General features: G+C 48.5%; 51 protein-coding genes (1 of these 51 cut by a window edge). 45 read left to right on the forward strand and 6 right to left on the reverse strand.

Annotated elements, in window-relative coordinates; genetic code table 11:
* Nucleotides 1-1194: the 3' portion of a pectate lyase family protein gene (locus tag HW560_RS06975; protein WP_179262505.1), read on the forward strand. Its footprint begins 234 nt before the window's first position; only the last 1194 of its 1428 coding nucleotides appear in the window; the start codon falls outside the window, past its left edge; its stop codon occupies nucleotides 1192-1194.
* Between the two features lie 153 nt (nucleotides 1195-1347).
* Here the strand turns inward: HW560_RS06975 and HW560_RS06980 are convergent, their stop codons facing one another.
* The 3 genes from HW560_RS06980 to HW560_RS06990 form a co-directional block, all read right to left on the reverse strand.
* Entirely contained in the window at nucleotides 1348-2361 is a 1014-nt protein-coding gene (locus HW560_RS06980) for a LacI family DNA-binding transcriptional regulator (RefSeq protein WP_179262507.1), read from the reverse strand.
* Nucleotides 2362-2564: 203 nt separating this feature from the next.
* Complete coding sequence (locus HW560_RS06985; RefSeq protein WP_179262509.1) at nucleotides 2565-3749, reverse strand: glycoside hydrolase family 130 protein; 1185 nt, start codon at nucleotides 3747-3749, stop codon at nucleotides 2565-2567.
* Between the two features lie 2 nt (nucleotides 3750-3751).
* Complete coding sequence (locus HW560_RS06990) at nucleotides 3752-4924, reverse strand: AGE family epimerase/isomerase (RefSeq protein WP_373564992.1); 1173 nt, start codon at nucleotides 4922-4924, stop codon at nucleotides 3752-3754.
* A 232-nt stretch (nucleotides 4925-5156) separates the two neighbouring features.
* Between HW560_RS06990 and HW560_RS06995 the strand changes: the two genes are divergently transcribed.
* From HW560_RS06995 to nikE, 9 genes are all read left to right on the forward strand, one after another.
* Nucleotides 5157-6470, forward strand: coding sequence for an ABC transporter substrate-binding protein (locus HW560_RS06995; RefSeq protein ID WP_179262513.1), 1314 nt, complete (start codon nucleotides 5157-5159; stop codon nucleotides 6468-6470).
* Nucleotides 6471-6718: 248 nt separating this feature from the next.
* A complete protein-coding gene (locus HW560_RS07000) occupies nucleotides 6719-7606 on the forward strand; it encodes a carbohydrate ABC transporter permease (RefSeq protein WP_179262515.1) in 888 nt (295 codons plus the stop codon).
* Nucleotides 7603-8442: a carbohydrate ABC transporter permease gene (locus HW560_RS07005; protein WP_063567578.1), complete on the forward strand. Its 840-nt coding sequence runs from the start codon at nucleotides 7603-7605 to the stop codon at nucleotides 8440-8442. The genes HW560_RS07000 and HW560_RS07005 overlap by 4 nt, the downstream gene beginning before the upstream one ends.
* A 23-nt stretch (nucleotides 8443-8465) precedes the next feature.
* Nucleotides 8466-9503: a glycoside hydrolase family 130 protein gene (locus HW560_RS07010; RefSeq protein ID WP_090903149.1), complete on the forward strand. Its 1038-nt coding sequence runs from the start codon at nucleotides 8466-8468 to the stop codon at nucleotides 9501-9503.
* A gap of 357 nt (nucleotides 9504-9860) precedes the next feature.
* Entirely contained in the window at nucleotides 9861-11495 is a 1635-nt protein-coding gene (gene nikA / locus HW560_RS07015) for a nickel ABC transporter substrate-binding protein (protein WP_179262517.1), read from the forward strand.
* Nucleotides 11496-11574: 79 nt separating this feature from the next.
* Nucleotides 11575-12519: a nickel ABC transporter permease subunit NikB gene (nikB, locus tag HW560_RS07020; protein ID WP_090903153.1), complete on the forward strand. Its 945-nt coding sequence runs from the start codon at nucleotides 11575-11577 to the stop codon at nucleotides 12517-12519.
* A complete protein-coding gene (gene nikC / locus HW560_RS07025) occupies nucleotides 12516-13346 on the forward strand; it encodes a nickel ABC transporter permease subunit NikC (RefSeq protein WP_090903155.1) in 831 nt (276 codons plus the stop codon). The genes nikB and nikC overlap by 4 nt, the downstream gene beginning before the upstream one ends.
* Nucleotides 13347-13386: 40 nt before the next feature.
* Complete coding sequence (locus tag HW560_RS07030; RefSeq protein WP_179262519.1) at nucleotides 13387-14193, forward strand: ABC transporter ATP-binding protein; 807 nt, start codon at nucleotides 13387-13389, stop codon at nucleotides 14191-14193.
* Nucleotides 14194-14352: 159 nt separating this feature from the next.
* Nucleotides 14353-15153, forward strand: coding sequence for a nickel import ATP-binding protein NikE (gene nikE, locus HW560_RS07035; RefSeq protein WP_179262521.1), 801 nt, complete (start codon nucleotides 14353-14355; stop codon nucleotides 15151-15153).
* Between the two features lie 604 nt (nucleotides 15154-15757).
* On the opposite strand, the gene HW560_RS07040 is transcribed toward nikE, so the two are convergent.
* Together HW560_RS07040 and HW560_RS07045 are read right to left on the reverse strand one after the other, a co-directional pair.
* Nucleotides 15758-16339: an NAD(P)H-dependent oxidoreductase gene (locus HW560_RS07040; protein WP_179262523.1), complete on the reverse strand. Its 582-nt coding sequence runs from the start codon at nucleotides 16337-16339 to the stop codon at nucleotides 15758-15760.
* A 207-nt stretch (nucleotides 16340-16546) separates the two neighbouring features.
* Entirely contained in the window at nucleotides 16547-17158 is a 612-nt protein-coding gene (locus tag HW560_RS07045) for a TetR/AcrR family transcriptional regulator (RefSeq protein WP_179262525.1), read from the reverse strand.
* A gap of 233 nt (nucleotides 17159-17391) precedes the next feature.
* On the opposite strand from HW560_RS07045, the gene HW560_RS07050 reads away from it, so the two are divergent.
* The 35 genes from HW560_RS07050 (at nucleotide 17392) to HW560_RS07220 (ending at nucleotide 54195) form a co-directional block, all read left to right on the forward strand.
* The gene (locus HW560_RS07050) at nucleotides 17392-18363 is read left to right on the forward strand and encodes a phosphotransferase family protein (RefSeq protein WP_218834987.1); all 972 of its coding nucleotides are present in this window, start codon (nucleotides 17392-17394) and stop codon (nucleotides 18361-18363) included.
* An 18-nt stretch (nucleotides 18364-18381) separates the two neighbouring features.
* Nucleotides 18382-19380: a glycosyltransferase gene (locus tag HW560_RS07055; RefSeq protein WP_063567582.1), complete on the forward strand. Its 999-nt coding sequence runs from the start codon at nucleotides 18382-18384 to the stop codon at nucleotides 19378-19380.
* A 319-nt stretch (nucleotides 19381-19699) separates the two neighbouring features.
* The gene (locus tag HW560_RS07060; protein ID WP_179262527.1) at nucleotides 19700-21751 is read left to right on the forward strand and encodes a BglG family transcription antiterminator; all 2052 of its coding nucleotides are present in this window, start codon (nucleotides 19700-19702) and stop codon (nucleotides 21749-21751) included.
* Nucleotides 21726-22190, forward strand: a complete 465-nt coding sequence (locus HW560_RS07065; protein ID WP_090903171.1) for a PTS sugar transporter subunit IIA — start codon at nucleotides 21726-21728, stop codon at nucleotides 22188-22190. Before HW560_RS07060 ends, HW560_RS07065 begins: the two co-directional genes overlap by 26 nt.
* Nucleotides 22191-22253: 63 nt before the next feature.
* Nucleotides 22254-22571, forward strand: coding sequence for a PTS fructose transporter subunit IIB (locus HW560_RS07070; RefSeq protein ID WP_090903173.1), 318 nt, complete (start codon nucleotides 22254-22256; stop codon nucleotides 22569-22571).
* 15 nt (nucleotides 22572-22586) lie between these two features.
* Nucleotides 22587-23678, forward strand: a complete 1092-nt coding sequence (locus tag HW560_RS07075; RefSeq protein WP_090903177.1) for a PTS fructose transporter subunit IIC — start codon at nucleotides 22587-22589, stop codon at nucleotides 23676-23678.
* Between the two features lie 92 nt (nucleotides 23679-23770).
* Entirely contained in the window at nucleotides 23771-24679 is a 909-nt protein-coding gene (locus HW560_RS07080; RefSeq protein WP_179262529.1) for a ketose-bisphosphate aldolase, read from the forward strand.
* Between the two features lie 225 nt (nucleotides 24680-24904).
* Nucleotides 24905-25189, forward strand: a complete 285-nt coding sequence (locus HW560_RS07085) for a hypothetical protein (protein WP_179262531.1) — start codon at nucleotides 24905-24907, stop codon at nucleotides 25187-25189.
* Between the two features lie 113 nt (nucleotides 25190-25302).
* Nucleotides 25303-25464: a hypothetical protein gene (locus HW560_RS07090; RefSeq protein ID WP_177185820.1), complete on the forward strand. Its 162-nt coding sequence runs from the start codon at nucleotides 25303-25305 to the stop codon at nucleotides 25462-25464.
* A 98-nt stretch (nucleotides 25465-25562) separates the two neighbouring features.
* The gene (abc-f, locus tag HW560_RS07095; protein ID WP_179262533.1) at nucleotides 25563-27554 is read left to right on the forward strand and encodes a ribosomal protection-like ABC-F family protein; all 1992 of its coding nucleotides are present in this window, start codon (nucleotides 25563-25565) and stop codon (nucleotides 27552-27554) included.
* 602 nt (nucleotides 27555-28156) lie between these two features.
* Complete coding sequence (locus tag HW560_RS07100; protein ID WP_256222237.1) at nucleotides 28157-28591, forward strand: hypothetical protein; 435 nt, start codon at nucleotides 28157-28159, stop codon at nucleotides 28589-28591.
* Nucleotides 28591-28866: a hypothetical protein gene (locus tag HW560_RS07105; RefSeq protein WP_090903188.1), complete on the forward strand. Its 276-nt coding sequence runs from the start codon at nucleotides 28591-28593 to the stop codon at nucleotides 28864-28866. Before HW560_RS07100 ends, HW560_RS07105 begins: the two co-directional genes overlap by 1 nt.
* A 6-nt stretch (nucleotides 28867-28872) precedes the next feature.
* Nucleotides 28873-30270, forward strand: coding sequence for a glutathionylspermidine synthase family protein (locus HW560_RS07110; RefSeq protein WP_179262535.1), 1398 nt, complete (start codon nucleotides 28873-28875; stop codon nucleotides 30268-30270).
* Nucleotides 30252-30656: a DUF350 domain-containing protein gene (locus HW560_RS07115; protein WP_090903191.1), complete on the forward strand. Its 405-nt coding sequence runs from the start codon at nucleotides 30252-30254 to the stop codon at nucleotides 30654-30656. The genes HW560_RS07110 and HW560_RS07115 overlap by 19 nt, the downstream gene beginning before the upstream one ends.
* Before the next feature lie 243 nt (nucleotides 30657-30899).
* Nucleotides 30900-31847, forward strand: coding sequence for a nucleoside hydrolase (locus HW560_RS07120; RefSeq protein ID WP_179262537.1), 948 nt, complete (start codon nucleotides 30900-30902; stop codon nucleotides 31845-31847).
* Nucleotides 31848-32008: 161 nt separating this feature from the next.
* Nucleotides 32009-32335 carry a PadR family transcriptional regulator gene (locus HW560_RS07125; protein ID WP_090903195.1) on the forward strand — a complete coding sequence of 109 codons (327 nt, stop codon included), beginning with the start codon at nucleotides 32009-32011 and terminating at the stop codon, nucleotides 32333-32335.
* Nucleotides 32336-32341: 6 nt separating this feature from the next.
* On the forward strand, nucleotides 32342-33319 hold the full coding sequence (locus HW560_RS07130; protein ID WP_179262539.1) for a permease prefix domain 1-containing protein: 978 nt from the start codon (nucleotides 32342-32344) through the stop codon (nucleotides 33317-33319).
* Nucleotides 33320-33442: 123 nt separating this feature from the next.
* Complete coding sequence (lspA, locus tag HW560_RS07135) at nucleotides 33443-33931, forward strand: signal peptidase II (protein ID WP_076287387.1); 489 nt, start codon at nucleotides 33443-33445, stop codon at nucleotides 33929-33931.
* A gap of 266 nt (nucleotides 33932-34197) precedes the next feature.
* A complete protein-coding gene (locus HW560_RS07140) occupies nucleotides 34198-35436 on the forward strand; it encodes an ABC transporter substrate-binding protein (protein WP_371129178.1) in 1239 nt (412 codons plus the stop codon).
* 25 nt (nucleotides 35437-35461) lie between these two features.
* Entirely contained in the window at nucleotides 35462-36328 is an 867-nt protein-coding gene (locus tag HW560_RS07145; protein WP_090903199.1) for a carbohydrate ABC transporter permease, read from the forward strand.
* Nucleotides 36328-37155, forward strand: coding sequence for a carbohydrate ABC transporter permease (locus tag HW560_RS07150; RefSeq protein WP_076287389.1), 828 nt, complete (start codon nucleotides 36328-36330; stop codon nucleotides 37153-37155). The genes HW560_RS07145 and HW560_RS07150 overlap by 1 nt, the downstream gene beginning before the upstream one ends.
* A gap of 291 nt (nucleotides 37156-37446) precedes the next feature.
* On the forward strand, nucleotides 37447-39228 hold the full coding sequence (locus HW560_RS07155) for a cache domain-containing sensor histidine kinase (protein WP_306459239.1): 1782 nt from the start codon (nucleotides 37447-37449) through the stop codon (nucleotides 39226-39228).
* On the forward strand, nucleotides 39197-40000 hold the full coding sequence (locus HW560_RS07160; protein WP_090903201.1) for a response regulator transcription factor: 804 nt from the start codon (nucleotides 39197-39199) through the stop codon (nucleotides 39998-40000). The genes HW560_RS07155 and HW560_RS07160 overlap by 32 nt, the downstream gene beginning before the upstream one ends.
* A gap of 111 nt (nucleotides 40001-40111) precedes the next feature.
* Nucleotides 40112-41431 carry an extracellular solute-binding protein gene (locus tag HW560_RS07165; RefSeq protein ID WP_090903203.1) on the forward strand — a complete coding sequence of 440 codons (1320 nt, stop codon included), beginning with the start codon at nucleotides 40112-40114 and terminating at the stop codon, nucleotides 41429-41431.
* A gap of 28 nt (nucleotides 41432-41459) precedes the next feature.
* Nucleotides 41460-42341: a carbohydrate ABC transporter permease gene (locus HW560_RS07170; RefSeq protein ID WP_179262543.1), complete on the forward strand. Its 882-nt coding sequence runs from the start codon at nucleotides 41460-41462 to the stop codon at nucleotides 42339-42341.
* 30 nt (nucleotides 42342-42371) lie between these two features.
* Nucleotides 42372-43259: a carbohydrate ABC transporter permease gene (locus HW560_RS07175; protein ID WP_177185821.1), complete on the forward strand. Its 888-nt coding sequence runs from the start codon at nucleotides 42372-42374 to the stop codon at nucleotides 43257-43259.
* A gap of 353 nt (nucleotides 43260-43612) precedes the next feature.
* Nucleotides 43613-45019 (forward strand): MATE family efflux transporter, encoded by a 1407-nt coding sequence (locus HW560_RS07180; RefSeq protein ID WP_090903207.1) that lies wholly within the window; start codon nucleotides 43613-43615, stop codon nucleotides 45017-45019.
* A 364-nt stretch (nucleotides 45020-45383) separates the two neighbouring features.
* Complete coding sequence (locus HW560_RS07185; protein WP_179262545.1) at nucleotides 45384-45605, forward strand: hypothetical protein; 222 nt, start codon at nucleotides 45384-45386, stop codon at nucleotides 45603-45605.
* Between the two features lie 86 nt (nucleotides 45606-45691).
* Complete coding sequence (locus HW560_RS07190) at nucleotides 45692-46555, forward strand: Rpn family recombination-promoting nuclease/putative transposase (RefSeq protein ID WP_090809149.1); 864 nt, start codon at nucleotides 45692-45694, stop codon at nucleotides 46553-46555.
* 227 nt (nucleotides 46556-46782) lie between these two features.
* Nucleotides 46783-47493 (forward strand): response regulator transcription factor, encoded by a 711-nt coding sequence (locus HW560_RS07195; protein ID WP_179262547.1) that lies wholly within the window; start codon nucleotides 46783-46785, stop codon nucleotides 47491-47493.
* Complete coding sequence (locus HW560_RS07200) at nucleotides 47490-48995, forward strand: sensor histidine kinase (protein WP_179262549.1); 1506 nt, start codon at nucleotides 47490-47492, stop codon at nucleotides 48993-48995. Before HW560_RS07195 ends, HW560_RS07200 begins: the two co-directional genes overlap by 4 nt.
* Before the next feature lie 55 nt (nucleotides 48996-49050).
* Nucleotides 49051-50160, forward strand: a complete 1110-nt coding sequence (locus HW560_RS07205) for a hypothetical protein (RefSeq protein ID WP_179262551.1) — start codon at nucleotides 49051-49053, stop codon at nucleotides 50158-50160.
* A gap of 129 nt (nucleotides 50161-50289) precedes the next feature.
* On the forward strand, nucleotides 50290-51198 hold the full coding sequence (locus HW560_RS07210; protein WP_179262553.1) for a LysR family transcriptional regulator: 909 nt from the start codon (nucleotides 50290-50292) through the stop codon (nucleotides 51196-51198).
* 374 nt (nucleotides 51199-51572) lie between these two features.
* Nucleotides 51573-52766, forward strand: a complete 1194-nt coding sequence (locus tag HW560_RS07215; protein WP_090903217.1) for a M20 family metallopeptidase — start codon at nucleotides 51573-51575, stop codon at nucleotides 52764-52766.
* A 4-nt stretch (nucleotides 52767-52770) separates the two neighbouring features.
* The gene (locus tag HW560_RS07220) at nucleotides 52771-54195 is read left to right on the forward strand and encodes a YfcC family protein (RefSeq protein ID WP_256222239.1); all 1425 of its coding nucleotides are present in this window, start codon (nucleotides 52771-52773) and stop codon (nucleotides 54193-54195) included.
* 83 nt (nucleotides 54196-54278) lie between these two features.
* Here the strand turns inward: HW560_RS07220 and HW560_RS07225 are convergent, their stop codons facing one another.
* Complete coding sequence (locus HW560_RS07225; RefSeq protein WP_179262555.1) at nucleotides 54279-57488, reverse strand: InlB B-repeat-containing protein; 3210 nt, start codon at nucleotides 57486-57488, stop codon at nucleotides 54279-54281.
* Nucleotides 57489-57671 lie beyond the last annotated feature (183 nt).

A 57671-nucleotide genomic window follows, 5' to 3' on the forward strand; every position in this document is an offset into this window, starting at 1 on the left:
AAAGTGGTGGAGATTATGAATGATTTGAATCTAGGGTGGAACGAAATTCCGAGTGCCGCGCAGACATCACCTTTTGCCAAACACAATGATGCCTTAACGCATCCTGTATTGAAACAGACTGGCGTAAGCAAGATTACAATTGACGGTTTTAATGGACTCACTATTTTCTCCGCTAACGGTTCCAAAATCAAACATGCTGCCATTAGCGTGAAACGAAGCTCCAACGTCATTATCCGTAACCTCGAATTTGATGAGCTCTGGGAGTGGGATGAATCCACCAAGGGTGATTATGATAAGAACGACTGGGATTACATCACTCTGGAGGAGAGCAGCGGTGTGTGGATTGATCACTGTACATTTAACAAAGCCTATGACGGACTCGTTGATTCGAAAAAAGGAACAAGCGGCGTGACCATCTCCTGGTCTACCTTCAAGGGCGATGACGGCAGCTCAAACAGCTGGGTTACCCAGCAGGTTAACGAGTTGGAAGCGAACAAGGCTTCCTATCCAATGTACAACTACCTGCGCAGCAGCGCGGTTGGGCTCAGCAAAGCCGATATCATTGCCATTTCATCTCCTCAGAAAAAAGGTCATCTGGTAGGTTCGACCAGCTTCGAATCGGCCAATGCCAATCTGTCCATAACCCTGCACCATAACTTGTACAAAGATATCCAGGATCGCATGCCGCGTCTGCGCGGAGGCAATGCGCATGCCTACAATATTGTGATGGATGCGACAGGGGCGCGTGCAGCCAAATCCAGAATCACTTCTGCGATGGCAGCGGCGATTTCGTCCAAAGGGTATCATTTTGATATCATCAGCAACGGAGCGATTTCCACTGAAGATGGTGCAGTGCTGGTCGAAAAATCCGTGATCAAGGACGTACTGTTCCCGGTCCGCAATAACCAGACCGATCCGGCCGATGCAACGTATACAGGTAAAATTCAGGTGAATGACACGATGTATTCTCTGGATGGAAGCTCATTCCGTGGAAACAGTGATGCATCCGGCAGTCCGCTCAGCCCGGTTCCGGCCGCAGTGAAAGCTTTCTCCTGGAACGGATTCTCGACACTTCCTTACAGCTACACTACCGATGATCCAGCGACGCTGAATGCACGCCTCACCGGTTCAAGCGGAGCAGGTGCAGGCAAATTATCCTGGTCCAAAGACAACTGGCTGAAGACGAGCTACTAGGCTAGGCAGCAACAGGATCCGGGTGTTGAAACGAATGGCTGTGCCTACAAGGATTTTAAGCCACGTTATCGTTTTTTCATAAGCAAAGAGTGCTCCTGCAGCCGTAATGGCCGGGAGCACTCTTTTTGTGGAACGGAGAGTCTTCGTTCCTTTTTAGTTAGATTCGTCATCCGAAAGTGCAGGTGCAGCACTCACGGAATCACGATAAATGATATTGCCCTTCACGTGTACGCGGCCGAAGCTGCGACTCGGGTTATCAATCTTTTTGAGCATGGAATGAACCGCAGTACGCGCCATCTGTTCCACATCGACCTCAACCGTCGTTAATTTGGGCTCGGAGAGTGTGGCATAGATATCATTATCGAACCCAACCACAGAGCATTGTGCAGGCACCTGAATACCCAGTGAAGTCAGTTTTTGAACAAGCAGATGGGCCACCTGATCACAGTTGCATACAAAAGCCGTAGGCAGCTGCTCTGGCAGATCAATTTCAATAAACGTACCTCGCTCATCGCGGTCATTAAGCACGAGATCCGGATTCATCGGCAACCGATGCTCCAGCAATGATTTGTAATAACCGAGGAACCGGTCCTGAATGCTGCTTGTCGAATAGAGATTCCCCACATAAGCGATGTGGCGGTGTCCCTGCTGTACCAGAACGTTTGTCAGCTCATAGGCAGCGTAAAAGTTATCGGTTACGACAGAGTCGATATCAGAATGCTCATCGTAGAAATCGAGAAACATTTTAGGTACCTCCATCGACTGGACCAGCTCGATATATTCCTTGCTGACTTGTCCAAGCACAATGAAACCATCCACTTTGTTGTCACTATAGAGCTTTGGCAGGATTAATTCCTCTTCATCCTCCACATTCAGAATATGCAGAATGCCGTAGTATCCCTGATCCTCCAGATGTTTGGTGATGCGCTGGAATACACGTACATAGAACGATTGTGTAGGTCCGGTAAACCGCTCCGGGATAATAACACCAATATTATGAGTTAAGCCTTCCTTCATCGAACGAGCCGCGGCGTTATACCGATAGCCCATCTGAACGGCAAGCACTTTAATTTTTTCCTTCAATTCGCCACTGACGCCATCTTTGTCGTTTAATGCTTTCGAGACCGTCACACTGCTAACTCCGAGCTTGTCGGCGATATCCCGCATGGTGATATTGTTCTTCAGCTTTGGTCGCCTCCTTCAAGCCGGTTTACGTACAATGTGCTGTCATTATGGTTAACGCTTCCTTCAAACATAACAACAATCCATATTAGTATACATCGTTACCTACATGGAATAAAGAAATTCTGGTTAGCGCTGCGCTAATTTTTCAGCATGCTGCATTTTCCGCCTGAACGCTGATCGTCGGTTTATACCAATTGCTTTTGGAGAAGCTTCTCATTCCGCTCAATCAGGTCACTGCGCTGGCTGGCGCAATCCAGGGAACGATACGGATCGGCCGGGGTATTGAAGGTGTAATCAATCAATTGATCAAGCGTTGTGGCCGCCACATGACAGCGCGTATCGCTGGATGCATAATAAATGAAAACCTCACCCTGTTCGTTGACCACTGCACCGTTGCAAAAGATAACATTGGACACATCGCCCACACGCTCGTCGTCATAAGGAGCAATGAAATGCCCACCCGGCTTGGCGATGATGCATGCGGGATCATTCAGATCCGTAGCGAACGTGTACAGCACATAACGAAGGCCCGCTGCCGTATTGCGAACCCCGTGGGCAATGTGAATCCAGCCGCGATCCGTTTTGAGCGGAGCAGGGCCCTGGCCATTTTTCACTTCGTATACAGTATGGTATTTCCGTTCATCGATGATTGTCTCTTCCTCAATCACTGGATTCAGGATATCATCGCACAGACCAAAGGCAATCCCGCCACCGCTGCCTGTGGAGATGAATCCGTCTTGTGGACGGGTGTAGAAGGCATATTTACCCTTTACAAATTCGGGGTGCAGTACAACATTTCGCTGTTGAGGGGAGTTGGTCTTGATGTTGGGTAGACGCTCCCAGCTGACCAGATCACGTGTCCGCACAAGCCCAGCCTGGGCTACGGCACTGGATGTATCAAATGCCGGAGCTCCCGGGTCTTTGCGCTCCGAGCAGTAGATGCCATAAATCCAGCCATCTTCATGCTGAACCAATCGCATATCATACTGGTTGGTTTCGTCAGCATCGATATCTTCCCACACTAATGGTTTGCCTGTGAAGCGAAATCCGTCGATGCCGTTATCACTTTCAGCTAGAGCGAAGAAGGATTTACGGTCTAATCCTTCGGTACGGATGACCACCACGTATTTGCCATTGAAATAGATGGCGCCCGGATTAAGCGTAGCGTTAATGCCCAGACGCTCCATGAAGTGGGGATTCGTCGTTTCGTCCAGATCAAATCTCCAGTGCAGCGGTACATGATGGCGCGTGATTACCGGATAACGGTACCGATCATATACGCCGTTGTAGAAGGAAGGATCAATTTCATTTTGGCGTGTAAGCAGCTGCTCCTGTTGCTCCAACAATTCATTGTATTTGGGGTGTATCATCACTATCCCATCCTCTCCATTAGTTCAATACAAAACCTGCTGTTGTGATACGGGCATTTCCAAGGTCCGGCGATTTCGCTTTGATCCGGCGTGCCGTCCCCGTCTACCGACCAGTACCATTCCCCGCCAGCTCGGTGATCGACAATATGTTCCTTCGTATAGGTCCACAAGCGTTCTACTCTCTCCAAAAACAAAGGGTCACCTGTACGCTCATAAGCATTATAAAATCCGACCATTGCCTCGGCCTGAACCCACCATATTCGCTTCTCATCCACATGATCGCCCTCTTGTTCATTCATCAGGGAGCCATCGTCCTGTACTGCCACATTGGAAATGTTATAGGCAATATCCGTAACCATCGCGGAATACTCCGGGTGTTGGTCCAAGCCCAGCACTTTTAACGTTTCGTCTATCAGCCAGCTGGCCTCAATGTCATGCCCGAATGAGCGCAGATCGATGATGGATTGCCAATCCTTGTTGAAAAATACACCGAGAAACTTTGTGTCCTTGTCATACACTCGTTCATATAAGATGCCGAGCAGGCGTTCCAGCGCCGTCTTCACCTGCGGATCTGGCCACACTCGGTAGAGCGTGGTATAGGCCTCCAACACGTGAATATGCGTATTCATCGTGTAATCCGCAATCACACCATTTTCGCTCAGCATTTCATTGGGTTGTTCCTTCCAAAGGCGGTCAAATTGTTCCTTATATGCAGGTAGTTCGGCATTCAGCCCTCGATCCTCAATCAGAGCAAAAAGCGTTTTCGCAAGTTCCAAAGCAGCTGCATCCCCGGTGGCACGATAGTACTCACTCAATGAGTAGACGCCGAAGGATTGCGTATACACATGTTTGCTTGTGTCCATTGGTTCTCCATTGGCGTGGACCATCCAGTACATGCCGCCATATTCCGTATCCATCACATGATCCACAAGGAAACGGTAAGCATGTTCAGCGTGATCACGCCAGATTTCATTTCCGGTTACCCGGTAGGCAGCTGCAAAGGACCATAATTGTCGTGCCGTGGCGATTCCGCCTTTGGGAGCGAGTGGATCGACCTGAAGGTCATTGCCAACCCAACCATAGAATCCGCCGTTGTTATGATCTTTGAGGGCAGACCAGAATGGCAGAATATGACCTTCCCAGTGTTCTTTTATTTCAGTTTTGATGTCATTGATGTGAGTCATAAGTGAGCGCTCCTTCAAAGTGCAGGGATAAAGTTTAATTAAGTTAACGTTAACTTTATTTTATAATACTAGTGTCGGGAAAAAGCATTGTCAACGCGTCCGGGGATAAAAACTTGTTGTTAAGTAATAAATAATTTAATTGACAGGTAAGCGTTACCATAATAAAATTCATTTTGTAACCTTAACGATAACTTAAATTAACTTAAGAAAGGGGTCAAATCAATTGAATAAAAACAAAGGTTGGATGGTGCTGCTCACCATGCTGCTCATCACTTCTCTGCTCGCAGCATGCTCTTCTGGAGGTGGATCCTCGCAGGCAGGAGAGGAAATCAGTACAGATCCTGCAGATATCAAGGGCGAGATCACCGTTCTCACGCAGCGTACAGATATTGTTGATACGGTATTTAAAGACTATGCTGTGGAGTTCAATAAAGAATACCCGGATGTCAAAGTAAACTTCCAGGCGCTGGCTGACTATGAGGGACAAGTGAAGATTCGTATGAGCACCAAAGATTATGGTGACGTGCTGATGATCCCCACCAGCGTACCGATTGCGGACATTCCGGACTTTTTCGAACCGTTGGGCACGTACGATGAGTTGAAAGATAAGTACACAGCCATTGAAGAGCGTATGGTTGACGGCCAAGTCTATGGTATTCCAACCGTTATCACGTTCTCCGGCATCATCTATAACAAGCAGGTGTTCAAGGATGCTGGCATTGCGGAAGTTCCCAAAACACCTGAGCAATTTCAGGCTGCACTCCAACTGGTGAAAGACAATACAGCCGCCATTCCACTGTACACCAACTATGCCTCCGGTTGGGCTTTGACACAATGGGAAGCAGATCTGCCGACGGTTGCAGGCAGTGTGGACTACGTAAACATTGATCAACCGAACACGGATGAAAACTTTGTGGCTGGCAAGCCGCACTATGAATTATACAAAGTGCTTTATGATGCAGCCAAGAATGGCCTGATTGAGAAAGATCCGACCACAACCGACTGGGAAAGCTCCAAGGCTGATCTGGCGAACGGGAAAATTGCAACGATGGCACTTGGATCATGGGCAATTACCCAAATTCAAGGCTTGACGGATACACCAGATAATATCGGATTCTTGCCATTTCCTACGAATGCAAGTGATGTGGTCGTTCCGCTCGCAGCAGACTACAACATCGGCATGAACGTGAACAGCGAGAACAAACCTGCTGCTAAAGCTTGGATTGACTGGTTCCTGGCGAAATCGAATTACGCGGTTGAGCAAGGCGGGGGCATGAGCGCAGACAAAAATGCGGAATTGCCACCGATTTTGGATCAATACAAAGACGTTACATTCTCCACACTGACTCCTGCCAAAGAAGGACAGGAAGGTCTGGTTGACAAAATCGACAACGAAGGCGAGATTGGCCTCTGGCAGCCTGACTTCAAGAAACGCATTATCGAAGCTGCCATCGGTAATCGCAGCGAATCGTACGACGACATTATGAAGGATCTGAATGACAAATGGGTTAAAGCACGGACAGAACTGACGAAATAAGCAGATTATGGGTATACATCGATCTGTAAAGGTGCTACCAGTGTCCGACCACCGCTGAAATGATGCCAGGCAGAACGCCCTGGCTGAGGGGAGAGAATTTCTCTTTTGGTACGGTATTTTGCATCTGGATGCAGGAAAAATCAGATGTAAAATGCCACCTTTGGTGGTTGATTATTTAACATCATTTGTGATTTGGACTGGAGTCTTTCGATATAAAAGCGGCAGAACCGCTTGGAGGTGTGGAGAGCATGAAATACTTGAAGATTTCGAACTGGGGCTACTCAGCGCAACGCATATTTATCATCTGTGCCTTCTCGATCATTCCACTGGCACTGCTGTTCACGTTTGCTTATTTACCTGTCATTAACATGTTCCAATACAGCTTCACCGATTGGAACGGATACAGCAAAAGGTTTGACTATGTCGGATTTGAAAACTACACGCGGATATTCAGTGACCCTGAATATTTTAAAGTGTTTATTGTCAGTTTGTATTATTTTGTAGCCACATTCGTACAAATGGGTCTGGCCCTCTACTTTGCAACAATTCTGAGCTTCAAAATCCGCGGCAAAAACTTTTTCAAAGGCATATTGTTTTTCCCCTATCTGCTGAATGGCGTAGCCATCGGATTTATCTTCCTCTTTTTCTTCAAACCGGATGGTACCCTCGATACACTCATGCAGGCCGTAGGGCTTGGACAATACACTCAGCTCTGGCTTGGGAATCCGAATATTATTAACGTGTCGCTCGCAGGCGCATCGGTATGGAGATACATGGGCTTTAACTTCATCATCTTCCTGGGTGCGATCTCTTCCATCCAAAAAGATGTCTATGAAGCGTCAGATATTGACGGGGCCAATCGCTGGCAGCAGTTCCGCCATATCATCCTGCCGAGCATTACGCGCATCCTGCAGCTCAACCTGATTTTGGCGATTAGCGGCGCAATCAGTGCGTTCGATATTCCATATATTATGACCGATGGTTCCAACGGTAGTGAGACATTTGTCATCCAGACGGTTCACCTCGCATTCAAATACGGCAAGCTGGGCTTGGCATCGGCAATGGCTGTTGTGCTGCTGTTTATCGTCATTCTTGTTACGCTGGTTCAGCGTGTCACCATGAAAGGGGAGGAATGAACGTGCAACCATTCAAATACACTCTTGCGAGCATATTTAAATATGCTTCACTCATTCTCGCAGCGTTCATTGCACTTGTACCCATCGTTGTGGTGCTGTTTGCATCACTCAAAACCAATGCAGAGTACGCGACCAGCAGTCCGCTTGCCCCACCAGCCAACTGGCTGAACTTTGCAAACTATACCAAGGCTTTTGTGGACGGCAACATGCTGGTCGGTTTTAAAAATACGATTATCATCCTGATCATCTCCATCGTGGGTGCCACTTTAACGGGTTCCATGATTGCGTATGTGCTTGATCGGTTCAAATTCAAAGGCAAAAAGATCATGGTCGCCGCATTTCTGCTCGCTACCCTCATTCCAAGTGTGACGACGCAAGTCGCTACATTCCAGATCATCAATGCGCTCGACCTGTTCAATACCCGTTGGGCAGCCATTGTGATGTACCTCGGTACAGATATCATCGCGGTATATATCTTCCTGCAATTTCTGGGTTCCATCTCAAACGCATTGGATGAATCCGCCATGCTGGATGGCGCTTCCTACTTCACGATCTATTGGAGAATCATTCTGCCACTCCTGAAACCGGCGATTGTAACGGTCATTATCGTGAAGGGTGTCAACATCTACAACGATTTTTACACACCATTCCTGTACATGCCCAAGACAGACTTGCAGGTCATATCCACGGCTCTTTTCAAATTCAAGGGGCCGTTCGGATCACAGTGGGAAGTCATCAGCGCCGGCATCATGATCGCCATCATTCCAACGATGATCATCTTCCTGCTGCTACAGAAGTACATCTACAACGGCTTCGCACAAGGCTCTGTTAAATAAAAAACGAAGGGAGAAATGAAACGATGACAGTTGTTGGTACGAAAAACGTACACATTGTTGGAGATGCATTGCCGAATATGCCTTGGGAGGATAAACCGGAGGGAACGGAAGGTCCAGTATGGAGACACTCCGCCAACCCGATTGTGCCGCGTAACCCGATCAAAGGAGTTGCCCGTATTTTCAACAGTGCAGTGATTCCTTATGAAGGGAAATTCATCGGAGTATTCCGCGCAGAAACGATCAATGGCCGCCCACACCTGCACATGGGATCGAGTGAGGATGGTCTGGAGTGGAAAATTGAAGAGGAACGTATTACTTTTGTGGATGAGAAGGGCGATCCCTTCATGCCGAACTATGCATACGACCCACGTCTGGTGAAAGTGGAAGATACGTATTACATCATCTGGTGTACCGATTTCTACGGTGCTGCGCTGGGTCTGGCAAAGACCGAGGATTTCAAAACGTTTGTCCGTCTCGAAAACCCGATGCTGCCGTTTAACCGTAATGGCGTGTTGTTCCCGCGCAAAATGAATGATAACTATGTGATGTTGTCCAGACCAAGCGACAGTGGACATACGCCGTTCGGGGATATTTTTCTGAGCGAAAGTCCGGATCTCGTGTACTGGGGCAAGCACCGTCATGTCATGAGCAAAGGCGGTCAGGGCTGGTGGCAGTCGGTCAAAATTGGCGGCGGTCCGGCACCGATCGAAACGTCCGAAGGCTGGCTGATGTTCTACCACGGCGTAACCGGGACTTGTAATGGTTTTGTCTACAGCATGGGTGTGGTCATTCTGGATCTGGAGGAGCCATCGAAAGTAAAATATCGTTCCTCCAACTTTGTACTGACACCGGAAAAGTGGTACGAGGAGCAAGGGTTTGTAGACAATGTCGTCTTCCCGTGCGCCACATTGCATGATGCAGAGACCGGACGGATTGCCATCTATTATGGTGCAGCCGACACATACGTTGGAGTAGCTTATACCACTGTCGAAGAGATCGTGAACTACGTCATTGAGACCGACGAAGTCATTGCAGGAGACCGTGAGGAAGGCAAGCTGTAATGCATATCGAGCATTAAGGAATTTACATTTGACTGGATGTGTGGAAGGGGAGATTTTGAGATGTTCATTGCAGGGACGGATACAAAGTTGACGGTAAACCTGCTGAGCAGGTGATTTGCCAGTTCTATGAGTGCATTTAAGTAGAAGTTTAAACGCAAGTCAGGAGACATATCTGAATATGAATCTCAATCAGGTCAAGAAGCCCGTCCTCCCGCCTGCAGGAAGGGTTTTTTGGCTGTTTTAATAAACCACATATACAATATCGAATTTTGTTGACAAAAGAAGGACTCCTGCCTATTCTTAATGGATGAATATGATAATCATTATCATGAAATAGAGAAAAGGGGTTCTACATCCATGTCTGTACAACATCGCAAATCTTCGGCCCTCACGCTGGCAACGATGCTCTTGTTGCTATTCGTTATCGTGGGCTGCAGCAATACAGGAAGTGGAGATGAATCCTCATCTGCTGCTTCGGATCAAACGTCTACGAAGTCGATTACGATGTCATGGCCACGTGATATCGGTACAATGAATCCGCACACGTACAATCCTTCGCAATTATTTGCCCAATCCATGCTCTATGAGCCGCTAATCAGTTACCAGAAGGACGGAAAACTGGAACCTGCGCTGGCAGAATCATGGACCATCTCCGATGACGGCAAGGTATATACATTCAAGCTTCGCCAAGGTGTGAAATTTTCAGATGGTACGCCATTTAATGCTGAGATCGTGAAAAAGAATTTTGATGCTGTGATGAAAAATAAAGACACACATAGCTGGCTGGGCATTGTAGGCGTGCTCGACAAGACGGAGGTTGTGGATGACCAGACTTTCCGACTGACACTCACAGAGCCATATTATCCTGTTCTTCAGGACTTGTCGGTGGTTCGTCCTTTCCGCTTCCTGGGTGAAGCTGGATTCCCGGATGATGGAGATACTTCCCAAGGTATCAAAGAGCCGATTGGAACAGGCCCGTGGATGCTGGCTGATTACAAGCAGGACGAATATGCTGTTTTCAAACGTAACCCGAATTATTGGGGAACAGCACCAAAGGTAGATCAGATTACGGTCAAAATCATTCCTGACGGTGAAACCCGTGTCCTTGCTTTTGAAAAAGGCGATCTCGACCTGATCTACGGGGAAGGTGTGATCAGTCTGGATGCATTCCAACAGCTTCGTGACAACGATGAATATGTGACCCAATTGTCTGATCCGGTGGGCACACGCAGTCTGCTGCTGAACTCATCCAATCCAAAGTTATCCGATGTCAGAGTACGGATGGCGCTCCAGCAAGGGTTTAACAAACAAGCGATGGTTGAAGGCGTCACTTCCGGTTTGGAAGAACCAGCCGATACGGTATTATCCAAAAACTACCCGTACACTAATGTAAACCTGGAACCGATCACGTATGATGTGGAGAAATCCAAAGATTTACTGGATGAAGCGGGCTGGAAGCTACCGGCTGGTGGTACGGTTCGTGAGAAAGACGGTCAGCAGCTTGATTTCGAGATGATTTTTGACAAAACGGACCCGATTCAGAAAGCGATGGCTGAGACCATTCAGGCTGAGTGGAGCGAGCTGGGGGTTAAAGTAAACCTCACTGGACTGGAACTTACGGTACAGATCAAACGTTTGAAAGCTAATGATTTCGACCTGTATTTCTGGTACAACTATGGTGCTCCGTATGATCCACATTCCTTCATTAACGTTGTAGCGAGCCCTGGATTCGGGATTTCCGAGACCCTGAGTGCGCTGCCGATGAAAAAGGAACTGGACGAGCAGGTGCATGCAGCACTGTCATCTACAGACGAGACGAAACGCCAGGAGTTATATGGCTCTATCCTGAAAACACTTCAGGAGCAATCGGCGATCGTACCCATCTCTTATATTAAGAAAACAGCTGTATATCAGAAGAAAATCTCCAACTTTATTTTCCCGGCGAACCGTGATGAAAATCCGTTTGTGGGCATTGAATTAGGCAATCAATAAGAAGTAGCAATTACTTTAATTTTGGAAGTGGTAAGGCCTTGGTAAGGTCATGTAGCTTGATAAAGGGGAGGAACGTTTGGTGATCGGTTATATTGGTAAACGAATGATCGCGATCATTCCTATCGTTTTTATCGCTACACTTGTTACCTTTGCGCTTATTCATATCTCACCAGTTGATCCGGCCGAGGCTTATCTGACAGCAGCTCATATCTATCCAACACCGGAGCTGCTTGCGCAAAAGCGGCATGAATTCGGACTGGATCAGCCCTTGTTAACCCAATATGCGCATACGCTTCAGAAGATTGCCAAGCTCGACTTCGGCACCTCCTATCTCACCAACAAACCCGTATGGGATGAAGTGAAATTAAGGCTTCCGGCTACGGCTGAACTGGCCTTCTGGAGTATGTTGTTATCGGCTCTGGTGAGCATCCCTTTGGGAATACTGGCCGCAGTGTACAAGAATAGCTGGATTGACATGGTCAGCCGGGCCATTTCCTATTTTGGAGCATCTATTCCGCAATTCTGGCTCGGTTATCTGCTGATCTTCTTTTTCTCGGTGAAATTGGACTGGCTGCCTGTGGAGGGGCGTGGATCGTGGGAGAATCTGGTTCTGCCTACGATTACACTCTCCTTGATTCTTATTGCGATCTACACCCGATTGTTGCGTTCCAGTGTACTGGAGCAATTGCAGGAGACCTATGTACAGTACGCGAGAACACGCGGGATTCGCGAACGAGTCATCATGCTGAAACATGTCCTGAAAATCGCCATATCGCCCCTCATTACGGGGATGGGGATGAGTATGGGCAAGCTGCTCACGGGCACCATTATTGTGGAGCAGGTATTTTCCTGGCCGGGGTTTGGGCGTTATTTTGTCGATGCGATATTTAACCGGGATATCCCCGTAATACAATGTTATGTCTTTCTGGCAGCATGCCTGTTCATCGGTTGCAATCTGCTCGTTGATCTGGTGCAGTTTGTGATGGACCCACGGATTTCAGCGAAAGGACGGGCCGAACATTGATAAATAAATGGCGTGCGGTATTTAAAGGACAGAGAGCCATCCAGATATGCTCGGTGATCATATTGCTTTTTTTCGTGATGGCGTTATTAGCCCCATGGATTGCTCCTCATGACCCTGTGAAGGTGAATCTGTTACAGAAGCTGGCGAGTCCATCGCTTGAGCATTGGCTGGGAACAGATCATCTGGGACGCGACAATCTCACCAGGCTGATGTATGGAGCGCGGGTATCGCTCGGTTTTGCGACCCTGATCTTTCTGTCTTCTTTGCTTATAGGTGTCATTGTAGGCTCAATCTCCGGTTACCTTGGTGGCTGGGTGGACAGTCTGCTGATGCGCTTGTGTGAAGGCATTATGGCGTTTCCGAATCTGGTGCTGGTTCTGGGCATTGTGGGGATCTTTGGTCCAGGTCTAATGCAGGTGCTTCTAGCCCTCATGATGGTGCAGTGGGTGTATTATGCACGCATCTGCCGGAATATGGTCGTTAGTCTGAAGGAGCGGAACTTCATCGCAGCGGCGCGAATTAGCGGTTCCTCTTCGTGGACAATTATCCGCAGACATATCATCCCCAACGTGCAGCGTCCGATCGTTGTGATGGGTACGCTGGAGATGGGTTGGGCGATTATGGATATATCTGCACTGTCCTTCCTGGGACTCGGTATTCAACCCCCGAATGCAGAATGGGGCGCCATGATTCATGAAGGAACAGGTTATATTCGCAGTCATCCGGAGTTGATGATCTACCCGGGTGCATTGATTCTGCTGGTCGTCATTACGTTCAACATCTTGGGAGAAGCGTTATCCGAGCGTTATGGCATTGCAAAAAGGTAGTTGGTTCGGAACCGAAGGCATATAAGGGGTGAACGTAACGATGGATGATGCAGCGAAGGTGCTCGAAGTTCGTGGTCTGCAAGTGAATCTTAGAACAGCGGAGGGTTTAGTCCCGTTACTGGAGCCCCTTGATTTCGAATTGGAAAAAGGCCGTGTCCTCGGTCTGGTCGGCGAGAGTGGTAGCGGTAAGACCGTTACGTGTAACGCGCTGCTCCATCTGCTTGATCCGCGCAGGATGGAAGTGTCGGGCAGCATCCGTCTAAATGGACGGGAGCTTGGCTCGTTGTCAGGTGAGGAGATGCGGCGCATCCGGGGCAAGGATATCGGATTTATTATGCAGAATCCGATGAATGCTTTTACACCCGTATATACGATCGGATCTCAATTCATTGAAACCTTGCGTACGCACACGGGGATGTCGAAAGCAGCGGCCCGAGAGCAGGCTATTACTGCCTTGGCAGACATGAACCTGCCCGAGCCAGCCAAGCTGATGAAGCGATATCCCTTCCAACTGAGTGGTGGTATGTTACAGCGGGTGATGATTGCCATATCGATGTGCCTGCGACCCGCCTTGGTAATTGCTGACGAACCAACGACGGCACTGGATGTCGTGAATCAGTTGAAGGTGCTTCAGGAATTGGATCGGCTACGTACGGAATACGGCACATCCATTTTGCTCATCTCTCACGATCTGGGTGTGATCTCGCAAATGGCGGATGAAGTCGCGGTTATCCAGAAGGGTCGAATTGTGGAGCAGGCGGATGTGTACCAACTGTTCGATGACCCGCAGCATGAGTATACACGGATGTTGTTAAATGCCAGGCCCAGTTTGCCTTTAGGACGATAGCGAATCACAAATGAATTGAATTGTTCAGTGAGTGTTTATATGGAGCGGGTATGAATTGTATTTTGAGTGGTAGGCGTAGGTTGGAATGGACAGGGTAATGTGTAATTTCGGCTTCTTCGGAGATTGATTCTGCCAAGTACGAGAGAGGAGGATGACCTGATGCTTCAGGTACGTGAAGTAAGCCATAGCTATGGCAAACGCAACTGGATGGATCGTTCGGGAGCGCGTCCTCCTGTGCTGTCAGACATTTCGCTTACGATTGAAAAGGGTGTTTGTCTGGGGCTGCTGGGTACAAGTGGGGCAGGTAAAAGCACCTTGGGCAAAATCATTCTTGGTTTGGAAAAGCCCAGCAAGGGTCAGGTTTTATTTCAAGGTCAGGATATATACCGGGCCAGCAAACCCGTACTTAAGGGATTACGACGTGATCTGCAAGTCGTGTTCCAGGACTGTTATTCGGCTGTGAATCCGCTTATGACTGCCGCGCAGATCATCGGTGAGCCGCTGGATAATTACGAGCAATTGTCGGCAAAAGAACAACTGCGTGTGGTTGGACAACTGCTTGAGCAGGTTGGACTTACACCTGAGGATGGGATTAAGCTTCCGCACCAGTTCAGCGGTGGGCAATTACAGCGAGTCAACATCGCACGAGCTATCGCGCTCAAGCCGAAGTTAATCGTACTGGACGAATCAATCAGCAGCCTGGATATGGTGCACCAGACACAAATTCTATCTTTGCTGGCAGAGCTCAGAGCATCGTATGGGTTGTCGTACCTCTTTATCACGCATGATATTCGGGCCGCCATGACGATCTGTGATCGCATTGCCGTAATGGATCAGGGCAAGCTGGTTTATAGCGGAGATGCAGGTGATTCGGTGCTGCAGTCGGATCATCCGGCTGTGCAGCAGTTGGTTACAGCTATTTTGCCTGAGCATCCGTCGGGTCGTATTTCGTTTGGGTAATGCATTATTTGTATTGTTGTAGATGGCTGTTCATTGGGGTTGCTTACCATGGTTGCTCCATTGCATTACTGATGCGAAGTCGACTTTCTAGAGGCGGGGGATTGGCGTATTACGCTGACCTGCCGTGCGGCTTTTTCTCTCTAAGTGGAAGTCGCTAACGAACCTAGTGAGCGTTAAATGGCGATTTAGCGCGGAATGCAAAATGTAACGAACTTCAGTGAAGTTATTCCGATGCAAACCTGCCAAAACCTGCGAAAGCACATACAGATTGGGATAATAACGTTTCTACGATTCGTTAAACCGCAGACTTGTAGGAAATGGAGCTATTAACGTGTGTAAGATTCGTTAGACCATAATGAAAATGAATGCTAAAAGGGTTGTCCCCTACGCCTTGAACAAGACGTAGGGGACAACCCTTTTTTGTACCTGGGAATAGGCACATTTCCTGCTTTCTGATATAAGTTAAACTAAAATTGCACTTACGCCACTCGGATTACAGGACTACCTTTGAATTACGCTTATCCCCAGATTTTTGATTTAACTTATAAGGTGAACATCTGGAGAGAAGCCTATACTTCCGATGAGGATTTCTTGCAGAAATCTTTTACCCCATCTTCCGCCCAAGCTGCTCAATCTTCTCCAGCCATTTCTTTCTCTGTTCCTCGGACTGTTTGCCGACCAGATCTACAGGTGTTATACGCACAGGTTTGATGCCTGTTAGAGCAAAGGTGGAGATCTTCATCATTTTGTGTGCAGGTTCACCCTGGAACCATTTGTAGTACCAGTTCGGACCATCCATGGTGGTGATCATGCGTGCGGTGCGACCTTTGAGCAGTTGATCCGGGAAAAGTTTACCTTTGTGATACTTGAAGGCATAGCCTGGCATGAAGATGCGGTCGATGAATCCTTTGAACAAAGCTGGTGGTCCTCCCCACCAAATCGGAAACACCCATACGAGATGCTCTGCCCATTTAATCGCCTCTTGGGCTTCCAGCAAGTCGGGTTCGAGGGGAAGTTTATTTCGGTATCCACCGGCTAAATTCATGTTAAATTCCAACTCATTGAGGGTGATCATGCGAACCTCGGCACCTGCCTGCACAGCACCTTTACGATAGGCTTCGGCGATTGCGCCATTGTAACTGGGGGAGACGGGGTTGCCTTGAATAATTAATATTTTCTTCATCATGATGACACGTCCTGACTATTTTAGTTAATGAACACTAACCTCATGTGCAAAAAGAAAAGGTCACGAATGACCTGGCCATCGTTCAGGAACCTCCTGAACGTTAGTTGAAGCCGGAGCTTCTATTTTAAACGAATGATTTTACACTGGAGCACTGGGCGATTAGATGCATCTCTTGATCCCTGACAGACCGGAACAACCTTCGCAAAGCTATTCGGCCCGCTTCTGCCCCATATTAGTTGCCCCCTGTCCCAACATCGATGCGAGTCGGTGAACGGTCTCTCCAGTGTATGGAACAAGCAGCTCTGGCAGTTCACCTTGCATACTGGATACGGCCAGACGCGTAATTGCACCAATGACCAGAACGGCTGTGAGCCGTGAATCCTGATCTGGTAGTTCACCTCGCATAATCCCCTGATCGATAAGATCAATCAACGCATCAAGCGGCTGACGGTAATCCTCGCTGCTTCCAGCTTCAATGAAAATCTCATGATTTTGTGAAATCAGCAGCAGTCCGTAGGGATCTTCATCATGCAGGTGGAGAACTTCGGTAATCAGTTGCCGGAAGCGTTCCAGCACCGGACCTTCCTGGCGAACATACCCGTCAATCAAGGCGGTATAGTCCGCGCAATATTGGGTGAAGGCCTCAAGGGCAACAGCATCTTTGTTTTTAAAATGTTTGTAGATCGCCGCATCCGTTACTCCGGCGGCGTCACCGATCTCTTTGACGGAAATGCCGTCAACGCCTTTGGTTGCAAACAAGCGCATCGCCGCTTGTAGGATGTCTTTCTTTTTGCTGTCTACATGAGGTTTGTTCTTCATGATTTTATAGTAAGTGATTACTAACTAAATTGCAACTGCCATTTTGAAATCTCTTATTTAATGCTACGAAAAGTGCTGTCGCTCAAAGCTTGCAGGCTTGTGAACGGCAACGTATGATGGATAGAAATAATAACGGATAGACGGGCGCGGAGCATGGGCAGATGTAGGTCTGCAAAGGCAAGCATGAATAGAACCAGCTCCAAGCCTGGGGAACGAAATGGAAGGTGAATGGCGTGAATGAAGACGTGCAGGCGCATCGCTGGGTGACTCCCGCAGGGACGTTGAATGAACAATATATAACAAGCAGGGAACGGCTCTACAAAGGAATGAATGGTAAATATGTGGAGCGTTTCACTGTTCATACCGGGGAAAGTTATATTTTCAAACCACTGACCAATCCCGCACAATATGGACGTGAACAATGGATGTCCAGGCATGTGCTGTCTGTACTGCCGCCCATATATCCAGAATTAATTGCTGCATCAGACTGCGAAATTGACGCGGAACAGAGCTGGATCATCTATGAGGATCTGGGTGAACTGGTGCATGATTCGCGGGAAGAGACGATGCTGGCTGCTGCTGTACATATGGCGGAGTGGCACACGTTATCTGTTACAGATTGGGGTGAACTGCCCCGGGTGGGTCAGAAACCGCCAATCCGAGACATGCTGGATGATCTGCTTGAGCAGAAGGAATCCACTGCTGATTTGTTGTCCAAGCTGGAGATCACGCTGTCACCATCGGATTGGCACAACATCGCCGCGCTAATCCATACGGCAGAGGAGGAGTTACCTCGTGTTTTGTGTCACGGAGATCTCCATCCCGGCAACATGGCGAATGTGAATGGCAGGCTGGTAATTATCGATTGGGAGCATGCGCATCTGAATACGGCTCTCTGGGACGTGTATCATCTGGTGGATCTATCACATCCACTGTTCCCGAGAACCGTTACGTCTGAGCTGCGGGAGCGGATGATCGATGTTTATCTGGACGGGCTGGAGCGGCATAGCGTTCAGGTTGACCGGGTTTCTTTTAAAAGGTGGTACTGTGCATATGCCATTGTATTCTCGCTCTGGATGCTGCGTCTGATTGATGGAGATCTGAGAAGTGTAGACTGTGTATGGCCGGAGGAACAGCTGCGGAACCAGCGGCACGAGACGGCAAAGACGCTGGAACAGTGCATGAAGCAGTGTTGTAGGGAATAGAAATGAGGGGTGCAGAACATGCGTAAAGTAGGACTCGTAATGCGTAAAATTCAATTCACGGAGGCCCAGGGCCCGCGCGTATTTGCAGATCGTCTGAAGCAGATCGGGCTGGAGCTGGGCGTGGAGATTGTGTTCATCTCGCCTGAGCGCCATGTCAGCGGGTATGACTGGTTGCCGGGTTATGAGCATGAGAAGGGCGACCTGGTGAACTATGATATTGTACTGGACCAGATATATAGCCAAAATATAGAGCATGTCATCTACACCGTATCCGGGTTTACGTTCCTGAAGATGTTTTTACCGAAGAGTGTGTTGTTCCCGCACAGCTTTCCCGACCCGGCGCTGACGGGGTACGAGATGATGAAGCCATTTTATACGATGGTGGATAAAGCAATTGTGCAGACAGAGTTTTTGAAAACGGAACTGGGCCGCAATTTTGGTGTACATGACGTGAACGTCATCCCGATTGGCTTCAGCGAAGAGCTCGCAAACCGCCACTACGACCCGAGTCAGGTTGTGCATAATCGCGTGCTCTGGATCGGTCGGGATGAAGCGAATCGTCGCCCGGATCTGGTGCTGGAATACGCCCGGCAGAACCCGGACAAGGAAGTATACATGGTATTCGGCGGTCGCCGCTATGAGGAAAGCATGAAGAAATACAACATTCCGGACAATGTAAAATTGCAATTCGCGCTGACACAGGATGAAGTATTTACCCTGATGAACTCGTCCAAGGTGTATTGGAGCTGTTCTGCCTTTGATACGTTTGCAATGCCGCTGACCGAAGCGATGGCGATGGGCAAAATGGTGGTGAAACCGGAGCATGCCTGCTATGGTCACATTCGATCAACGCATGCCTTTGCAGGCAACGAGGATAACTGGTTTGAACTGGTGAACATGGCTGCTGCTGCGCCGCGCAGTGTGTCGGAAGACAACCGGGAGTATGCCTTTGGTGCTTTTTCGCGCACGATCATGAAAGAAGGATATCGGGAGTTCTTTGCCAACTGGTTGAAGTGAAACTTGCAGATGCAGGCTCTAGCGACGTCGGGTTCTATTGGAGCAACAATAGCAACGAGGCAACAGGGCCAGAAGGACAGGTGCAGGATGAGCAGCCAGTGGTGAATAGAAAACGGAGACAAAAAGGCTTCTAAAAAGGCTTCTAATTGGGCAGGGCACCCGATCAGGAGCCTTTTTGTTGTGCCGAAATCAATAGGTGTTCCGATAGCGCTGAACAGGAGCTGTATTAATTTGACCCGAATGAAATGGACATATTTTAGTATTTATCAAAAAAAGGCCGGGTGTTATGCTTTGGGCGTAAGGAAGGAGTGATTTCCTAATGAAAGCGCTATCTGCGAGAGAATATCAGATTCTGCATTTTCTGTTGGAGCGTCGGGATTTCGTTCCGGTCAAAGAAATGGCCAGTCAGATGAACTGGTCTGAAAAAACGATTTACAGGGAACTGAATGCGTTGGAGCACAGCTTGAATCGTCGGGGGATTCACCTTGAACGAAAGCCGGGAACGGGGATTGCACTTGCATTAACGCAGGAGCAGACGATGGAGCTGAGAAGCACGCAGTTGATGCCTGGAAAAAAGATGGTGCCCAGCCTTTCAGTCGAGGCCAGAAGAATCAAAATATTGACGAATCTGCTATACGATTCTCCTGAGGAAACCTCCATCAACAAGCTGTCGGAGCAATATTTTATTGGTAAGGCATCGATTGTGAATGATCTCAAGGCGATTGAAGAACGAATTGCACCTTTTCAACTGCGGCTGGAGAAAAGTCAGCTTGGGACCCGTCTTATCGGATCAGAGATCGATATCCGCAAAGCGATGGCCTCTCTGATTCACGAGCTTGTCAATGAGGACCAGAAGCAGGAAGAGGAGCATGCACAGGAGCATGAAGCCCGGATCGATGGCAATACGCTAGGAGAGCTGGTCAGGCATTTTGGCTCCGATCCGGTAGAAGGTATACGGTGCATTCTGGAAGAAACCGAGCAGCAATTAGGGTACACCATTGGTGATCCATATTACATCAACCTGCTGACTCACCTGCTGATTTGCATCCGCAGATTGAAGAATGGCAAAGCCCTTCGCCTGGCCGACGGTGTTTCTGAGCATCCGGTAACCGATCCCAGTGTGTATGCCATTGCCAAAAATATGGCCGCAAGGATCAGTGAGCAATGCGAGCTGGAGCTGCCGGGAGAAGAAATTTATTTTATCTATCAGTATCTGATCTCTTCAGGCATGAGCTTGCCTTCCCTGAACCTGGAGCTGTCGGGTCTGATGGACAAGGCGTGTGCACAGTCCCAAGCGATGGTCCGGGAATTGATTCAGACTGTGTCCGTAATGATTCATCGTGACCTCACAACAGACGAGCAGTTGTATAAGGGACTGATCATTCATTTCAAACCGATGCTGAACCGTCTCAAATACAACATCGCCATTCATAATCCTCTGCTGGAGGATATTCGCAGGGAGTATGCCGAGATTTTTACCTTGGTTAGCCTGGGAATGCTGCCCATTGCTGAGGCCTCCGGTTTAAACTCGTTCAGTGATGATGAGATCAGTTACCTGGTCCTTTATTTTCAGGCGTCCATTGAGAAAAACAGTAAAAAGAAAAAAGTCGTTCTGGTCTGCTCTACGGGAATAGGCACCTCCCATTTGCTGAAAAGCCGGATCAATCGTTCATTCCCTGAATGGGAGGTCGTGGACGTCATTTCAGCAAGCTGGTTCAAGCAAATGGAGGATTGGGCAGATATCGATCTGATCATATCGACCGTGAAACTGGAGCATCAGAATCTGCCGATTGTGTATGTGTCAGCACTCCTGAATGACACCGATGTCAGTCAAATCAAGGCCAAGCTTGATGAGGAAAGGGTCATTCCCGATCCCAACAAGATGCCGTCGTTTTCACTGCTCGAAGCGTACTTCCAGCCCTCTTGTTTCCATATGGAAACAAATACAAAAGAGCAGGCGGCAGAAGAGATAACATCCCGTAGGAAGCTGTTTGCATCCGTACTCACAGCCGCAGGTGCGGACGGTAACCTGCATAACCGAATGTTTGCCGAGGCCAGGCTGAACAAGCATTTGTCCATTTTCCTGCTGCGCAGTGAGCTGACCGCCAATCCGGTCGTCGGTTTTAATGTAACGAAGGGCGAAGCGGGAAAAGGCAAACTTGAAATTGTAATCGCTTTCTCTAACGACGGACCATTCATTGAATTGTTGATGGAGATAAACAGCTTGTTCAAGTGCAAGTGGATATATGACCAGATTATGAGGGTGAACACACCTCTGGAGCTTGCAGAGATTTTACAATCCCGTCAGTCCGGCAAGTCCGGGCATACCCAGAAGGAGGAGACGTATGGATATCACCAAAATTATCAATGAACGGTTGATCAAGCTGGATCTCCAGGCACGAACCAAGGATGAAGCCATTGAGGAGCTGGCAGATTTGCTGGAAAAGGACGGCGCCTTGTCCTCCAAGGAGGCTTTTATCAAGGATGTGTATTTAAGGGAGGAAGAAGGCCAGACGGGTCTGGAGAATCATGTCGCTATTCCTCACGGCAAATCAGCCGCTGTACTCAAAACCTCGCTTGCCATCGGGCGGACAGCACATGCGCTTGAATGGGAAACGCTGGATGGCAAACCGGTGCATGTCATTATTATGTTTGCCGTACGGCTGGTGGATCGAAATACAACCCACATGAAGCTGCTGGTCCAGGTTGCAGAGATGCTTGCCGATGAGGAGGTGTTGGAGCGTTTGCTGCACGAGCCTGATCCGGCCATGATTATGGATCTGTTTGCGCGCAGGGAGAGTGTGTCGTAGAACAGAGGGTATTACGATGTTGATTAAAAAGGAACGCACGACATCATATTTGGAGGGATACGGATGAACATTGTAGCTGTAGCCGCTTGCACTGCAGGTATTGCCCACACCTATATTGCCAAGGAAAAATTGATCAAAGGTGCAAAGGCCCGCGGACATGAGATTAAAGTGGAGACTCAGGGAACCATTGGCACAGAAAACGAGCTTAGCCGGGAAGAAATTCGAGATGCTGATGTGATTATAGTGGCCGCAGATATCAAGATTGGTGGAGAAGAACGGTTCAAAGGCAAACGAATCATTCGAGTGAAAACGGAAACGGTCATTAAAGCCCCGATTAAATTTATTGAAAAGGTGGAGCAGACTTTAGGCATATCCTCATAAAAGGGAGGCAGGACGATGAGCGCAAAATCCAATCACGCAGGTTCAGTCATCAAGGGCCATCTGTTAACAGGCATTTCCTATATGATTCCTCTGATCGTTGCATCAGGTCTGTGTATTGCGCTGGGTCAGGTGTTGGGCGGGGCGGATGTGGGCAAGGCGGAAGGAACGATTCCGTATATGATCAACCAGATCGGCGGTTGGGGCATGGGGCTGGTTGTACCTTTAATCTGCGCAGCGATTGCGTATTCGATCTCTGACCGCCCAGGCATTGCTCCGGGATTGATTGTTGGTTTTATATGCAGTCAGATTCAGGCGGGGTTTATTGGTGGCATGCTGGGAGGTTTTCTGGTGGGTTACGTCGTGGTTGCCATCCGAAAATATGTGAAGCTGCCCAAGTCCATGCAGGGATTAATGCCTGTGCTTGTGATTCCGTTTCTGGCTACACTCATATCCGGTTTGGGTATCTTCCTCGTCATCGGTCAGCCGATTGTCTGGCTGCAGGACAGCCTTACCCATGTGCTTGAATCGATGCAGGGCGGTTCCAAATTTGTATTGGGGGCCATTCTTGGCCTGATGGCGACCTTTGATTTTGGAGGACCTGTCAATAAAACGATGTCGCTGTTTGCGGATGGCATGTTGGTCCAGGGCATCTACGGGCCGGAGGCGGTCAAGTTTGTCGGCTCAATCATTCCACCACTCGGCATTACCCTGTCGTATTTCCTGACGAGAAACAAATATACGGCGGCAGAAAAGGAATCATTAAAGGCAGCATTTCCCATGGGCATCTGTATGGTGACGGAGGGCGTCATTCCGATTGCCGCAAGAGATCTGATTCGGGTGGTGACTTCCTGTGTCATCGGCTCAGCGATAGCGGGCGGTCTGATTATGATCTGGGGTGTTGAAGCTCCGGTACCGCATGGCGGGCTGTTTGTTGTCCCTCTTTTCACGCATCCGTGGCTGTTTATGTTGTCGCTGCTCATTGGAACCAGCATCTGTGGCGTAACCTTATCGCTGTTAAAGAAGCCGGTTACAGCGATGGATGAAGAATTCGACGATACCGAAGACGAAAGCGTAAGCTTCGACGACATTGTGTTCAAGGTGGAGTAAGGTTTGTTGAAGATGGGTCGGGCGCGAGCACACGCTGGTCATGTTTCATGACGAATTTTAATTTGAATACCATCCAAGGGAGATGTGAGCTTATGTTGATTACGATGAAGGAATTGCTTAAAGCAGCCAAAGAACACAAATTTGCAGTAGGCGCGTTTAACGTAGCGGACAGCACCTTTTTAAGGGCGGTCATTGAGGAGGCGGAGCATTCCAATTCCCCGGCAATTATCGCCATTCACCCCACCGAGCTTGAATTTTTGACGGATGAATTTTTGGCGTATGCCAGACAGCGTGCACTGGCCAGCCATGTTCCGCTGGTGATCCATCTCGATCATGGTGGCTCCATTGCTGATATCATCCGGGCGATCAAGTGTGGATTTACATCTGTCATGATTGACGGCTCTCTGCTCCCTTATGAAGAAAATGTGGCGTTGACCAAACAGGCGGTGGAGATTGCGCACGCTGCTTCCGTATCGGTTGAAGGGGAATTGGGCACGATCGGTCAGACCGGCAACTCGATTGAAGGCGGCGTATCGGTGGTCACTTACACAGACCCGGCGCAGGCGCAGGATTTTGTAGCCCGTACGGGGATCGATACACTCGCGGTGGCTATCGGTACAGCCCATGGCATATATCCAAAGCATATCAAACCGGAGCTGCAAATGGATATTCTGAAAGAAATCAGCCAATTGGTCGATATTCCTCTCGTTCTTCACGGTGGCTCTGCCAACCCGGATCAGGAGGTATCGGACTCCGTTCAGCTGGGCATTTGCAAAATTAATATATCCAGCGATATGAAGCACGCATATTTCAAAAAAGCTCGCGAAATTTTAAGCACAACCGAGTTATGGGACCCTAACGCGATTTACCCGGAATGCATTACTGAGGCCCGAAACGTCATTCGCTATAAAATGGAGCTGTTCCATTCGGTCGGCAAAGCCGATTTGTACAAAGGATTGCGTTATGAACAGCGCCAGGCTGAAAGTGTCAGCCTTTACTGAGGCTTGCGCTTGCTGGTGACCAGGCGCAAGGAACCCTGAGTAATTGGCCAATCTCATCATCACATAAAAATCAGGAAGCCCTCATTCACGAACTCAAATGTTTGTGGAATGAAGGGCTTTATGATGTGATACAATCCTGTCATATTCATATCTCAAGTCAACGGATATCAGCTTCAGTTTGGAATCGTGAGAAACGAGCTGAGCTTAGGAGAAGGGGGCGTTTCAATGACAGGGCTAGTTCTATGGATACTCCTTGTTTGGGTTGGACTGCTGTTGATCGAGTGGGTGATCTATCGATTGCAGGGACGTCGAATGACCGGGGTCCAATATATACTGCCATGTGTGGCCTTGCTCGGCGGAGCCGTTGTGATCATGATTAGCATCGATATTGGCGGGTGGAACGGCATTGGTTATGCCTTGCTTGGCGTATCGCTGGGTACAGCGGGGATGTTGACACTCATTACGGTGGCGATCATGGATGTGGTGTTTCGGCGTCGGAGAAGGAATTAATCGCAGGGTTAAGCTGCGGTACAGTTAGAGTGAATTGGGCGGACGGGATGGTTGCAGGAATACATTCGTCTGTGATATATTGACATTAATTATGACAAGGGAGGTGAAGACAGGTGAATCACGAGATGTTTAACAACCGTATTAGCCAGCTGCCGATTGCTATGGCTGGCATTGTTCATACTTTTCTGACCAACGGGAGAAGTCTGTCCAATTTTGAATATACGGAAGTTAACATTTGCGAGAAGATGCCTGCCTTGACCTCATTCGGACGATAAGCAATTTTGCTTGAATTCTGAAGGGCCGCGGAGCTAACCTCCTGCGGCTCTTTTTGTGTTGCGGTCAGGATCTTCCAATCCATAGGAGGAACCTTATTATGATGATAATTAGTGCACAACAACTGACCCAATACCACGGAGCACATCTGGTGCTGGATGGCATTGCGTTTGAAATTATGGAAGGCGACAAGGTCGCCTTGATCGGTCGCAACGGAAGCGGCAAAACGACATTAATGCGTCTGATGGCACGATTGAACCAGCCAGATGAAGGACAATTGATGATCAAGAAGGATACACGTATCGGATACGTTGCTCAGGTGCCGGAAGGAATGGACGATTACACGGTGCTTGATGTGCTGAGTCTTGGATTCAGAGAGCTTATGGCGTGCCGGAGTCAAATGAAGGATATGGAGCAGCAGATGTCCGATCCAGACTGTGTAGCCGATCCGAACCAATTGGAACGACTGTTAAAGCGGTACGCGGCATTGCAGGAACAGTTTGAGCGTGAGGGTGGATATGAGATGGATGCCCGGATCGATCAGGTGGCGGGCGGTCTGGATATTGCCAAGGAGCATTACGGATGGCGTTTTGGTTCGTTGTCTGGTGGTGAACAGACCCGGGTTGTGCTGGCTTCACAGCTAATTGTAAGGCCCGATCTGTTATTGCTGGATGAGCCGACCAACCACCTTGATCTGGAGCGGGTGGAATGGCTGGAAGGATTTTTGCGCGAGTACACAGGTACGATTATCCTGATCTCACATGATCGCTACTTTTTGGACCGTGTAGCATCCCGGACGTTGGAGCTGGAAGATGGAGAAGCGCAGACGTCAGCTGGTGGTTATACGGAATATATGAAAGTGAAGGAACAACGACTGCTGCAGCAATTTGAGGCGTTCAAGGAGCAGCAGAAGGTGATCAAAAAAATGAAAGAAACGATCCGCCAACTGGAAGAATGGGGCCGAGTCGGGGGGAATGAAAAGTTCTTCCGGCGCGCGGCTTCGATGCGTAAAGCAATCGAACGGATGGAACAGGTGAAACGCCCGGTATTGGAGCGGCGTAACGCCGACTTCGATGTACATCCTACAGACCGTACGGGAAAACGGGTGGCCGTTATGGAACAGGTCGAAAAGGCTTATGGAGAACGCCAGATTCTGCGCGGTGTATCAGGATTACTCGAATATGGCGACAAAATTGCCCTTATTGGACGTAATGGTTCAGGCAAAACAACGTTGTTCAAGCTGTTGCTTGGAGAGGAACAGCCAAGTGCAGGCAACCTGGAGTGGGGTGCACGTGTAGATGTTGGTTATCTGGCCCAGCAGGAGGAGCCTTCCAATCCGAAGCTGAATGTGCTGGAGTACTTCCGTCTGGAAGCGGGCGTGGAAGAAGGAGAAGCACGCGGCATTTTGGCCCGGTATCTATTCTATGGAGCAGATGTATTTCGCTCGGTAGGACAGTTATCCGGCGGTGAATGGACACGGCTAAGGCTTGCATTGCTGGTGCAGCGCAAGCCGAATGTGCTGCTGCTGGATGAACCGACCAACCATCTGGATATTGCTTCAAGGGAAGCACTCGAAGAGTCGCTGGTTGATTTCGAAGGCACGGTGCTTGCCATCTCGCATGACCGCTACTTCGTCAATCGACTCGCTTCCCGTGTGTGGGAACTGGAGAATGGGCGGATGACTGCTTATCTTGGAGATTATGAAGCCTATCGCGAGAAGAAGCTTGATCTGCAAGCCCGCGCAGCCGCGACAAATCAGGCTACAGCAGGAGCGGAGACGTCACCCCGAGGTACTGCCGTTGGGGCAGGAGCAGGGGGTTCTTCTCACGGGACTGCTGCTGCGGCTGGATCAGGCAAGCTGAACAATCCTTGCTTCTTCCAGGCTGGGAACACTGGAAAGAGCCGTGACAGCGAGCGTACTGCGGAGAAGCTGGAGCAGGTCATGGCACACCTGGAGACCCGGCTCCGGGAACTGGATCAACAGCTCGAAACGGTGGCGAATGATCCGTTTGCTTTGGAACAGATGTGGAACGAGCGAGAGCAATTGTCGGCGGAATACAATGAACTGCTCGCCCAATGGGCCGAATTATAAGCCATACGTGTCAGCTGGAAGGGCATTGGCAACAGAACATTAATAGAAATAGCAAAAACAATAACAATAGCAATAGAAATAGAATAGGAACTAGCATCTTGAGCAAGCAAGGAGGCTGTCTCATAAGTCATGTATTGGCTTTGGGACAGTTTTTTTGCGCTTCAGGGACGACTCCCCATGATTCAACGGATTCAAGTATCCGACATTCTAACGAACCGAGGAGATCCTATTGGCTTCAAAATCCACACATCGAATATCTAACGAAACACAGAGATGTTAATCCCTCATAAAGTGGAGGTTATCGTTGTTTTAGGCCGTTTTTTTCCGTAATAACATCTCTCAGGTTCGCTAAAATCTGGATTTCACATGTAATCACCATATAAGGCTTGTGAGATTCGTTGACGCTTGAGTCCCATACTCTGGGAACGAGATCGATAACCTGTTCTTTTTTACATGTCATCGGGAATAGTGTAACTTTTTTCCTTCTCATGCGTTTAATACGTTTGTGTGTATTGAAACGGCTCCTCTTAGAGCTCACAGAAAGGCAGGTTATCTTTATTTATTATTCATTGACTTATCGGAACTGGTCGGATGACCGGCAGGTGGAGACGGGGGTACTGGAGCAGGTATCGGTTACTCGCGATGAGCTGTTCATGCGCAAGCTGGTCGATGCGACCCTGATGAAAAATAAGCTATGGGTGCATCTATCCAATGAATGCGAGGATCGTCGGGAGCATGCAGTCTACGTGACCGAGTATGACAATCAAAAACCTGCGGAATACGGTACAGCGATTGCGGACGCTGCACTGGCGATGTGCAAAATGACCTCCATGTACAGTGCGGAATATATGCTCTGGAATGGGAGTGCATTTCAGGAATTGGACTTGGCAGAATCCTCATCGTACACGATGGAGCTTGCCGAGCAACTGCTGGACCATTACATGGTGCGGGGCGGTACGACCTATGAATTTGTGTATTCCGTGCTGGATGCGGATCGCAAGAAAGTGTTGTTTTTGATGAAGGAGGTGGATCTGTAATGGATGACAATTCCAAACCCAAACCCGGATCACGTGCCAAGCTGGTTGCCTTCTCGCTAATGCTCGCAGTTCCAGCCGTATTATCCGGTTGCAGCAGCAATAGCGACGAATGTGACCCGGAATACGATACCGGATGTGAATATGACTCCAGCAGTGGGCACTATTACTACGGTGGCGGGTCGTCCTATCGGAGCAATAAGGACAGCAGCTCCTACAGCAAATCCAGTTCAAAATCGAGCGGCTTTGGCAGCTTCTTCCGCAGTTCAGGAGGTTAGAACCTGATGAGGCATATATACCAGCTGCCGTTCAGTCATGAAGAAGTGTTCAGGGGCGAAGCAGGGCAGCAGGTTCCCTACCATCGGATGTATGGCAAGCAATATTGTGTGCCTGCGTTGACGGTCTATTCCCCTGAGGAGATGCAGGAATTGCGTACGGCAGTTGAGGCTGTAGACGGGATCTATTGCAAGGTGATGCGTTTTATTCAGCAATACATGCCCGACTCATTTCTGGAGCAGCAGTTGGGCATTCATCCCGGGCTGATTCCGACTGCGCGTATGGAGATGGTGACAGGCGGGATCACTCGGCAGGACTGGATTATCGGAGAAGCCGGGCCTAAATGTATTGAGAATAATACGGATACCCCAACCGGCATACCTGAAGCAGCTGCATTGGAAGGGTTTTTGGTGGGGATGGCTGAAAAAACATCGCTCCATGCTCCGTCCATAGGAATGGATGAATGTATCCGGGAATGCTTTCGCCGCTGGCTGGATGCTTACGCACAGCAGGGTTTGCTGGGCTCGGTGACCTTTACTTCGTTTGGGGAGCATGTGGAGGATCGGACCAATACCGAGTATCTGATGAAGCTGTGCCAGGAGGCGGGGTATGAAACGTTTTACGCTCCACTGGAGGAGTTGGAGATTGTTCCAGGGGAGGCGCTCTACCATCAAGGACGCGAGATCAACCTTCTGTACCGGCTCTATCCCCTGGAATATCTAATCGATGATCGAGATGAAACGACCGGCGTGGACATCGGCGCAGCGCTGCTTGAATTGGTTCAGAATGGCCGCCTGGGCCTGATGAATCCTGCACAGCATGTGCTGATGCAGAGCAAGGGCTTCATGGCGGCGATCTGGTCACTCTATGAACGCAATGAACAAACCCCGGAGTATTGCGGGTTTCGGCTGTTTAACGATGCAGAGTTGTCTGCAATCTCCCGGTATCTGCTGCCGACTTATTTTGAAGCCGGGCCATTCGAATGGAGCGCAATGCCTTATGTGGCCAAAAGCTATTGGGGCCGTGAAGGTCGAGGCACCTCGCTGCTGGGTGAGGGATCGGATCATCATGGGCGCCATGCTGCTAATTCTTATCAGCTGCACGCCACGATGAACTCCAACACCACAGACGAACTGGAAGAAGATGAGGAAATCGCAGCCTACTATAATAATCAGCCTAAAATATATCAGCAGCTGGTACCGATGGAACAGGCCGTGATTCAGACAGAGGATGGCGAATACAGCGGTTATTTGCTTACAGGGGTCTTTGTCATCGGTGGACGTTTTGCCGGTGTGCTGCCCCGGATCGGGGAGAAGGTAACCGGAGATATGGCCTATTATTGTGCGGCTGTGGTCAATGAACGGATGGATGATGAGGAGGAGAAGGAATGGACAATTTGGGATTGAACCTGCTGAATGTAGCGGTAGGTATAGGCATTTTGCTGGTTGTATTGGTATGCGGGTATTTCGCTTTTAGCCAATTGACCCGGTATAACGATAGCGAGGAAATCGCGAAGGGCAACGAGGCGGCAGGTATGTATATGGGCAGCAAATTGCTGGGCCTGTGTATCATTGTGGGCATGGTGTCCTTTTCTACGCATTCGTGGCTGGATATGCTGCTCTGGTCGGCGCTGGGAATCATTATTTTGTGTCTGGTCTATATTATATTTGACTTCCTTACCCCCAAGATGCGGGTATGTGACGAAATCGCACGAGGCAATATGGCGGTAGCTCAGCTGCTGCGTTCGATTATCATCGGTGTTTCCATCGTCATCGGTACGTTTTTGATGTAAAATAAACCCTAGCGATAAACGATAATTTAGATTGAATATCATAATTACACATTAACGAAGAGGACAGAAAAAATCTGGAGAAGCGGAGCGTTCGCCTTTATCATCGGATTTTTACCTTTGAGAGAAGGTATATAGAAAATCTGAGGATAACAGCGATCGTAAGATTGTTCTGTAAGCGGAGTGCTGAGTGTAGTGTTATATGTTCGTTCTAAATGATATCCAACCAAGAAGGAGCGCGGCATCATGAGAAAAGTCATCATCGATACAGATACAGCAGGAGACGATACGATTGCGATTCTGACGGCACTGCACCATTTCCAGGTGGAGGGCATTACAATTACAGGCGGGAACGTACAGTTTGACCAGGAGGTTGAAAATGCCCTGTACACGGTACAGGTTGCAGGACATGGCGGCAAGGTGCCTGTGTACAAAGGGTGCGAACGCCCATTGATGGCCTATGGCAAGGCCCAGCACCGCACGGTGGAAGACGTACATGGCGATGACGGCATGGGCGGAGCCCATTTCCCGAAGGCAGACCAGCGTCCAGAGGCAGGGCATGCGGTTGATTTTATCATTGAAAAGGTACATGCACATCCGGGCGAAATCTCGCTTCTGGCCATTGCACCCCTGACCAACATTGCGATGGCAATCCAGAAGGACCCAACCATTATTCCGGAGATTGCCCACCTATACATCATGGGTGGAACGAATAATGCACTGGGTAATATCACACCAGCCGCGGAGTATAACTTCTATGTAGATCCGGAAGCAGCCAAAATTGTATTGCACGCGGGCATTCCGATCACCATGGTTGGCTGGGAGATGTGTACGCAGTATTCTGTTATGGATGATGACGATCACGCTGAAATTGCAGCACTGGGTACATCTGGTGCCGATTTCTTCACAGCCATCAACAAAGTGGTTATGCAGTTTAACAAATCGGTACATAAACTGGATGGCACCACTCACCCGGATACGTTGCTGATGGCTGTTGCCGCAGATGAGTCGCTCATGACCCAATCCGGTCAGTATTATGTGGATGTAGAAGCAGCAGGAGAGTTAACACGTGGATATAGCGTTGTAGATATCAACGGACGTTTTGGCAAAGAGCCGAATGTACGCGTCTGTGAGGCCATTGACCGTCCGAAGTTCAAATCCATGCTGCTGGATGTGCTCTCTGCTATTCAATAAAACGGTGGATTTCAACTCAAATAAACGTATATATCATCCGTGCCTATTCCAGGTACGGATTTTTTTGCCTATTTTAGGTCTAACTACTTCACCTGTCGTAGTAAATTGTGATATACTTCATCTACTACGACAGATGAAGTAACGGAGGAGGATTACCTTTTGTGATCAGCAGTGACGTTATACGCGGCTACAACGATACGCTAATTCTCTATATGCTGCTGGAAGGGGAGTCGTATGGGTACGAGATTTCCAAAAACATCAGGCAGCTGACAGATGAGAAGTATGTGATGAAAGAGACGACACTATACTCTGCCTTCACCCGATTGGAGAAGAACGGGTATATTGAATCATTCTACCAGGATGAGAGTCTTGGGAAGCGGCGTACGTATTACCGGATCACGCCGCTCGGCCTCGATTATTACAAGGAAAAATGCGAGGAATGGAAGGTTACGCAGGAGGTTGTGAATCTATTTATCAGGGAGTGGTGACAGAGCATGGAGACGATTATGGTGTATCTGGAAAACATGTTTGCTGGTCTGCCGAAGACCTCCGAGGTGGAGCATTTGAAACAGGAGCTTCTCTCGGGGATGGAAGATAAATACTTGGAACTGAAGCGGGCGGGTAAATCGGAGAATGAGGCGATTGGTATTGTGATTTCGGAATTTGGCAATATCGAGGAGTTAACAGCTGAGCTTGGTATTCAACCAGCCGGGATTGAGGAAGCAGCACCTGTGCTGACGGAGGAAGAGGCTTATGATTATGCTGCTGTCAAACGCAGTGTGGGTCTGTGGACAGGACTTGGTGTTTTTCTCTGCGCATCCGGGGTGGCCTTCCTGATATTCCTTGATACATTTTTTGAACACAACAATATCAAGTCCATGACAGGGTCGATGGAAACGGGCAGCCTGCTGGGGCTCATCGGGATGTTTGTACTGATTGCCTTTGCAGTCGGCATGTTTATTCACAGCGGGATGAAGCTTGATCGTTTTAAGTATATGGAGAAGGGATTTCAGTTGCCCTATGCGCTCAAGATGTCACTTCAACGCAGTCAGGCCCATTTCGCGCTGACGTACCGCGTTTCAATCATTACAAGCGTCGGTCTGTGCGTGCTGTCACCCGTTTTTATTTTCGCGGGTGCATATATTAACGATGACTACGCATCTTACGGTGTCTCTCTCTTTATGTTAATGGCAGCGGTGGGCGTGTTCCTGTTCATTTATTACGGCAATATCCAGGGGGCTTACACGAAATTGCTGGAGGAGCCACACTTTAGTGCTGATAAGAAGGAGCAGGAAAGAATGGTAGGCGCAGTGGGGGCAATCGTATGGCCATTGGCTACGGCGTTATTTCTGTTCACGGGCTTTGTATACCAGCGATGGGACGTTAACTGGGCCATATTTCCGATTACAGGTGTGTTGTTCGGCATGTTCAGCAATACCTATCATATATTAAAACGGAAAAATCCTTCCTGATGGTTTGCAATGCGCGTGCGCTACCCACTTGGTGACTACGCTTCGGGTGTGTTAAAGTGAAGGAAAAGTTACAGCGGAGACCTTTAGTTTAACTTTGGAGCGTCCGGCAGGAGGAGTGGCACGATGTTATTTTATTTTGTAGCACTGCTGGTGACCTTGGTTGATCAGGGAACCAAGATGGCGGTGAGGATGTATATGGAAGTTGGCGACACGATGAGGCTTGGCGACTCGGGAATGCAATTGCAGCATTATGAGAACAGCGGAATGGCAGGCAGCCTGTTTCAAGGGAATGCGCGTTTGTTCGGTGTGGTTGCCATTCTGTTCGTGGCGGGCATAATGTATTATCGGAGAAAAGGTGAGATTCGCGGTTTCTGGATGCAGGCAGGTGCCGGTTTCATGGTCGGTGGTGCTTTGGGTAATGCAATCGATCGGTTTATCTACGCACGCGTAACGGATTTTCTTGTATTTCCGTCGGGACGTGGTATTCTCAATTTGGCGGATGTAGCCATTAATGTTGGTGTGGTTATGCTGGTCATCGGCATGTTAATCCGTGCATTTCAGAGTTACCGAGCCAAGCGTTTACGTAATGCTTTGCCGAAAATAGAGCGTTGATAAAGAGTTAACAACAGCTTTGATGTAAGTAGTGGTAACTGAATACATGAGGGACATTGGAGATATTCCGATGTCCTTTTTTGTTATGTCGATGAACGGACTCGCGCTCAGTGGGCCTGATTCAATTTGATCGAAACCGTTTTAGGAATAATAGGACACATTATAGTCAACGCTCTAAGTATAAAACGATGGAAGGATTAACCACGTGGTTATTTCACTAATTTAATGGGTAAATCTTTACGTATATAAGCTGAGGGAGGTACAAAATGAGAACATCGCTTACCAAGGCACTCGGGATAATGCTGCTTTGTGGAATAACGGCTGTACTTCTGTCTTCCTGCACCAGCGGGAATCATGCCAACGGCAAAGTGCAGGTTGAATTTTTTCAGAATAAACCCGAAGCCAAAGGAACCTTTGACGAGTTAATCAAAATGTTCAACGCCGAACACTCCGATATTCAGGTCACTCAGGTGAATCCACCTGACGCGGAGACGGTGCTGAAGACACGTGTGGTGAAGAACGATGTGCCAGATATTATGGCAATGGGGGCAACCGATACCTATTCCATTCTTGCACAGAGTGATATTTTCGCCGATCTGACAGACAGCCAACTATTGAAAACGATTGATCCCAACTACATACAGATGCTAAAGGATGTCACGGGTATGGATGAAGTAACAGGTGTCCCTTACGCAACAAATGCAAACGGCATCATGTACAACAAAACGTTGTTTAAAGAGATGGGTCTGGACGTACCCAAGACCTGGGACGAGCTGATTGCTACAGCCCAAAAAATTAAGGATGCGGGTAAAATTCCGTTTTACTTCACATACAAGGATGACTGGCAGACCAATCTGCCGTTCAATGCACTCGGACCTAACTTGGTTGGTATTGATTTCTACCTGGAGCGTCGCGAGAACAAGGTGACCTTCAAGGAGAAATACCGCGAGGTTGCGGAGAAGCAGCTGGAGCTGATGAATTATGGTCACGGCGACAACTTCGGTAAAGCGTATTCGGATGGTAACCGTGCCTTTGCCAATGGCGAAGCGTATATGTACATCCAAGGTACCTGGGCCATCTCCGAGATTCGCAAAGCCAACCCGAATGTGGACATTGGTTTCTTCCCATTCCCGACAGGCAACGATCCGAGCAAGATCAAGCTGGTGAACGGAATCGACTCCCTGTTTACCATTGCAGCAGATACACCGAACAAGGAGCAGGCCGAGCAGTTCATCGCGTTTCTGCTGGAGCCTGAGAATATAGGCAAGTACATTAAGGAACAGACGCTGTTCTCTGCGGTGGAAGGTGTAAAACAAGACGATCCTGCTGTACAGGAACTGACACCTTACATTGAGCAGGGCAAGGTTATCGATTTCGCCGATCACTATATTCCGGCTGCGGTGCAGCTGAATTCCATCGTACAGTCCTTTTTGCAGAACAAGAATATCGACAACTATCTGGATACACTCGACAAAGAATGGGACAAGGTAGCGAATCGGCGATAACGCCTTGTCCGAAGGAGGATGGAGTATGAACAAGCGCATCGCGCCTTATTACTGGATGACGGTTCCGGCGGTAGTATTGTTCTTCGTGTTTATGACGCTGCCGGCCCTCCAGGGGATTTATTATTCATTTACGAACTACAACGGATTCGGTAAAGGTTATGATTTTGTTGGATTCAAAAACTATTTCAATCTGTTTCAAGATGACAATGTAGGCAATGCCTACTGGTTTACCTTCAAGTTTGCGATCGTTGTAACGATCCTGACGAATATTCTGAGCCTGCTCATTGCACTCGGGCTGAATGCCAAGATCAAGTTCCGTAACTTTTTCCGTGGCATCTACTTCTTGCCGAATATCCTGAGTGTATTGATCGTGGGTTACATATTTAACTACCTGTTCTCCAACGTATTCCCAATCTGGGGACAGAACCTAGGCATCAACGCCTTATCCACCAACATTCTGGGCAGCGAAAGCCTGGCATGGATTGGGATCGTGATTGTGGCGGTATGGCAATCCGTCGCGTTGAATACGATTCTGTATTTGGCGGGATTGCAGACGATCCCTACGACATTGTATGAAGCCTCAAATCTGGACGGCGCCGGCAAATGGCGTGAATTCTGGAGCATTACGTTTCCGCTAATTGCCCCGTTCTTCACAATTAATATGGTGCTGGCGATGAAAAACTCACTGATGGTCTTTGACCAGATCGTAGCCTTGACGAATGGTGGACCGGGACGGGCAACACAGTCCATCTCCCACCTGATCTACACGGGTGGATTTGAAGGCGGCGAATATGCATATCAATCTGCGAACTCGGTTATCTATTTCATCGTTATTGCGGTGATTTCGATTCTGCAAATCCGGTTCCTGCAAAGAAGGGAGACGGATCTGTAATGAGAAGCCGTTTACGTACCAACTGGCCCGTTATGTTGTTGATTGTTCTGGGTACTTTATTCATTCTGTTCCCTTTATATATGACGGTTACGATCGCATTGAAGAATCCGGAGCAAATGGCCCAATCCGTCTTTGCTATTCCGACGACGCTTCACTGGGAGAACTTTGCAAGTGCAATAGATATGACAAACTTCTTCCAATCGTTCCGTAACAGTGCCATTGTTACTGCGTCAACAGTCATTCTGACCTTGCTCAGTAACTCCATGGTCGCTTACGCCATTGCGCGTAATATGGAGAAACGGAAATTTTTCAAAGGGCTGTACTATTACTTCGTCAGCGCGATGTTCATTCCGTTTCCAATCATTATGCTGCCGATTGTTAAGTTGACTGCATCACTGGAAATGACCAATTTGCTGGGTCTTATCCTGCTGCATACGGTGTATGGTCTCGCCTTTAACGTATTTGTGTATGTAGGTTATATTCGGTCCATTCCGGTAGCGCTGGAGGAGGCAGCCTTTGTAGATGGAGCGACAACTTGGGGCACGTTCTGGAAAATCATTTTCCCATTGATGGCGCCGATCAGTGCCACGGTTGGTATCCTAACTTGTCTGTCTACTTACAATGACTTCCTGCTGCCACTCATTATTATTAGCGACCCGGCACAATACACACTACCACTGGTACAATATGTGTTCCAGGGTCAATTCAATACCGACTTCAACCTGGCGTTTGCATCGTACCTGCTGGCGCTGCTGCCAATGATCATCATTTATCTGTTTGCACAGAAGTGGATCATCAACGGTGTAACGCAAGGCTCAGTGAAATAATGAAGAAAAGGGCGGACTCATGGAGTCCGTTCTTTTTTTTGTTTTCATGAGCTTCTGGTTTGTGGTGCTGTCCTGTATTTAAGTGATTGATTAAGATTGGAATCTGTGCTATTTTTTAGTCGTTAGTTTAATCACTAAACAAAGATCGATGAAGGAGAACAATAAGCCAAAGTGTAAACGCTTCAATAATTGGCGATGATGGATTCCGGCATACTTGTACTCAATCGTCACCCAACATGAGAAACGGGTGGCGATTTCTTTTACATGCGGGGAGGAGAATGGGGTTTGCGAGTGAATTGGGGCAGATGGAACTCGTTGCGCAATCAGATCTTTGTTGGTTTTGTACTGGTGATGCTGGTGGTGTTATTTATTGCAGGAATCGTCGCCTATGATCGGGTATCCGGTTTGCTGAAAACCAATGCGGAGAAGCATATCCATCAAACTGCTGTTCAGGCTAATGGCAGACTGGATGCCTTAATCGCACAGGTTAACTCGCTGACGTCCCAAGTGGCAGATGATTCTTATGTGCAGCGTTTGCTGAGCAATGAGAAGGGTGGGGAACAGGCTACGTTTAATCAGCGTCAAGCGCTCTTGCAGGTTGTGAGCAGCTATCCGTCCTTTATGAGCGGTGTGCAGAGTCTGGAAATCTATACGACAACTTACAGCAGAATATTTCCCATGGATGACCGATCTTTGGATGGAAGGCTCGGACGTAACTGGATAGCGGAAGCAGACGCGGAGAAGGGGAGGCTGGTCTGGGTCGGCCCCGACCCGGAAGATCCCGGAGTCATTATGGCTATTCGGCGAATCAGTCTGATGGACCGGGCTTTTGAATCTGGCGGTTATGTCGTGGTGCGGATGCAGCGCAGCTTTTTTCAACTGAATGACTTGGATGCTGAGGACGACGTAGAGGATTCAATTCTGCTGGTGGATGCAGCAGGAAGCGTAGTTACTTCCAATCTGGAGGCCAGTCTGGATGTGGAGGCACTCCTAAGCAGTGACAGCTCTGTTGTCCAGACCCGGGATGAGCCTTATATCGTCGTCAGACAGCATTCCGAAATGACGGGATGGACACTCGCGGTTCTTACTCCTGTAAGCGAGACGACGGAGGGCGTGTCCATTCTTCGGACGGCACTGCTTATTTCCGGTTTGTTTGGCGTCGTGCTGTTCCTCATTATGTCTTTTCTCTTGTCTACCATGATTACACGTCCCATCACCCGTCTGATGAGGGCCATGCGCAGTGCACGCCCGGGAGCCATGAAGCCCAACATTATGTTCAGCTCAACGATGGAGATTCACAGGCTCAATGAAGTATACAATCAGATGGTTTATCGGCTGAACGAGTTGACCGAGGAGATCTACGAGAAGGAAATCATGCATTCACGCACAGAACTGAAAGCTCTGCAGTCGCAGATTAATCCTCATTTTCTGTTTAACACGCTGGAGGCGTTCTACTGGTCACTTGATGACAAGGGAGATGAGGAAATGGCGCGTATGGTTGTGGCGATGTCTCGCCTATTTCGCTACATTATCTCCAGCCCCAATCAGGATGAATGGGTTACGATTGCCGATGAACTGGAGCACGCGGAACGTTATCTTCGAATTATGGAGATGAGGCTGGGAGAAAGGTTGCAATGGGAGATCAGACTGAGTGATGCGATGCGCACCGTGAGAATTCCCAAATTGCTCATACAGCCTTTGGTGGAGAATGCCATCCTTCACGGGATCGAGAGCAAAATCGAACCGGGAAAGGTAAGCATCCATGTAGATGCTTCCACGCAGGAGGGTCTGGTCCATATCGAAGTTCGGGATGATGGACCTGGCATGGATGATTCTCGGCTTCAATCTGTTGTTCGCGCATTGAATGGTGGACCTGCTGTTTCCGACAAGGGAACAGGCGTGGGCCTGATTAACGTGCATCGCAGGTTGAAGCTTTATTTTGGCAGTCAGCTTGGGGAATTGTGCAGACTTACCATTACGAGCAAGGTCGGTGAAGGGGCTGTTATTCGCTTTGAGATTCCGAAGGATACGGAGGGTGCATATGATTCATGGCAGAACGATTCTAATCGTTGATGATGAGCCGCGTACACGAGAAGGCATTCGCAAGACGCTGGAAGGTTGGTCAGCAGGTCGTAATGAAATTCGAACTGCGGCAAGTGGAGTAGAGGCAGCGGCATGGCTCCGGGAACAGACGGCGGACCTTTTAATTACAGACGTTCGCATGCCAGAATTCTCTGGTCTGTCGCTCGTTGAAGCCGTGCAGCAGTTTCCGAGCAAGCCAGTCGTGCTGATTATGTCTGGGCATGCCGACTTCCAATATGCCCAGCAGGCCATCAAACTGGGTGTGGTTGATTATCTGCTTAAACCGATTGAGAAGGAACAGCTGATTCAGACGGTAGAGAAAGCTTTGCAACTCAGGGACCAACAGCGGCGTATTCAAACGATGCAGAAGCTGGTTGACCCAAAGCTGCTGGATGCCAAGGAACGGGGAGACCAGAGGCTTAATCCCCAGATCAGTGAAGCTGTTGCTTATGTGGAAGCCCATCTCAGCGAGCATGTTACTCTGCGGGAAATCGCTGATATGCTGCATTTGAACTCAAGTTATTTTAGCGTTCTGTTCAAGGAGCAGATCGGGATTAATTTTAGCGAATTTCTAACCCGTACGCGTATTCAGCGGGCGAAGGAGATGCTTGTGCAGACGACTCTGCCCATCTCGGAGATTGCCGAACAGGTCGGCTACCAGACGGATAAATATTTTATTAAGGTATTCAAAAGTCTCGAAGGGCTCAGCCCAAGCAAATATCGTCATTCCATTACGGTTCGTAAAGAGACTGAATTACCATAAAATAGTGGAGTTTTTCCAAATCATCCTGGTCTTATGGGGGAGATGTACCCATGCTACAATTTTATTAAAGCGGTTACATCAACCGAATAACCATTACAGGGGGTTAGGAATATGAGAAAAAAGCCAATAGCAATGCTACTGACATTGACACTTATCCTCGCCGTGTTTTTATCCGGATGCAGCAATTCAGGTTCTGACGGAGAGGGTGAAGCGAGCGGTAGTGGCTCTGACGGAAAAGTGACCCTCAAGTTTATGCATCTTTGGCCAGCAGGCAGCTCTGCACAGCAGAATAAGCTGGTCAACGAGATCATCAAACAGTACCAGACCGATCATCCCAACGTGACCATCAAACAGGAAGTGCTGGAGAATGAGCAATATAAGAACAAATTGAAAATCCTTTCCGCATCCAATGAACTCCCGGATGTAGGCGTAACATGGGCAGCGGGTTTTTTGGAGCCTTATGTGAAGGGCAATCTGTTTGCTCCGCTGGATGACCTCCTGAGTGGTTCGCTCGAAGGAAAATTCATTGCCGGAACAACCGAAGCGTATGCCGTAGACGGCAAAACCTATGCGCTCCCGATTGAATTGAACATATCTCCGATCTATTACAACAAAGACATTTTTGCCAAATATAATCTGCAGCCCCCGGCCACATATGATGAATTCCTGAATGTTGTGAAAACGCTGACAGACAATGGTGTGGTTCCCATCGCTCTCGGCAACAAGGATCGATGGACCGGATCTCTCTGGTATATGTATCTGGCCAATCGATTGGGCGGGGACGCATTGGAGAAGGCCATCAACGGCACAGGCAAGTTTGACGATCCTGCCCTGATCCAGGCGGCAGCCGAAGTACAGAAGCTGGTGGATATGAACGCCTTTAACAAAGGCTACAACGGCCTGTCCAATGATGAAGGTAAATCGGAATTCATGAATGAGAAAGCTGCCATGTACCTCATGGGCACCTGGGAACTGCCGAACTATACCACCAATCCGGATGTCCCGCAGGAGTTCAAGGATAAAATCGGATTTTTCAAATTCCCGACAATGGATGTTGGCAAAAGCGATATTAACAGTTGGGTTGGCGGCCCGGGTGTAGGCTTGTTCGTCGCACAGAACTCCAAGGTGAAGGATGAAGCTCAAAAATTTGTTCAATATTTTGTCGAAAAATGGGGCGAAAGCTCTGTAACCGAGGCGGGTGTAATTCCGGCAACAAAAGTGGATACAGCCGAAGTAAAACTGCCGCAGCTTTACACTGACCTGCTGAATGAATTGAATCAGGCCAGCAGCCTGACATTATTCGCCGACGTGCAGATGAAACCGACCGCAGCTCAAGTCCATCTGGACATGATCCAGGCGTTGTTCGGAAAAGCGGTCACTCCTGAGGAATTTGTGAAGAATCATCAGGAAGCCATTGATAAAGGCAACTAACGTACAACGCTCATAGGGAGGATATTGTATGGATAAAGTCATGTCCAACCGTTTAGTCGCTGCGTTGTACGTGCTTCCCGCACTGCTGCTGTTATTGGTACTGATCTATATCCCGATCGTGCTGACCGGATATTACGGATTGATGCAGTGGGACGGGATCGGCGCAATGACCTTTATCGGTTTTGAAAATTATGCAAGATTGCTTCATGACGCAACGTTCTGGCAGAGTGCATATCATACCTTTTTGCTGGCCTTGTTCTCTGCACTGAGTCTGATCGGTTATCTTATGATTGCCCTGGTGTTGTCAGGAAAAATTAAGGGAGCCAACCTGTTTCGGAAAATATATCTGATTCCTATGCTGCTGTCCTCTGTAGCAATCGCACAGCTGTGGCTAAAGATTTACCATCCCAGCAATGGTGTGTTAAACACCTTTCTGGAAGCAATCGGGGTTGCCAATCCGCCAGCCTGGCTGGCGGAGCCATCCCTGGTGCTGTATGCCCTGTTCGTACCGATCTTGTGGCAGTATGCCGGATTCTATATTCTGATCTACTATGCTGCGCTCAAGAATATCCCGGAATCGTTGATTGAAGCAGCGCGGATTGATGGAGCAAGCCCTTGGCAGATAGCCTTTCGCATCAAGCTGCCCCTGATCACGGAAGTGATCAAAGTGACGATCGTGCTGGCTGTCGTTGGCTCGCTGAAGTACTTTGACCTCATATATGTGATGACGGACGGTGGACCGAATGGCTCCAGTGAAGTGATGGCTTCTTATATGTATCATCAGGCTTTCCGTGGATTCGACTTTGGTTATGGGAGTGCCGTTGGTTTCTTCCTGCTCGTGATCTGTCTGGTCGTTACCTGGCTGCTTCGGAAAGCTACAGCATCCAAAGACACCATTCAGTATTCTTGAGTCAAGTGAAATGAAAGGAGGTTCATCCCTGTGAAGACCGATACTGCGGTTCGGTTGCCAGCCTATCCGGGAACAGGCACAGGACCCACTGTGCTGAGAAGGCTCGGCTATGTCCTGCTCTACAGCCTGTTGATCTTGGTGGCGCTGCTGCAGATTCTGCCCTTGATATGGCTGCTGCTGTTCTCGCTAAAAAACAATCAGGAAGTATTCGATATGGCACCGTTTGCCCTTCCCGCGACTCCGCGTTGGGAGAACTATGTGAAGGTGTGGACGGAAGGCAACATCAGTTTATATTTCTTCAATAGTGTCTGGATCACGGTGGTATCCGTTGTGTTCACCGTCCTGTTCGCGAGTCTGGTCACCTTCGCGATAACCCGCATGCGCTGGAAAGGGCGTTCTCTGGTGCTCGGATTGTTCATGGTGGGTATGATGATCCCTGTGCACTCTACGCTGATTCCGTTGTTCAGCCTGTTCCTGAAGCTTCACCTTACGGATCATCCATTGTCGGTCATTTTGTCATACATCGCGTTTAATATGCCAATCACGATTATGATTCTGCTTGGCTTCTACTACGCCCTTCCGCGGGAAGTGGAGGAAGCAGCGGTGATGGACGGCTGTTCTGTTCATCGGATTTTCTTCCGTATCGTCCTGCCAATGACAGCTTCGGTGATCGCTACGACAGCGATTATCAACATGATTTATGACTGGAATGAATTCATCTTCGTGAATACGTTCATTAGCACAGATGCGTACAAAACGCTGACCGTTGGGGTGCAGAATTTTATTGGACAGTATACAACCGATTGGGGAGCGATTGGTGCGACACTGATGATCAGCATCCTGCCGATCCTGATCGCTTTTCTCGTCTTGAGCAATCGAATTGTGGAGGGCATCGCTGCCGGATCGGTAAAAGGATAATCAGTAAACGTTTAAAGCCCTGCGTATAAAATACTTGTCATCGAAATGAGTTAAACCTTAGACCCTTACATATCCCGATCCTAAAGGGATGTGTAAGGGTTTTTGCTCATCGCCCCGGCGCTAGATAAATTGAAAGGAATAAAATCTAGGATAACAGCGATCGGAAGGTTGTTCTGGCATCGGAGTGGCAAGTGTAAATAATATTAGTTCAATTTATATAAATGAAAGATCTGAAAATACCTATTATTGGAATTTCAAAAAACTTTCAAGTTTTTTCGCAAAACTACTGCATTTTCAAACTACCTGTGCTAACATACCCTAAGAATTAAAGCCCACACGGGAAAGGTGAGAAAATGACAGCAATATCCTCAACCCAAGAGTCCCTGCGTTCGGATGCCAAGGATCTGAATCTGATTCGGCTAACATGGCCAATTTTCCTGGAACTCTTCTTGTTTATGTTGATGGGGAGCGTGGATACGTTCATGCTCAGTTCGGTGTCCGATAATGCAGTATCCGGAGTCGGAGCAGCCAACCAGATTATCTCCATTGCGATTCTTGTACTGGAAGTCATTGGACATGGCGCTGCTATTGTAGTGGCACAATATATTGGTTCGAAGAAATTGAGTGAGGCGGCACAGGTCACAGGTAATGCGATTACGCTTAATCTAATTGTCGGACTGATTCTGAGCGGAAGCTTCCTTCTGTTCGGAGGTCATCTGCTTACACTGCTTCATATCCAAGGTGAAATATACGATTTTGCCCGTTCTTATATAAGTATTGTCGGAGGCGGGATCTTCCTCCAGGCGCTGATTAACGCGCTGGCCGCGACGATTCGGACGCATGGTTATACCAAAGAAACAATGTATGTTTCTGTTCTGATGAACGTGATTCACGTCGTTGGTAACTACGCCCTTATTTTTGGCCATTTCGGCTTGCCAAAGCTTGGTGTGGAAGGGGCAGCGATCTCTACGGTGGGAAGCCGTCTGATCTGCTTGATTATTTTCTTCTGGTTGCTCTATCGGGTTATGGATGTAAGGGTGGAGTTCGGCTATTACATCAACCTTTCGAAGAAGTTTATTGGCAAAATATTACGAATCGGTATCCCCTCTGCGCTTGAATCCGTTGTGTATCAGTCCTGCCAGCTCGTCTTCACACTGTACGTGACCTATCTGGGGGCTGAAGCGATGGCAACCCGGCAATATGCGGGTAACATTTCAAGCTATATCTATCTATTCAGCATGGCGATCGGAATGGGGACATCCATTATTGTTGGTCGGCTGGTCGGTGCGCGGCGCAAGAATGATGCATACAAACGTGTATTTGACAGTGTGAAGTGGGCGCTGCTCGCCACCATTGTGATCGATGTGATTATTATTCTCTTCCGTGTTCCGCTGATGAGTGTGTTCACGGATAATCCGGAAATTATCAGGCTGGGCGCACAGGTCATCCTGCTCAGTCTTCTGCTGGAGACCGGGCGAACCTGCAATATTGTGATTATTGGTTCGCTACGAGCCGCAGGGGATGCGAAGTTCCCGGTATACATGGGACTGATCTCCATGGTCTGCATGAGTCTGCCGCTGGGCTACCTGCTGGTGTTCAAGCTTCATATGGGGCTCGCCGGTGTCTGGCTTGCGATTGCCGCAGACGAGTGGACACGCGCTGTCATTATGTATTTCCGCTGGAAGAGCCGGGCTTGGGAGAAACATGATCTGTTGGATCATGAGGAGGAAGTTGGAGCTCAGCCGGTGCCAGCAGTATAATGATGGTTTGGAAAATAATTTCGATTTGATCGGGGTATAGAAATAAAAAGGCTCCGCACTTGGAGCCGTTAGTCTTATTCAAGAAGAGTCAATCATGGGATGGAGCATTTCTCCTTATGGTTGGCTCTTTTTTCGTTAATTTGTGCGTCATTACGTTGTTGCCTTGGAGAGGTGCAGATCATGGGCGCGGTTTGTATCGGAGCTTGTCCCCAGAACAATTTAGCAAAAATGATCAAAACGAGATGTGCAGCCTCACGTATAGTAAGGATATGGAAAGGGGCTGTACTTTATTTGAATTCATACAGTGAATTGATTCAGCAAAGTCTCTACTTAATTGAAACGAATCTGTACGAGGATATTGGGCTTGAAGAAGCGGCATCTGAAGTTCTCCTGTCACCCTATCATTATCATCGGGTGTTCCGCAGGGCAGTGCGGTCATCTCATTCGGGGTTATTTTGAACGGCAAGGCAAAGTGTGGGTGAATAGGTTCCGCTTCGAAGAGGTTGATCCGAATAAACCATTGACTCATATGGAGACGGAGTATGAGATGTCGGTCGAGCCAATGAATTTGTCCTTTGAGGAGTGATTAGATGTGAAAGCAGGTCCAACGTTAAGCTGAAGAAAGTATGGGAATTATGATATAATCTTGGGTAAGAATGGAGCTGATGCTGGATGACGGATTTGCTCGATCCTCGAGTGGATTTTGTATTCAAACGTATTTTTGGAAGTGAGCAAAGTAAAGATGTTTTGTTAGCTTTCCTTAACAGCACGTTTATTGAAACCGGTGAGTCGCCTCTTACGGAGATTACACTTATTAACACGTTTACGGACAAAGATAGTCCGGAAGATAAACAATCCATTTTGGATATCAAAGCGCGTACGGTGGAGGGCAAGTTAATCAACATTGAGATGCAGCTGTTTAATCCGTATAATATGGAAAAAAGGACGCTGTTCTACTGGAGCGAAATGTACTCTCACCAGATCAAGAAGGGCGAAAACTATAATCTTTTGAAAAAATGTGTGACGATAAATATTTTAAATTACTCATGTCTGGACAATGAGCGATATCACAATGTTTTTCATTTACGCGAAGATCATACAGGTATTGGTTTGACAGATGATATAGAAATTCATGTGATGGAATTGACCAAACTGGATCAACACCCTGTCCCCATGGACAAGGGCGGTCTGGTGAACTGGCTTTTATTCTTAAAAGGGATTGATCCATCAAACTGGGAGGTGCTGGCGATGAATGAACCGATGCTAAAAAAGGCGATGGACACGCTGGAATTTCTGAGTCAGGATGCAGCTACGAGAATGGCTTATGATGCACGGATGAAAGCATTAAGCGATGAAAAGTCGATGATAGAAGGTGCACGTGCTGAGGGTGAGGCCAAAGGGAAAGTAGAAGGCAGAGTAGAGGGTAAAGTGGAAATGGCGCGTGAGCTGCTTGCACTTGGCGTAGATATGTCTGCTGTGGTGAAAGCCTCCGGACTCTCTGCAGAGGAAATTAAAAAGCTGCTGCCTAAGCAGTGATGTGAAACTGGATTTACACTTTCCAGGGCTAATCCAATTACGGGTTGGCTCTTTTTGTTGTGTTTGGGGTATAAAAAAAGTGGAGCGAAGTCCAAGCTGAGAGGATACAGGCATTTCTCACGTTTTTCCCTCAATTCGTAAAGTCCTCCATAGCTAATCAGGCGATACCTTGTTAACATAGATCCAAAGAATACGATAACTCATGACAGATATAGAGGATGATTCCGATGAATAAAAAAGTGCTGGTCGTGGATGACGAGTCAAGCATCGTCAGTGCCATTGCTTACGCGCTGCGGCGTGAAGGATATGAAGTAGAGACAGCAAATGACGGCGAAGAAGCGCTGGTCAAGGTGGCCTCATTCCATCCGCAGGTCATGATTCTGGACGTGATGATGCCCAAACTGGACGGATACGGCGTATGCCGCAGGCTGGAGGATCGGGAGGATATCGGCATTATTTTGCTCACCGTCAAAAATGACATCGTGGATAAGATCGTTGGCCTGGAAATGGGGGCGGATGATTATATGACTAAACCGTTTGAGATCCGCGAACTGCTCGCCCGGGTAAAGGCACTGATGCGTCGTGTAGAGAAAAGCAGTCCACCCTCTGATGATCCCAAGAATCAGGCAATCGTCAATGGTACACTGCGCATCCATATCGCTCACCGCACCGTGACGGTGAATGAGGAGAAGCTGGATCTGACGCCAAAAGAGTTCGACTTGCTGACCATTCTGATGTCCAACCCTGAGCGTGTATACACGCGGGATGATCTGCTGGACCGGGTGTGGGGCATGGAATATGCCGGGGGCACACGCACGGTGGATATTCATATTCAGCGGCTGCGCAAAAAGATCGGCGATACCGACCAGCAAAAATTGCAGACGGTATACGGCATTGGCTATAAGGCCTCAGCCCCTGAACCGGGCGGCTTGGTATGAGAGTCAGCATCAAGCTGAAGTTCAGCGTTTTTCTGGCCGCCTTGCTGATCCTGACCGTTGTTGTGCTCAGTTCTCTTGTACTGCGCGGTATTGAGCGCAACCAGCAGACGCAGATCGAGACCATTTTGTCTCAGCAGACCCGTCTGGTGAATCTGAATGTGCGGCAGTCGTACTATACCGAGTCTGTTCGTCTGGAGCAGGAGGTTTTTTTACAGCAAAATGGCCGCAGGCTGGCGCAGGAGCTTGCAAGCTCCACAGGTCTGCCCATCGCGCTTTATGATATGAAGGGACAGCAGGTGGGTTCATCGATCATGTCTGAAGAAAGTCCAGATATCACAGCGACGCTGAACTATGCGCTGCAAAATAAAATTGCTTACCACGAACAGGGGGATACCCTGCTATATATGGCACCGCTCGACGGCCCGGATGGACAGATGGGTGTTGTGCGCATGCAGTATCCGGTTCAGAGCTATCATGAATTTTATGCCCGTATTCTTCAGTTGTTTATGTGGGCGGGGATTGCGGTTGTTGGGTTAAGCTTCATTCTGGGATATCTCTTCTACAATCGCTTTGCCGTTGCCATAACCCGCTTGAAGAAGTCTGCCGATTCCATTCGTGAAGGGCATTATATTACCAAATCACCCGTAAGTCGCAAGGATGAGTTAGGTGAGCTGGGACAGGGCATTTATTATATGAGTACATCGATTCAGCAAAATATTGAAGCCATGCATGCGGAGCAGCAGAAGCTCCAGCTCGCTATCGAGAAGCTTCAGGCCCTGGAGCAGCAGCAGAAACAGTATATCGGCAACATCAGCCATGAGTTCAAGACGCCACTTACGTCAATTAAGGCGTATGTGGAGCTGCTGGACATGTATAAGGATGATCCACAATTGCTGGATGATGCCACAAGCAATATTGGCAAGGAAACCCAGCGGCTGTACGAGATGGTTGAGAAGGTATTACATTTGTCAGCCCTGGAGAAATATGATTTTGAGAATCAGGCAGAAGACGTGGAGGTGCGAGTTCTACTGGAGGATGCCTGTGGCCGCATGCGGGGCAAAGCCGAGAAGTTTGGACTGAACATGGAGCTGGCGTTACTGCCTGCGGTGATTCGCAGTGATCGGGAGAGCCTCATGCATATTTTCATCAATCTGTTGGATAATGCGATCAAATATAATGTGCCGGGAGGTGTCATCCGGGTAAGCAATGAACTGCGAATGCAGGAGCGACAAGCTGTGATTCGCATCTTCAACTCGGGTACGCCCATTCCGGATGAGGCGCGCGAGAAAATCTTTGAACCCTTTTACACCGTCAATAAAGACAGGGCCAGAAAAACCGGGGGCACCGGGCTGGGACTATCCCTCGTCAAGCAATTTGTAGAGAAGCAGGGCGGTACGATTACATTGTTGCCGGGCGATCCGAAACATGGGGAAGGAACAACGTTCCAGCTGGTTTTCCCTTTGGCGCATTCAAGTTTACAAGTTGGAAACAAGTCTGAATAACTTTGGAAGTATGCGATGTGTATGCTTGGTCTATAGAAAGCACTCAGGAGGGACCATGATGAATTGGAAGCAGGCGGCTATGGGCACGCTCGGGGCAATCGTCCTATTATCGGCAACAGCATGCGGGGGAACAGCGAAACCAGGGGATCATGCACAGAACGGGAAATCAGGCACGGATATTACGGTGAAGGATAATACAAATACGTCGGTATACCAGAGCTTTAAACTGGAGAAAATCGATAAACTGCCGAATATGCGCGGGGTAGCGTGGCTGAGTAATGACTTGATTTTGTCGGATAAAGAAAACGAGTCCATGAAGCCTGTCACGGTTGAGGGTGAGAAACGTTATCCGCATAACTTATACATGTATGATCTTACGAAGGGCACAGATACACCCGTGAAGGAAAGTGAAGCGAGTCTGGGCTCACCACTGGTGTCACCGGATAGTCAGTATATTTTTTACAGAGAACCAGAGGAATCGACAGGCAAAGGCTTCATTCTGAACCTGCACAACGGGGAAGTGGTACCTGCGGGCAAGGACGATGGATTTGTTTTTGAAGGCGCATGGCTGGATCAGGAGCATGTCGTCTTTCCAAACATGAATGGAGATATTATATCAGCAAGTGTAGATGGAACGACCAAAGCGCTGGTCAAGACGGGAAACTTCAATGTAAGCAGTGTCAGCGTTTCAGGGAATGTGATTTACTACATCACAGGCACGGACGGACAGTTGAATAGCTACGATACGAAGACCAGGGAAGTGAAGCAGGTGTTGAAAAGTGTAGAGAGGGTAATCCCGTCCAACGATGGCTCAAGACTGGCGATTGTGAAAAAAACAGCCGATACCAAACGGGCGCTGGTGCTAACCGATCTGGAAGGGAATGAAAAAGCCACACTTGCCAGAGGCATGCAGATCTTCGGCACGAGCTGGTCTGGTGACGATTCCAAAATCGCCTACACGATCAATTCAGAGAGTGATGAGGAGAAAGGGCTGTTCGTCTCCAATACGGAATCGGCGGAGCAGTTCCAGGTCTCGGCCGAAATGGATAACGCATCTGATCCGTTGAGCTGGAGTCCGGAGGGCAACCGAATTTTGCTGTCACAGGCAGTGCAGGAAAATGAATCGTACCACTTTGTCACCTCGGTCATTACGATTTCGCAGTAAATCATCATCGAAAAAGAAACAAATCAGCAGGGCGGGCCTGACTCCTATTGAGTTGGGCTTTTTCTGTACCTGTAACGCTGGTTTTCTGGGTTATACTGAAGAGACGAGAAGTGAAGGGGGAACATGATCATGGATGAAAAGGACTGCCGTCTGCTGCTGAGCGTTTCCGAGGAAAGCAGTCTGACCAAGGCTGCGGAGCGCATGTTTATGACCCAGCCGGCTTTGACATACCGTTTGCAGCAATTGGAGAAGGAATTTGGCGTGCCACTTATCGATAAAACGTTAAAAGGCGCCAGGTTCACTCCCGAAGGAGAACATCTCGCAATTTATGCCCGTAAAATGCTCAATGAGCTTAACCAGGTCAAGGAGCAGTTGTCGAACATTCGGAATGAAGTCAAAGGAACGCTGCGCCTCGGGATTGCCAATCATTATTCGTTGTACAAGCTTCCTCCCTTATTGAAGCAGTTCAAGGAGCTGTACCCTGAGGTTCAGTTTGCTGTGACCTGTGCACTGAGTGTGGAGGTTATGGAACTGTTGATGCGGGATGAAATTCAGGTAGGTGTCATACGGGGGGAGCATCCATGGTATGAGGGGAAACATCTGCTGCACGATGAACCGGTCTGCATTGTATCCCGTGAACCCATCAATCTAGATGAACTTCCCGAGCTTCCGCAAATCGCATTTCAGGAGCCCTTGACGAAAACGGGTGGATCTCCCGTGAGCCCATTCCGCGAGGGAGTGGCGGCCTGGTGGTATGAGCGCTATGAATGTTCACCAACTGTAGCGATGCGTGTGGACAGCTATGAGACATGCAAGGAAATGGTGCGTTATGGGCTGGGTTATGCGATTATTCCGGGCATTTTCGTATCTGCTTCGGATGGCCTTCATCAGCAGGAGCTAATCCGACAGAATGGACAGGGAGTGCGGCGTAATACGTGGTTGGTGTATAAGGAAAGTGTGCTGCAGCAGGCAACGGTGGGTCGCTTTGTTGACTTGATGAAAACGGATGGAACACAGCATGTTGTGGACGGAAGCTAGGTACAGACATAGCGGAATCGATGCATTGCTTTATGCATAATTATCCGGTGTTTTATTGTGAAAAAGGGTGATTTATTGCTATTGGACAGTGTCGTTTTCATAGGGAGTACCCGTTCGAAGGATGTACATAAGATCAAAATGTATACCGGTTTAGTCTTAGCTAACATGCAAATAAACCAGTCCTATACTAACATCTAATGATATTCATATGTCATGATCTAGCGAGTCCATAAAATTTTTTATGGGCTATTCCTTAATTTTTTTGAATTTACTTATGGCTTGGCCGCACATACAATATATCCAATCTGATTGTATATTTATTCGATTGAATTGAATATAGAAATGCTGTAATTGGAGAAAGGCGGCCAAACAATATGTATCCTGACCCAGCTCATATGAAGCAAAAAATCAAAGAAACTGTAGATCGGCTGGACCCCGACTTGCGGGAATTATCGCTGCGCATTCACGCTAACCCTGAACTTAGCTTTCAGGAAGTCCAAGCACAACAATGGTTAACCGAACCGCTGGAAGCAGCCGGATTTCAGGTGGAAAAAGGCATTTCAGGCCTCGACACCTCGTTCCGAGCTGTATGGGAAGGCCAGCCAGGTGGACCCACGATTGCACTGCTCGCTGAATATGATGCACTGCCCCGCATCGGACATGCCTGCGGACACAATCTGATCGGAACCTCTGCTGTAGGTGCAGCACTGGCGCTCAAGGAAGCTTGCCCTGATCTTCCGGGACGGATCATCGTTCTTGGCACACCGGCTGAAGAAGAGGGCGGCGGTAAGATCATTATGGTGAACGATGGCGTATTCAATGAGATGGATGCCGTCATGATGTGTCACCCGCAGCAAAAAACGATGGTACTGAGAGGTGCGCTGGCTTGTGTGGACGCAACCTTTACGTTCCACGGCAAACAGGCACATGCTGCCTCATCTCCTGAGAAGGGCATTAGTGCGCTAGATGCCTTGGTCAACGCGTACGCGGGAATAAATTCACTCCGTCCTTATTTGAAGGATGACGTTCGGGTGAACGGGATTATTACCAAGGGTGGAGATGCGCCCAACGTGGTGCCTGAGCTGGCTGAAGCCGTATATATCATTCGGGCGAAGACCGTTGAAGAACTGAAAGTCGTCATGGACAAAGTTTACCGCGTCGTGCGCCATGCTGCGGAAGGCGTTGGCGCTACGGTAGATATTACAGAAGGTCTGATCTATGCCGAGCGGAATAACAACAAAACTCTGGCGGGTCTGTTCCAGCAGAACCTGGAGGATATGGGCATTGAAGTGCATGATCCACCGCAAACAGGCGGTGTGGGTTCCTCGGATATTGGTAACGTAAGCCAGATCACAGCCGCGATCCATCCGTATATTCGGTTAGGAGATGCGACAACACACACACCTGAATTTGCCCGGCTTGCCGGAGCAGAGGAAGGCATGATTGAGCTAAACCGTGCGGCGAAGGCCCTTGCACTGACAGCGTTCGACCTGTACGCAGACAAGGCAGCATTGCAGCAGGTACGGGATGAGTTTGAAGCATGGAAACAACAGAAGGACGAGGGATGATGAATTGGAAAACATAACAAAACAAACACAACAACGGCGTACATGGTTCAAAATGCCTCACACCTTCGTCATTTTGTTCATTTTGGTGCTGGTAGCTACCGTGCTGACCTACATTATTCCCGCTGGGGAATTTGATCGGGTCAAGGATGAGGCGACAGGCAAATCTTTGCTCGTTCCGGGTTCTTACCATCATGTAGAGGCCAATCCAACGGGACTATGGGATATTCCCAAGTCTATCGTTCGCGGACTGGTTGATTCTGCGGACGTTGTATTCTTTATTTTCATCATCGGCGGAGCATTTCAGATCATTACGAGCACGGGAACGATTGAAGCTCTTACAGGTAGGGTAGCCCGTTCGTTCGCGAATAAAGGATTATGGGTCATCCCGGTATTCATCACCTTGTTCTCAGTTGGTGGCTTTACGATGGGGATGTCCACAGAGGTCATGGTCTTTGTACCAATCGGGATCGCCATTGCGCGTGCGCTGGGGTATGACGCTTTAACGGGTACGGCGATGATCTCGCTGGGGGCCTCGTGTGGTTTTACCGCGGGATTGCTTAATCCGTTCAATGTGGGACTGGCTCAAGCCATTGCAGAAGTACCGATCTTCTCGGGCATGTGGCTGCGCGCCATTATACTGGTGTGCCTCATCGCCGTGACAAGTATCTATATTATGCGGTACGCGTCCAGAGTGAAGTCTGATCCAACTCGCGGTTTGGTGCATGAGCTGGAACAGGAGCAGGCAGCAGATACACCTGCGGTCGACCTGAACAAACTGCCAACGATTCGCATCACACATATTCTGACCATCATTACAATTGTAGCTGGCTTTGCCCTGTTAATCTGGGGTGTGTCCAAAGAAGGCTGGTGGATGGAAGAACTGGCGGCTCTTTTCCTGAGCATGGGCGTGATCGCTGGTCTTGTCTCCGGGTTCGGTCCTAGCCGAATTGCGAGTGAATTCGTCAAAGGTGCAAGTGGCATTGCCTATGGTGCCTTTATCATCGGTCTGGCGAGAGGAATTATGGTTGTCCTCGATCAAGGCAACGTAATTGACTCCGTAGTATACGGGATGTCTACAGCGGTTGGCGAATTGCCGTCCTCCGTGCAGGTATTGGGTATGTACTTCTTCCAAAATATCATGAACGTGTTCATCACCTCGGGTACAGGTATGGCCGTAACAACGATGCCGATTATGGTTCCATTATCGGACCTGCTCGGAGTTACCCGTCAGACTGCCGTACTGGCGTTCCAGTTCGGAGACGGTTTTACCAACATGATTTTGCCAACGTCTTCAGCATTGATGGGCAGTCTCGCGGTATCCGGTATTCCGTATCAGAAATGGGTTAGATTCTTCTGGCCGCTGATGGTGATGTGGATCGCTATGGGTATTGTATTTATGCTTATTGCGAATGCCATTCAGTATTCTTAGAAAAACAAAGAGCCTGTGTTTTATGGAGCCCCTCTCAAACTTCGAAAGGGTACTGCCAGAACGCAGGCTTTTATCTATGTTTTTTATTTTGGCATGCTCAGCAATAATTTAACCGCTTCTGCACGTGTAGTGTTGTCTCTAGGAGCAAAGGAGTTCAACCCTTTGCCGTTCAGTAGCCCGAACTTTTGCAAGCCAGCAACAGCTGTTTTGGCCCAGGACGGAATCTGATCATCATCTGCAAAGGATGATTGGGTGCCAGAGTCTGCCTTTAATTGCATGGCGTTGGCGACCATGACAGTCATCTCTGCACGAGTGACAGCTTCATTCGGGCGAAAAGCCCCTTTTGAGTCTCCTTGAATAAATCCCGCCTGTAAAGCACGCGCTACAGCAGACTGTGCCCAAGCTCCTATGTTTGAACGATCGGTAAAAGATAATGTCGCTTCCGTGTACTCTGTGTTCAGGGTATTCATCAGCATCACCGTAAACTCTGCACGTGTAATGGATGCATCCGGCTTGAATGTTCCATCAGCATATCCTTTAACGATGCCTTGAAGAGTAGCTTGCTGGATGACTTCTTTCGCCCAGTGTCCTTCGACATCATGAAACGAAATGTCTGCTGGCTCTTTGGGCTGATCAACCGCCAACACGGCGAATTTGGTAAAATGATCTACGTTCACCCGAATGTGCTTGCCTTCCACAGTAGGTTCACCAGCGGAAAGCCAAACCTGTTTTTCTTCATCAAAGTAGAATAGTTTAGCCTGCTGATTGCTCTGCAACTTTGATGGATCAAATGTCAGGGTTATGGTTACGGGCACAGTGAAGTTTTGAGGAGCGTTCTTGAGCAGTTCATATACCGGGCTGAGCAGCTGGACCTGGTGGGTCAGCGAGGCAGAAGGATCTGCAATCTGTTCAATGGTAACCTTGAGTTCCTGGTTCATCGCCCCGGCAGGGATGGATATCATAATGTCATTGCCCAAACTTAATTGCCCGGCGTGCCCCGCTGCAAGTGTTAAACGTCCATTCGTGGACGAATGGGTTATGGTATCAGGCGGCGAAGGGGTACTGCTCGACCCGTTGTTATTCTGGTTACCAGAGCCGCCGCCGCTGCTGTTACCATCATTACCACCTGATGGTGGCGTGGAATTAACACTCCATTTGGCATATAAGGTCAGATCGGATGTGATCTCTGTTTGAGTAAAGTTGAATGGAGTTTTCAACTCGGGGTCTGCATACCAGCCTGCAAACGTATAGCCAGAACGGCTTGGCGAAGCAGGTGCTGAAAGTTTCTTTTCGTATTCAACAGCTGCATCGGATACTGCTGATCCTCCAAGTGTATTGAACGTTACCTTATATGTGTTTGGTGTCCATTTTGCATACAATGTGGTGTCCTGGACAATCGATCTAGTATTCAGGTCAAATGGCGTACTCCATTCAGGCTCAGTATACCAGCCAGCGAAAGTGTGTCCTGCTTTGGTTGGAACGTCAGGAGCTTTCACCAACTCACCATACGTGACTGTCTGATCAGGAACCACTGACCCACCATTAGTTTCGAAGTTAACGGTATAGGAGTTGACCATCCATTTCGCATACAGGGTGAGATTGTGGGTGACAGTTGTATTATTGAAATCGAAAGCTTGGTTCAAAGCTGAGTCATTATGCCAGCCAGCGAAAGTGTATCCTGCTTTAGTTGGATCTGCTGGAACAATAACCTTGTCACCGTAATATACCGTTTGTTCGGTTACTTCAGAACCACCGTTACTGTTAAACATTACAGTACGCGGTGTATAAAAACTGAAATGTAGGCTTGTGGTATTGCCTGCACTATCGGTAACAATCAGTACATATTCTCCTTCAGATTGGACCGTTTCTCCGCTGCTGAAGAGTGAACCGTTCAGAGTGGCTGTTCCTTCATTAAAAGTGATTGTTGGGCCTTCATTGTATTTTCCATTATCGGTGACACCCGATACAACAGGATCTGCTGTATCAATGGAAAAAGTCAACGTTGTACTGCCAATACTGTTGGTCACCACCAAAGTATAAACGCCGTCGGCCATTACTGTAGTGCCACTCGTGAATGCAGCGCCATTCAGCGTAGCCGTACCGTTATCAAAGGTTGGTGTCACCGTATGATTATATAATCCGCCGTCTGATACACCGCTGACTATTGGGGGGATGCTTTGCTTAACGGTTATGGTCACTAACACTGGAATACTTGTATCCCATTGATTCTTGGCACTGTAGGTGAAGCTGTCGCTGCCCACATAATTGGTGCTTGGAGTATAAGTAAACGCTCCATCCGCATGCAGTACCAGTGTTCCGTTCATCGGGCCACTTTTCAAAATAACGGAAGATGCATCGCTATCATTGGCAAGCAAACCAGGCGCAGGCACAACCAAAGCCGAGTTTGAGTTGGTGGTATAGGTGTCTTCGGCTGCTACTGGAAGTCGCACACCGTCTAAAATGGGGAATGTTCCTTCATTTGAAATGTAATATACGAGGTCAGGCTGGCTGCCATTCAGATTGGGCACTTTAAATTCGCTCGAACCATTGCCGCCAAACTTGGTGCCCAATAGACTAAACAGGGGCTGATTATTGTTGGTGGTAAGAGTGGAACCATTCGCCAATATCCAGTTTTTTAACGGAAGATTGACTAACATGGGAATAATCTCACCTATGAACTCATTACCTGTACCTTTCTCGGCTTGGTTGGTTGGGTCCGTAAATATAGCGTAATGTACACCATTAATCTCTGGGAGGTTAGGCAGCTTGAATTCATCCGGTTTGTCTGATCCGTAGGTTGTACCAATCATTTCATATAGAGCCGAGTATACGGATGTATTAACGCTCCGGCCATCAGCAGATAACCAACCCGTAGGAGAGTAGGCATAAGGAAATAGGCGAACCTCGCCTAACACCGCATTTTGGCTGAATGGATGGTCTGTGTTTCGGGGAGGGAATGTACCATTCATAGCTATGTAATAGCCCATCCCTTCTGGTGCAGCGTGGGTAAGGTCAGGTAAGGAAAATGTTGATTTTCCGTCACCGCCATAGTTATTTCCTAGCAGCGAGTAGAGCTCTGTATTTTGGTCTATAGAGAGCGTCTGTCCTCTGGCGGGCATCCATCCTGTCGGGCCGGCGCTATACGGGAATAAACGGATCTCACCAACATAGGGAACTGCTGCCGCAGCGTGCGCCGGCTGTACAATGCTCGAAAGATTCCACAGGCCACTCAGTCCAATGAGGAATACCAGCCCGATGATGCTTATTTTCTTGAATAGTGATAAACGTACCAATTTTACACCCGCTTTCCTAACAAATATGTTTACGTTATGCTTAGTTCTGTCTACTGCACTTTCTAATTTCACAGGGGTAGGCCATATAAGGATGAGCTTAGTTTAAATGATCCCTATTCAAAAAAAAATAAATTTTTCGTCCAAATTTAAAATAATTCTTCGGATTTTCCAGATGCACATCAT

The organism is Paenibacillus sp. E222 (genome assembly GCF_013401555.1).
Lineage (GTDB): Bacteria > Bacillota > Bacilli > Paenibacillales > Paenibacillaceae > Paenibacillus.

What these genes read in the sequence shown, in the direction of transcription:
- HW560_RS06980 (WP_179262507.1), bottom strand. Translation starts at nt 2,361, where the DNA reads ATGCGGGATATCGCCGACAAGCTCGGAGTTAGCAGTGTGACGGTCTCG.
- HW560_RS06985 (WP_179262509.1), bottom strand. Translation starts at nt 3,749, where the DNA reads ATGATACACCCCAAATACAATGAATTGTTGGAGCAACAGGAGCAGCTG.
- HW560_RS07000 (WP_179262515.1), top strand. Translation starts at nt 6,719, where the DNA reads ATGAAATACTTGAAGATTTCGAACTGGGGCTACTCAGCGCAACGCATA.
- HW560_RS07005 (WP_063567578.1), top strand. Translation starts at nt 7,603, where the DNA reads ATGAACGTGCAACCATTCAAATACACTCTTGCGAGCATATTTAAATAT.
- HW560_RS07010 (WP_090903149.1), top strand. Translation starts at nt 8,466, where the DNA reads ATGACAGTTGTTGGTACGAAAAACGTACACATTGTTGGAGATGCATTG.
- nikA (WP_179262517.1), top strand. Translation starts at nt 9,861, where the DNA reads ATGTCTGTACAACATCGCAAATCTTCGGCCCTCACGCTGGCAACGATG.
- HW560_RS07030 (WP_179262519.1), top strand. Translation starts at nt 13,387, where the DNA reads ATGGATGATGCAGCGAAGGTGCTCGAAGTTCGTGGTCTGCAAGTGAAT.
- nikE (WP_179262521.1), top strand. Translation starts at nt 14,353, where the DNA reads ATGCTTCAGGTACGTGAAGTAAGCCATAGCTATGGCAAACGCAACTGG.
- HW560_RS07040 (WP_179262523.1), bottom strand. Translation starts at nt 16,339, where the DNA reads ATGATGAAGAAAATATTAATTATTCAAGGCAACCCCGTCTCCCCCAGT.
- HW560_RS07045 (WP_179262525.1), bottom strand. Translation starts at nt 17,158, where the DNA reads ATGAAGAACAAACCTCATGTAGACAGCAAAAAGAAAGACATCCTACAA.
- HW560_RS07055 (WP_063567582.1), top strand. Translation starts at nt 18,382, where the DNA reads ATGCGTAAAGTAGGACTCGTAATGCGTAAAATTCAATTCACGGAGGCC.
- HW560_RS07060 (WP_179262527.1), top strand. Translation starts at nt 19,700, where the DNA reads ATGAAAGCGCTATCTGCGAGAGAATATCAGATTCTGCATTTTCTGTTG.
- HW560_RS07065 (WP_090903171.1), top strand. Translation starts at nt 21,726, where the DNA reads ATGGATATCACCAAAATTATCAATGAACGGTTGATCAAGCTGGATCTC.
- HW560_RS07070 (WP_090903173.1), top strand. Translation starts at nt 22,254, where the DNA reads ATGAACATTGTAGCTGTAGCCGCTTGCACTGCAGGTATTGCCCACACC.
- HW560_RS07075 (WP_090903177.1), top strand. Translation starts at nt 22,587, where the DNA reads ATGAGCGCAAAATCCAATCACGCAGGTTCAGTCATCAAGGGCCATCTG.
- HW560_RS07080 (WP_179262529.1), top strand. Translation starts at nt 23,771, where the DNA reads ATGTTGATTACGATGAAGGAATTGCTTAAAGCAGCCAAAGAACACAAA.
- HW560_RS07085 (WP_179262531.1), top strand. Translation starts at nt 24,905, where the DNA reads ATGACAGGGCTAGTTCTATGGATACTCCTTGTTTGGGTTGGACTGCTG.
- abc-f (WP_179262533.1), top strand. Translation starts at nt 25,563, where the DNA reads ATGATGATAATTAGTGCACAACAACTGACCCAATACCACGGAGCACAT.
- HW560_RS07105 (WP_090903188.1), top strand. Translation starts at nt 28,591, where the DNA reads ATGGATGACAATTCCAAACCCAAACCCGGATCACGTGCCAAGCTGGTT.
- HW560_RS07110 (WP_179262535.1), top strand. Translation starts at nt 28,873, where the DNA reads ATGAGGCATATATACCAGCTGCCGTTCAGTCATGAAGAAGTGTTCAGG.
- HW560_RS07115 (WP_090903191.1), top strand. Translation starts at nt 30,252, where the DNA reads ATGGACAATTTGGGATTGAACCTGCTGAATGTAGCGGTAGGTATAGGC.
- HW560_RS07120 (WP_179262537.1), top strand. Translation starts at nt 30,900, where the DNA reads ATGAGAAAAGTCATCATCGATACAGATACAGCAGGAGACGATACGATT.
- HW560_RS07130 (WP_179262539.1), top strand. Translation starts at nt 32,342, where the DNA reads ATGGAGACGATTATGGTGTATCTGGAAAACATGTTTGCTGGTCTGCCG.
- lspA (WP_076287387.1), top strand. Translation starts at nt 33,443, where the DNA reads ATGTTATTTTATTTTGTAGCACTGCTGGTGACCTTGGTTGATCAGGGA.
- HW560_RS07140 (WP_371129178.1), top strand. Translation starts at nt 34,198, where the DNA reads ATGAGAACATCGCTTACCAAGGCACTCGGGATAATGCTGCTTTGTGGA.
- HW560_RS07145 (WP_090903199.1), top strand. Translation starts at nt 35,462, where the DNA reads ATGAACAAGCGCATCGCGCCTTATTACTGGATGACGGTTCCGGCGGTA.
- HW560_RS07150 (WP_076287389.1), top strand. Translation starts at nt 36,328, where the DNA reads ATGAGAAGCCGTTTACGTACCAACTGGCCCGTTATGTTGTTGATTGTT.
- HW560_RS07160 (WP_090903201.1), top strand. Translation starts at nt 39,197, where the DNA reads ATGATTCATGGCAGAACGATTCTAATCGTTGATGATGAGCCGCGTACA.
- HW560_RS07165 (WP_090903203.1), top strand. Translation starts at nt 40,112, where the DNA reads ATGAGAAAAAAGCCAATAGCAATGCTACTGACATTGACACTTATCCTC.
- HW560_RS07170 (WP_179262543.1), top strand. Translation starts at nt 41,460, where the DNA reads ATGGATAAAGTCATGTCCAACCGTTTAGTCGCTGCGTTGTACGTGCTT.
- HW560_RS07180 (WP_090903207.1), top strand. Translation starts at nt 43,613, where the DNA reads ATGACAGCAATATCCTCAACCCAAGAGTCCCTGCGTTCGGATGCCAAG.
- HW560_RS07190 (WP_090809149.1), top strand. Translation starts at nt 45,692, where the DNA reads ATGACGGATTTGCTCGATCCTCGAGTGGATTTTGTATTCAAACGTATT.
- HW560_RS07195 (WP_179262547.1), top strand. Translation starts at nt 46,783, where the DNA reads ATGAATAAAAAAGTGCTGGTCGTGGATGACGAGTCAAGCATCGTCAGT.
- HW560_RS07200 (WP_179262549.1), top strand. Translation starts at nt 47,490, where the DNA reads ATGAGAGTCAGCATCAAGCTGAAGTTCAGCGTTTTTCTGGCCGCCTTG.
- HW560_RS07205 (WP_179262551.1), top strand. Translation starts at nt 49,051, where the DNA reads ATGATGAATTGGAAGCAGGCGGCTATGGGCACGCTCGGGGCAATCGTC.
- HW560_RS07210 (WP_179262553.1), top strand. Translation starts at nt 50,290, where the DNA reads ATGGATGAAAAGGACTGCCGTCTGCTGCTGAGCGTTTCCGAGGAAAGC.
- HW560_RS07215 (WP_090903217.1), top strand. Translation starts at nt 51,573, where the DNA reads ATGTATCCTGACCCAGCTCATATGAAGCAAAAAATCAAAGAAACTGTA.